Annotated in this window: 50 protein-coding genes and 1 tRNA gene (2 of these 51 only partly in view); 32 read left to right on the top strand and 19 right to left on the bottom strand. The window is 62.9% G+C overall.

Annotated features, from left to right (window positions below; genetic code table 11):
* From FFS45_RS12170 to FFS45_RS12150, 5 genes are all read left to right on the top strand, one after another.
* Positions 1-448, top strand: partial view of an iron transporter gene (locus tag FFS45_RS12170; protein ID WP_137954887.1) — the 3' portion only. 101 nt of this gene lie to the left of the window's left edge; only the last 448 of its 549 coding nucleotides appear in the window; its start codon lies off the left edge, out of view; the stop codon is at positions 446-448.
* 28 nt (positions 449-476) lie between these two features.
* Positions 477-809 carry a cupredoxin domain-containing protein gene (locus FFS45_RS12165; protein ID WP_137954886.1) on the top strand — a complete coding sequence of 111 codons (333 nt, stop codon included), beginning with the start codon at positions 477-479 and terminating at the stop codon, positions 807-809.
* A gap of 108 nt (positions 810-917) precedes the next feature.
* Positions 918-1,763 (top strand): FTR1 family protein, encoded by an 846-nt coding sequence (locus FFS45_RS12160; RefSeq protein ID WP_137954885.1) that lies wholly within the window; start codon positions 918-920, stop codon positions 1,761-1,763.
* The gene (locus tag FFS45_RS12155) at positions 1,760-3,184 is read left to right on the top strand and encodes a 4Fe-4S binding protein (protein WP_137954884.1); all 1,425 of its coding nucleotides are present in this window, start codon (positions 1,760-1,762) and stop codon (positions 3,182-3,184) included. Before FFS45_RS12160 ends, FFS45_RS12155 begins: the two co-directional genes overlap by 4 nt.
* 35 nt (positions 3,185-3,219) lie before the next feature.
* Positions 3,220-3,627, top strand: coding sequence for a heme-binding protein (locus tag FFS45_RS12150; protein ID WP_137954883.1), 408 nt, complete (start codon positions 3,220-3,222; stop codon positions 3,625-3,627).
* Positions 3,628-4,022: 395 nt separating this feature from the next.
* Here FFS45_RS12150 and FFS45_RS12145 read toward each other — a convergent pair whose 3' ends face one another.
* From FFS45_RS12145 to FFS45_RS12130, 4 genes are all read right to left on the bottom strand, one after another.
* Positions 4,023-4,283, bottom strand: a complete 261-nt coding sequence (locus FFS45_RS12145) for a hemin uptake protein HemP (RefSeq protein WP_137954882.1) — start codon at positions 4,281-4,283, stop codon at positions 4,023-4,025.
* Between the two features lie 124 nt (positions 4,284-4,407).
* The gene (locus FFS45_RS12140; RefSeq protein ID WP_137954881.1) at positions 4,408-4,887 is read right to left on the bottom strand and encodes an SRPBCC family protein; all 480 of its coding nucleotides are present in this window, start codon (positions 4,885-4,887) and stop codon (positions 4,408-4,410) included.
* Positions 4,888-4,981: 94 nt separating this feature from the next.
* Positions 4,982-5,380 carry an OsmC family protein gene (locus FFS45_RS12135; RefSeq protein ID WP_137954880.1) on the bottom strand — a complete coding sequence of 133 codons (399 nt, stop codon included), beginning with the start codon at positions 5,378-5,380 and terminating at the stop codon, positions 4,982-4,984.
* 199 nt (positions 5,381-5,579) lie between these two features.
* Positions 5,580-6,452: a pirin family protein gene (locus tag FFS45_RS12130; RefSeq protein ID WP_137954879.1), complete on the bottom strand. Its 873-nt coding sequence runs from the start codon at positions 6,450-6,452 to the stop codon at positions 5,580-5,582.
* A gap of 123 nt (positions 6,453-6,575) precedes the next feature.
* Here FFS45_RS12130 and FFS45_RS12125 point away from each other — a divergent pair, with 123 nt between their 5' ends.
* The gene (locus FFS45_RS12125) at positions 6,576-7,583 is read left to right on the top strand and encodes a LysR family transcriptional regulator (RefSeq protein ID WP_137954878.1); all 1,008 of its coding nucleotides are present in this window, start codon (positions 6,576-6,578) and stop codon (positions 7,581-7,583) included.
* Between the two features lie 448 nt (positions 7,584-8,031).
* Here the strand turns inward: FFS45_RS12125 and FFS45_RS12120 are convergent, their stop codons facing one another.
* From FFS45_RS12120 to FFS45_RS12085, 8 genes are all read right to left on the bottom strand, one after another.
* Positions 8,032-8,451 (bottom strand): biopolymer transporter ExbD, encoded by a 420-nt coding sequence (locus FFS45_RS12120; RefSeq protein ID WP_137954877.1) that lies wholly within the window; start codon positions 8,449-8,451, stop codon positions 8,032-8,034.
* Positions 8,452-8,467: 16 nt separating this feature from the next.
* Positions 8,468-9,199 (bottom strand): MotA/TolQ/ExbB proton channel family protein, encoded by a 732-nt coding sequence (locus FFS45_RS12115; protein WP_137954876.1) that lies wholly within the window; start codon positions 9,197-9,199, stop codon positions 8,468-8,470.
* A gap of 74 nt (positions 9,200-9,273) precedes the next feature.
* On the bottom strand, positions 9,274-10,011 hold the full coding sequence (locus tag FFS45_RS12110) for an energy transducer TonB (protein WP_137954875.1): 738 nt from the start codon (positions 10,009-10,011) through the stop codon (positions 9,274-9,276).
* A 245-nt stretch (positions 10,012-10,256) separates the two neighbouring features.
* Positions 10,257-10,493: a (2Fe-2S)-binding protein gene (locus tag FFS45_RS12105; RefSeq protein WP_137954874.1), complete on the bottom strand. Its 237-nt coding sequence runs from the start codon at positions 10,491-10,493 to the stop codon at positions 10,257-10,259.
* A gap of 229 nt (positions 10,494-10,722) precedes the next feature.
* Positions 10,723-11,634, bottom strand: a complete 912-nt coding sequence (gene murI, locus FFS45_RS12100) for a glutamate racemase (RefSeq protein ID WP_137954873.1) — start codon at positions 11,632-11,634, stop codon at positions 10,723-10,725.
* A 130-nt stretch (positions 11,635-11,764) separates the two neighbouring features.
* Positions 11,765-12,244, bottom strand: a complete 480-nt coding sequence (gene bfr, locus FFS45_RS12095) for a bacterioferritin (protein WP_137954872.1) — start codon at positions 12,242-12,244, stop codon at positions 11,765-11,767.
* 180 nt (positions 12,245-12,424) lie between these two features.
* Positions 12,425-13,948, bottom strand: coding sequence for a fumarate hydratase (locus tag FFS45_RS12090; RefSeq protein WP_137954871.1), 1,524 nt, complete (start codon positions 13,946-13,948; stop codon positions 12,425-12,427).
* Positions 13,949-14,004: 56 nt separating this feature from the next.
* A complete protein-coding gene (locus FFS45_RS12085) occupies positions 14,005-14,604 on the bottom strand; it encodes a TIGR00645 family protein (RefSeq protein WP_137954870.1) in 600 nt (199 codons plus the stop codon).
* 584 nt (positions 14,605-15,188) lie between these two features.
* Between FFS45_RS12085 and acs the strand changes: the two genes are divergently transcribed.
* The 4 genes from acs to FFS45_RS12065 all read left to right on the top strand — a co-directional run bounded on the left by acs (position 15,189) and on the right by FFS45_RS12065 (position 20,015).
* The gene (gene acs / locus FFS45_RS12080; RefSeq protein ID WP_137954869.1) at positions 15,189-17,171 is read left to right on the top strand and encodes an acetate--CoA ligase; all 1,983 of its coding nucleotides are present in this window, start codon (positions 15,189-15,191) and stop codon (positions 17,169-17,171) included.
* Between the two features lie 297 nt (positions 17,172-17,468).
* A complete protein-coding gene (locus tag FFS45_RS12075; RefSeq protein WP_349292314.1) occupies positions 17,469-17,798 on the top strand; it encodes a DUF4212 domain-containing protein in 330 nt (109 codons plus the stop codon).
* Positions 17,799-17,802: 4 nt separating this feature from the next.
* Complete coding sequence (locus FFS45_RS12070) at positions 17,803-19,821, top strand: sodium:solute symporter family protein (RefSeq protein ID WP_137954867.1); 2,019 nt, start codon at positions 17,803-17,805, stop codon at positions 19,819-19,821.
* Between the two features lie 103 nt (positions 19,822-19,924).
* Positions 19,925-20,015, top strand: a tRNA-Ser gene (locus tag FFS45_RS12065).
* 401 nt (positions 20,016-20,416) lie between these two features.
* Here the strand turns inward: FFS45_RS12065 and FFS45_RS12060 are convergent.
* The 4 genes from FFS45_RS12060 to FFS45_RS12045 all read right to left on the bottom strand — a co-directional run bounded on the left by FFS45_RS12060 (position 20,417) and on the right by FFS45_RS12045 (position 24,407).
* Complete coding sequence (locus FFS45_RS12060; protein ID WP_137954866.1) at positions 20,417-21,649, bottom strand: hypothetical protein; 1,233 nt, start codon at positions 21,647-21,649, stop codon at positions 20,417-20,419.
* A gap of 256 nt (positions 21,650-21,905) precedes the next feature.
* Entirely contained in the window at positions 21,906-22,526 is a 621-nt protein-coding gene (locus FFS45_RS12055; RefSeq protein WP_137954865.1) for a GNAT family N-acetyltransferase, read from the bottom strand.
* A 41-nt stretch (positions 22,527-22,567) separates the two neighbouring features.
* The gene (locus FFS45_RS12050) at positions 22,568-23,995 is read right to left on the bottom strand and encodes a helix-turn-helix transcriptional regulator (protein WP_137954864.1); all 1,428 of its coding nucleotides are present in this window, start codon (positions 23,993-23,995) and stop codon (positions 22,568-22,570) included.
* A 223-nt stretch (positions 23,996-24,218) separates the two neighbouring features.
* A complete protein-coding gene (locus tag FFS45_RS12045; protein WP_137954863.1) occupies positions 24,219-24,407 on the bottom strand; it encodes a hypothetical protein in 189 nt (62 codons plus the stop codon).
* A gap of 1,287 nt (positions 24,408-25,694) precedes the next feature.
* On the opposite strand from FFS45_RS12045, the gene FFS45_RS12040 reads away from it, so the two are divergent.
* From FFS45_RS12040 to FFS45_RS12030, 3 genes are read left to right on the top strand one after another with little or no spacing between them, the layout of a single operon-like run.
* The gene (locus tag FFS45_RS12040) at positions 25,695-26,126 is read left to right on the top strand and encodes a lytic transglycosylase domain-containing protein (RefSeq protein ID WP_137954862.1); all 432 of its coding nucleotides are present in this window, start codon (positions 25,695-25,697) and stop codon (positions 26,124-26,126) included.
* A 23-nt stretch (positions 26,127-26,149) separates the two neighbouring features.
* Complete coding sequence (gene cysC, locus FFS45_RS12035) at positions 26,150-26,764, top strand: adenylyl-sulfate kinase (RefSeq protein WP_137954861.1); 615 nt, start codon at positions 26,150-26,152, stop codon at positions 26,762-26,764.
* Between the two features lie 39 nt (positions 26,765-26,803).
* On the top strand, positions 26,804-28,162 hold the full coding sequence (locus FFS45_RS12030) for a DUF4915 domain-containing protein (RefSeq protein WP_137954860.1): 1,359 nt from the start codon (positions 26,804-26,806) through the stop codon (positions 28,160-28,162).
* A gap of 223 nt (positions 28,163-28,385) precedes the next feature.
* On the opposite strand, the gene FFS45_RS12025 is transcribed toward FFS45_RS12030, so the two are convergent.
* Positions 28,386-30,776 carry an FAD-dependent oxidoreductase gene (locus tag FFS45_RS12025; protein WP_137954859.1) on the bottom strand — a complete coding sequence of 797 codons (2,391 nt, stop codon included), beginning with the start codon at positions 30,774-30,776 and terminating at the stop codon, positions 28,386-28,388.
* A 100-nt stretch (positions 30,777-30,876) separates the two neighbouring features.
* Complete coding sequence (locus FFS45_RS12020) at positions 30,877-32,442, bottom strand: hypothetical protein (protein WP_212745726.1); 1,566 nt, start codon at positions 32,440-32,442, stop codon at positions 30,877-30,879.
* Between the two features lie 361 nt (positions 32,443-32,803).
* Between FFS45_RS12020 and FFS45_RS12015 the strand changes: the two genes are divergently transcribed.
* From FFS45_RS12015 to FFS45_RS11980, 8 genes are all read left to right on the top strand, one after another.
* On the top strand, positions 32,804-33,694 hold the full coding sequence (locus FFS45_RS12015) for a nitrilase family protein (RefSeq protein WP_137954857.1): 891 nt from the start codon (positions 32,804-32,806) through the stop codon (positions 33,692-33,694).
* Positions 33,695-33,791: 97 nt separating this feature from the next.
* Positions 33,792-34,925: a substrate-binding protein gene (locus tag FFS45_RS12010; RefSeq protein WP_249362766.1), complete on the top strand. Its 1,134-nt coding sequence runs from the start codon at positions 33,792-33,794 to the stop codon at positions 34,923-34,925.
* 75 nt (positions 34,926-35,000) lie between these two features.
* On the top strand, positions 35,001-35,834 hold the full coding sequence (locus FFS45_RS12005; protein ID WP_137954855.1) for a branched-chain amino acid ABC transporter permease: 834 nt from the start codon (positions 35,001-35,003) through the stop codon (positions 35,832-35,834).
* Positions 35,827-37,695 (top strand): branched-chain amino acid ABC transporter ATP-binding protein/permease, encoded by a 1,869-nt coding sequence (locus FFS45_RS12000; protein WP_137954854.1) that lies wholly within the window; start codon positions 35,827-35,829, stop codon positions 37,693-37,695. Before FFS45_RS12005 ends, FFS45_RS12000 begins: the two co-directional genes overlap by 8 nt.
* Positions 37,692-38,399: an ABC transporter ATP-binding protein gene (locus tag FFS45_RS11995; RefSeq protein WP_137954853.1), complete on the top strand. Its 708-nt coding sequence runs from the start codon at positions 37,692-37,694 to the stop codon at positions 38,397-38,399. Before FFS45_RS12000 ends, FFS45_RS11995 begins: the two co-directional genes overlap by 4 nt.
* A gap of 23 nt (positions 38,400-38,422) precedes the next feature.
* Entirely contained in the window at positions 38,423-39,721 is a 1,299-nt protein-coding gene (locus FFS45_RS11990; RefSeq protein ID WP_137954852.1) for an amidase, read from the top strand.
* A gap of 239 nt (positions 39,722-39,960) precedes the next feature.
* The gene (locus tag FFS45_RS11985; RefSeq protein ID WP_137954908.1) at positions 39,961-41,136 is read left to right on the top strand and encodes a transporter substrate-binding domain-containing protein; all 1,176 of its coding nucleotides are present in this window, start codon (positions 39,961-39,963) and stop codon (positions 41,134-41,136) included.
* Complete coding sequence (locus FFS45_RS11980; RefSeq protein WP_137954851.1) at positions 41,133-41,753, top strand: ANTAR domain-containing protein; 621 nt, start codon at positions 41,133-41,135, stop codon at positions 41,751-41,753. Before FFS45_RS11985 ends, FFS45_RS11980 begins: the two co-directional genes overlap by 4 nt.
* Positions 41,754-42,182: 429 nt before the next feature.
* Here the strand turns inward: FFS45_RS11980 and FFS45_RS11975 are convergent, their stop codons facing one another.
* Entirely contained in the window at positions 42,183-43,280 is a 1,098-nt protein-coding gene (locus FFS45_RS11975) for an ATPase, T2SS/T4P/T4SS family (RefSeq protein WP_137954850.1), read from the bottom strand.
* 173 nt (positions 43,281-43,453) lie between these two features.
* Here FFS45_RS11975 and FFS45_RS42355 point away from each other — a divergent pair, with 173 nt between their 5' ends.
* The 11 genes from FFS45_RS42355 to FFS45_RS11920 all read left to right on the top strand — a co-directional run.
* Positions 43,454-44,569, top strand: a complete 1,116-nt coding sequence (locus tag FFS45_RS42355; protein WP_249362764.1) for a toxin co-regulated pilus biosynthesis Q family protein — start codon at positions 43,454-43,456, stop codon at positions 44,567-44,569.
* The gene (locus FFS45_RS11965; RefSeq protein ID WP_137954849.1) at positions 44,569-46,269 is read left to right on the top strand and encodes a PilN family type IVB pilus formation outer membrane protein; all 1,701 of its coding nucleotides are present in this window, start codon (positions 44,569-44,571) and stop codon (positions 46,267-46,269) included. The genes FFS45_RS42355 and FFS45_RS11965 overlap by 1 nt, the downstream gene beginning before the upstream one ends.
* Positions 46,270-46,306: 37 nt before the next feature.
* Positions 46,307-47,590: a type 4b pilus protein PilO2 gene (gene pilO2, locus FFS45_RS11960; protein ID WP_137954848.1), complete on the top strand. Its 1,284-nt coding sequence runs from the start codon at positions 46,307-46,309 to the stop codon at positions 47,588-47,590.
* Positions 47,580-48,272, top strand: coding sequence for a type IV pilus biogenesis protein PilP (gene pilP, locus FFS45_RS11955; protein WP_137954847.1), 693 nt, complete (start codon positions 47,580-47,582; stop codon positions 48,270-48,272). Before pilO2 ends, pilP begins: the two co-directional genes overlap by 11 nt.
* A gap of 10 nt (positions 48,273-48,282) precedes the next feature.
* Positions 48,283-49,953 carry an ATPase, T2SS/T4P/T4SS family gene (locus tag FFS45_RS11950; protein ID WP_137954846.1) on the top strand — a complete coding sequence of 557 codons (1,671 nt, stop codon included), beginning with the start codon at positions 48,283-48,285 and terminating at the stop codon, positions 49,951-49,953.
* Positions 49,943-51,019: a type II secretion system F family protein gene (locus tag FFS45_RS11945; protein ID WP_137954845.1), complete on the top strand. Its 1,077-nt coding sequence runs from the start codon at positions 49,943-49,945 to the stop codon at positions 51,017-51,019. The genes FFS45_RS11950 and FFS45_RS11945 overlap by 11 nt, the downstream gene beginning before the upstream one ends.
* Positions 51,020-51,067: 48 nt before the next feature.
* Positions 51,068-51,616 carry a type 4 pilus major pilin gene (locus FFS45_RS11940; protein WP_137954906.1) on the top strand — a complete coding sequence of 183 codons (549 nt, stop codon included), beginning with the start codon at positions 51,068-51,070 and terminating at the stop codon, positions 51,614-51,616.
* Between the two features lie 90 nt (positions 51,617-51,706).
* Positions 51,707-52,189: a pilus assembly protein PilM gene (locus tag FFS45_RS11935; protein ID WP_137954844.1), complete on the top strand. Its 483-nt coding sequence runs from the start codon at positions 51,707-51,709 to the stop codon at positions 52,187-52,189.
* Positions 52,190-52,249: 60 nt separating this feature from the next.
* Positions 52,250-53,866: a prepilin-type N-terminal cleavage/methylation domain-containing protein gene (locus tag FFS45_RS11930; RefSeq protein WP_137954843.1), complete on the top strand. Its 1,617-nt coding sequence runs from the start codon at positions 52,250-52,252 to the stop codon at positions 53,864-53,866.
* A 235-nt stretch (positions 53,867-54,101) separates the two neighbouring features.
* On the top strand, positions 54,102-55,895 hold the full coding sequence (gene sctC, locus FFS45_RS11925; protein ID WP_137954905.1) for a type III secretion system outer membrane ring subunit SctC: 1,794 nt from the start codon (positions 54,102-54,104) through the stop codon (positions 55,893-55,895).
* Positions 55,896-56,614: 719 nt separating this feature from the next.
* Positions 56,615-57,474: the 5' portion of a HAMP domain-containing sensor histidine kinase gene (locus FFS45_RS11920; RefSeq protein WP_137954842.1), read on the top strand. It continues 277 nt past the right edge of the window; 860 of the gene's 1,137 nt are visible here — the first part of the coding sequence; its start codon is at positions 56,615-56,617; its stop codon lies beyond the right edge, outside the window.

Genomic DNA, 57,474 nt, shown 5'->3' with positions numbered 1-57,474 from the left:
TCAGGGCGGCATGGAAATCGGCGCCGTCTATCTGCAGCCGATCACGATGGAGCCGGAAGGCATGATGCGCAAGGCGTCTGATTCCGACGTTCACCTCGAAGCCGATATCCACGCGGTCAAGAACAACCCGACCGGTTTTGCCGAAGGTGACTGGATGCCGTACCTGCAGGTTGGCTACGAGCTGTCGAAGGCCGGTTCGACCCAGACACAGAAAGGCGAACTGATGGCCATGGTCGCGAGCGACGGTCCGCACTACGGCGATAACGTCAAACTGCAAGGCCCCGGCAAATACCACCTGAAACTCTTCATTGCACCGCCGATGCAAACCGGCCAGATGGCGTTCGGCCGTCACGTCGACAAGGAAACCGGCGTGGGCCCGTGGTTCAAGCCGTTCACGCTCGAATACGACTTCACATACGCAGGCATCGGCAAGAAGGGCGGTTACTGATGACGCGCCACGTCTTCCGGATCAGCCAATGAGAATCAATCGAAAGATCGCCATTCTCGCCATGACGACGTCGCTCGTCGGCGCTGCGTACGCGGCCGACTTGCCGACCTTCAAGCTGGAAATGACCGACGGCAAGCTCAATCCGGCGCGTATCGAAGTGCCGGCCGGTCAGCGCATCAAGATCGAGGTGCGCAACTCGGGTAAGGGCGCGGCTGAGTTCGAAAGCGTCCAGTTGCGCAAGGAGAAGGTGCTCGCACCGGGCGCGGAGTCGTTCGTGGTGATCGCGCCGTTGTCGCCGGGCGAGTACCGGTTTTTCGACGATTTCCATCAGCAGGCGCAAGGCGTGATCGTTGCGAAGTAGTCGCGAAAGCAGTTCGGGCGAGGCTGGGCAACGAGGCTGCGCACGTTAGGTCGGCAATGAGTCCGGGTGTGGCCGCAAGGTGTCCGCCCGGGCAGTAGGAGAAGTTCGATGGGTCAGGTGTTGTTCATCGTGTGGCGGGAGAGCGTCGAGGCGCTGCTGGTCGTCGGCATCCTGTATGCGTGGCTGAAAAACGGCGACGACGACGCGCGCCGCGGCTTGCCGTATCTGTGGGCGGGCGTCGGTGTGGGCATCCTCGCGGCAATCGCGCTAGGCGCGGCGCTGATCGGTTTCACCGAAGTGCTGTCCGGCGACGCGCAGGACTATTTCCAGACTGCGATGGTGCTGGTTGCCTGCGTATTGATCGTGCAGATGGTGCTGTGGATGAAACAGCACGGCCGCACGCTCAAGCGCGACATGGAGCAGTCGCTGCAGCAAAGCACGCGCGATTCGAACTGGTGGGGCATCGCCGTGCTGGTCGCGCTGGCGATTGCCCGTGAAGGCAGCGAGACGGTTATCTTCCTGTACGGCCTCGGTTTCGGCCAGTCGGGCCACGTGGACGGCAGTCAGATGCTCGCTGTGCTGATCGGCCTCGGCCTCGCACTCCTGACGTTCTATGTGCTGCAACTGGGCGGCAAACTCTTCTCGTGGCGGCTCTTTTTCCGCGTCACCGAAATCATGCTGCTGTTCCTCGGTGCGGGCCTGTTCCAGACGGGCGTCGACAAACTGATCGACAAGGAAATGCTGCCCACGCTGGTGGATCAACTGTGGAACACCTCCGCGTTGCTGGACGATTCGGGCACCTTCGGTTCGCTCGTCGCTACGCTGACCGGCTATCGCGCCCATCCGGCGCTGATGAATCTGATTGCCTACGCGGCGTACTGGGGCATTGTGTCTCTGCTGGTGCGCCGCGCCAACCGGCGGCCGGCGCAGCAGACAGCAGGGCGCGCGGCATGAATGGGGCGCTCAGTCGCCCCGGCAACCGCTCCGGTCGTGAGAGCCGGCTCGCTGCCGCCGGCCAGTGGATGCAGCGCCATGGCGGGCTGATTCGCGGCATTCAGTGGGTTGTCGTAGCGGTGTATGCGTTCCTGATCCTGGTGCCGGCCTTTACAGCGCTACCCGACGAGACCGCGCACCTGTGGACCAATCTGACGCTCGCCGCGCAGTTCGTGTTCTGGGGCATCTGGTGGCCATTCGTGCTGCTTTCCATGGTGATGCTCGGCCGCGTGTGGTGCGGGGTGCTGTGCCCCGAGGGCGCGCTCGCCGAATTCGCCAGCAGATTCGGCCGCGGCTGGGCGATTCCGCGCTGGATGCGCTGGGGCGGCTGGCCGTTCGTCGCCTTCGGCCTCACGACCATCTATGGCCAGATGGTGAGCGTCTACCAGTATCCGAAGGCGGTGCTGCTGGTGCTCGGAGGCTCGACCTTTGCCGCAATGATCATCGGTCTGCTGTATGGACGCGAGAAACGTGTCTGGTGCAAATATCTGTGCCCGGTCAACGGGGTCTTTTCGCTTCTGGCGCGGCTCGCACCATTTCACTATAAGGTCAACGAGGACGCCTGGCGCCGCTCGTACAAAGAGGGCGAGCATGGCCATCGCGTGATTCCGGTCAACTGCGCGCCGCTCGTGCCGTTGCGCAACATGAAGGGCGCGGCGGCGTGCCATATGTGCGGCCGCTGCAGCGGTCACCGCGACGCGATTGCCTTGACTTGGCGCGCGCCGTCCTCGGAAGTGGTGGAGCTTGGCGACCGGCAAGCGAGTGCGTGGGATACCGCGTTGATCCTCTACGGCCTGCTCGGCATCGCAATCGGCGCGTTTCACTGGACCGTGTCGACATGGTTCGTCGATCTGAAAATGTTCCTCGCCACCTGGCTGGTGGACCGCGATATCACCTGGCCGCTCGACACCAACGCACCGTGGTTTCTGTTCACCCATTACCCTGAGCAGAACGATGTATTTTCCTGGCTCGACGGCACGCTGGTGATCGCCTATATCGTTGCCACGGGACTCGTCTACGGCACGATCCTGCTGGCGCTGCTGATGGGCGCTACCCGCACCCTGGGCCGCTTCAGTACAGTGCGGCTGCATCATCTCTCGCAAGGGCTGATTCCACTGGCAGGCGCAGGCGTGTTCCTCGGATTGTCGGCGACCACGTTGTCGCTGCTGCGCGCGGAACATGTTTCACTGTGGTGGGCCACTGACCTGCGTATCGCGATCCTCGCCGTGGCCAATCTGTGGAGCGCATGGCTCGCGTGGCTTGTCACGCGTCGTTACAGCGCGCGGCTTTTCCGGCGCGGTCTCGCGATGGTATGGTTTATCTCTGCACTTGCAGTCGTCGATAGTGCGTGGTGGCTGATGTTCTGGGGCTGGACGCGCTAACGGCGTGTTGTGTTCCAGAGACGAAGAGGCTGCCCGTGAGAACCAAACCTGCATTGACCGACGAAGACGTCAAGAAAATGGCCGCCGCTGCCGAAGCGCACGCGCTTGCCAACCAGTGGCATGTAACTGTCGCGATCTTCGACGACGGTGGTCATCTGCTCTATCTGCACCGGATGGACAACACCGCGCCCAGCACCGTCGAAATGGCGATCGGCAAGGGCCGCACGGCCGTACTCGGCCGACGCGAAACCAAAGTGTATGAGGACATCGTCAAGAATGGCCGCACCGCATTCCTGAGCGCGCCGCTGGTGGCGATGGTGGAGGGCGGTGTGCCGATCGTCTTCGAGGACGAGGTGGTGGGCTCGATCGGCGTGTCCGGCGTGAAATCGGAGCAGGATGCGGCCGTGGCGCGCGCGGGCATCGCGGCGCTGGGGAGCGCCTGAACTGCTGGTGTGAACCGCGGGCCTGAATTCCCGGGCCTGAATTCCCGGGCCTGAATCCCCCGGCGCGGCCCGCAAACGCTCGCCGTGTCCGCAGCAAGGGCATGCCGGGCAATGCCGGAACAGCCAGCAAAATCCAGCAAGAGCCAGAAAACACGAAAGCCGTGGGATGTTGCCATCCACACGGCTTCGCTTTACCACTCATTCAATCGTAGCGACCTGCGCCGATTGCGCCTGTCCGCCTTGGGTGAGAACCAAAAAAACGGCCTGGCTTGCTGCGACGGCTGGCTTGGTGTGTTGCACGAAGGGGTCTAGATCTCGCGTGCAAGCCGTCGTGGCTGGCTAATGCCCAACACCTCTCGAGGAGGTGGTCCCCACAATACCCGGTAGATACCTCGTTACTTGGTCAGAATCAGCTTGCCGAGCCGCGTGGCGCGAAGCTGATAGGTTTCGCCGTTATGCACGATGTTGACGTGACTGCGGCCTTGCAGCAGGGTCTCGCTGCGCACGGCCGGCGCAGCGGTTCCAGTTGCCGCGGGACTGCGCTCGGCGGGCTGCCGCGGCGCAGGGGCCGTGGTGCTGGTTTTCGGACGGCTGGTTAGCGCAGCGGCCGCTGGGCGGCGCAGGCTAAGCGTAGAAGAGCGGTTGAGATCGTTCATTCGTTCCGTCGGTTTGTCGATTCGATGGAGTGATTCTAAATGATAATCGTTCCCATTTACAAGATTGCCAAATTCATCGGATTAATATTTCGATAGCCATCATCCCGCATTGCCCCGCCAGCGCTCAATGCAGCGCGCCGGGCTCCTTGCCTTGCACGTATTGGCGAATCAGCCGCACCGTGTCGATATCCGACTCGCGGTATGCCGACTTGACGATCTCCTGCGTCTGACGGGCGTCTTCATCGTCGGCGACGGGCAGGGTGGTGCTGTATTCGAAGCGCAGGAACAGTTGCAGCTCGTCGGGTTGCTCGATCGTCATGGTGAGCGAACCGCCCACATAGGTTTCAGTGGCGAGGATGTCGTAGCGCACGCTCTGGTTGGTCTGCAGCGTAACGCGGTCGCGCACCGTCACCTGGCCATAGTGCAGTTCGCGCTCGAGCGTGTCCTCGGTGCGCGACAGGATCGTGCAGGTATCGAGGCCCAGCACGAAGAGCTGCGGCTGTTCGGCGCGCAGCACGAGGCCTTCCCACAACTGTTCGCGGGTCAGGGTTTCAACGAGCGGATTCAGCGGGTCGTTGATCTGGATGAGGTGTTCGAAATTCAAAACGAAGACTTCCTTAATTGGGCGAGCGCTTTCAGCGCTGCGCCATGGGCCATAGGCCATGTGTCCGTATTCGCGAGGCGCACTGTCTGGCGGATCAGGCGGCGGTGAGGCCAGAGCGGATCGTGATCGGATGCGTGAGGATCTTGTGGACCGGGCACGCATTGGCGATCTGCAGCAGACGTTCGCGCTGCTCATCGGACAAATCGCCCTCCAGCACAATCTGCCGGTCGATTGTCGAACCTTCGCCGTCGCTGGTCATCGAGAGCGTGACGCGTACGTCGGCAAGCGGCCAGCCCTTGCGCTGCGCATACATTTTCAGCGTGATCGACGTGCAGGCGCCCAGACTCGACAGCAGGATCGACACGGGGCCAGGTCCGCGGTCGCCGCCGCCTTGCGACGCCGGTTCGTCGGCGAGCCATGTGTGTTTGCCGTCGTCGAGAAGAACCTGAAAATTCGTCGAGCCAATATGGGCGGTGACGGTGGACTCTGACATGCGCGCTCCTGAACAGGGACGAGGTTCGCCGCGCGGCGCAGCGAGCTACGGCGCGCGGCACGAGCCGCTATTGTGAACGAAATCGTCCGGCTTCGCGCCCCACACGCCATGGCGCCGGGCGGCCCGTTCAGTCAGTGCGGCGAGCGGCGGGCCTATGCGAGGCGCAAGCCCGCTGCCGCTCGCCGTGAGCAGGTCAGCTTCAGTGGGTGATTTGTCCCATGCGGCCCGCCTGGTAGTCGGTCACCGCCTGGCGAATCTCATCTTCGGTGTTCATGACGAACGGGCCGTAGCGCACCACCGGTTCCTTCAGCGGCACGCCGCCCAGCAGCAGGAGCTCAAGCGGCTCCTCACCGGCGGCAAAGGTCACGGTATCGCCGTCATTGCCGAACACGACCATCTGCTGCGCGCCGATTTCGCGGCCTTCCTCGCCGTAGAGGCCCTTGCCCGAGAGCGCATAAGCGAACACACGGTAGTTGGCCGGCACGGCATGCACCAGCTTCGCGCCCGGTTGCAGCGTGAAATGCTGATAGAGGATCGGGGTCCGCGTTTCGATGGCGGCCGTCACGCCCAGTGCTTCGCCCGCAATCACTTTCACGCTGACGTTGCCGTCAGCGGAAGTTGCAACCGGAATCTGCGCCGACGGCATTTCCTGGTAGCGCGGCGCGATCATCTTGTCGCTGCGCGGCAGGTTGACCCACAGTTGCAGACCATGCACGCGGCCACCGGTGCGCACGAACTCCGGATCGGGCATTTCGCTGTGGACGACGCCCGCGCCGGCGGTCATCCATTGCACGTCGCCGGCATGCAGCGTGCCCGAGTGACCCGCCGAGTCCTTGTGACCGAACTGGCCCTCCAGCACGTAAGTAACCGTCTCGAAGCCGCGGTGCGGATGGTCCGGTGCGCCCTTGGCTTCGCCGGGGGCGTAGTCGACCGGGCCCATTTCGTCGAGCAGCAGAAACGGGTCGAAGTCCATCAGCATGCGGGTCGGAAACGGGCGGTGGACGATAAAGCCGCCGCCTTCGGTCGTGCGAACCGCAGGGTACGTGCGTTCGATCGTGCGTGTCGAGCTCATCAAAAGTCACCTTGAAAAATGGGGAATAGCGTTATTTCTGAAACATAGAGCTATTATAGGGACCGTTTTTCGAGGTGCCAGCCACCGTCACGCAATGGATTGTTCTATTCATGGAACGATGAGATGAAGATCGATTCACACAATCTGAACGACCTGATGTACTTTTCCCAGGTCGTCGAGCACGGTGGATTTTCTGCCGCGGAACGGGTGCTGGGTATTTCGAAGTCGCGCCTGTCGCGACGTTTGACCGAGCTGGAGGCGTCGCTGGGCGTGCGTTTGCTGCAGCGCTCCACGCGCAAGCTCGCGCTGACTGAGGCAGGGCAGCTGTTTTACCAGCATTGCCAGGCAATGCTCTCGGAAGCGCAGGCGGCCGTCAATGTCGTGCAGCAATTGCGCTCATCGCCGCGCGGCACGGTGCGCGTGAGCGTGCCGGTCACCATGTCGCAGACGGTGCTGTCGCAGATCCTGCCGGAATTCATGCACCGCTATCCGGAAGTGCGGGTGGTGATGCGCGTGACCAATCGCGTCGTCGACCTGTTCGAGGATTCGATCGATGTTGCATTGCGAGTACGTTCGGAGCCGCCGGAAAACGCCAACATCGTGGTGCGGCCGTTGTGGCGCACCCAGCAGATGCTGGTGGGCGCGCCGAGCCTGCTGCAGCAGAATGCGCCGCCGCTGCTGCCGGCCGACCTGGCCCGCTTCGAGACGCTTGATACGCCGACCACCGATGGCCGTCACGTGTTTCAACTGATCGCACCGGACGGCACGCGCCATACGCTCGAACACGAGCCGCGCCTCGTGAGCGCCGACCTGATGATGATTCGCGAGGCGGTGCTGGCGGGCGTCGGCATTGCTGCGTTGCCGGAGATGATGTACGGCGCCGCGCTGCGCGCAGGGCAACTGTCGCCGGTGATGCCGGGCTGGACGCTGCCTTCGCCGCAGCTTTACGCGGTATTCGTGTCGCGCCAGGGCATGGTGCCCGCGGTGCGAGCCTTCGTCGATTACCTGGTCGAAATGCTGGACCCGGATACCGGCAAGCACATCATGGGCGAATGTCCGACGGCTGCGGAAAAGCGCAAGGCACAGGAGCGCAGCGCGGCTGCGCAAACCACTGCGCCGGAAGTGGTATAGGCTGCCGTCCGAACTATTTATGCAAGCGTGTGCAAGCACGGGCAAGCAAGAAAATGCGTGCTGTAACGAAGCAGGTCATCATGGATGAAAGCGTTCAGCGCACAACGTCATATCGTTTTGGCATTTAAACGCCGCCGGCGATCAGTACTTTCAATGGGCCTTTGCTTGAACCTCTGCGCCGACGGGCTTATAGTGAAATCCCTTCGCTAAGGAGTCTCTTACGCGAAAACTCATGGCCGCTATCATAGCGAGCCTGATAGGGCTGATCGCGCTGTCCGTGTCGACCACGGCTGTCGCATGTGGAGACATTCGCTAATCATCCGATGGCGGGTGTTCTCGCCGCCCGAAGGCGCCGAGTGCGCACAAAAAAAGGCCTTCATCCGACGATGAGGGCCTTTTACTTTGGGCCCTGAAAACAGGGCCTTTTTGCGCCGTGCCAGCTTGTGCGCTAGTGGCTCACGGGTTGCGTGACGAAGCCGATCTTCGTGAGGCCGCCGGCCTGCGCCGCCGACATGACTTCGGCTACCTTTTCATACGCAACCTTGCGGTCCGCGTTCAGATGCAGTTCCGGTTGCGGATTGGCCTGCGCGGCCTGGGCGATCTTCGCACGCAGTTCGTCGCTGCTGACTTTCTGCTGATCCCACAGCACCGTGCCGTCGGCTTCCACCGATACATTCACCTGTACCGGCTTGGTCTCTTCTTTCTGGCTGCTCGCGTGCGGCAGATCGATTTTCACTGCGTGACGGATCACCGGAATCGTCACCATGAAGACGATCAGGAGAACCAACATGACGTCGACGAGCGGCGTCATGTTGATTTCGTTCATCAGGCCGTCGTCATCGTCGCTGGCGAAGGGGCTCATTCCCATCGGAGTACCTCGCTGATCAGTTGGCGCGGGTGGCGAGGCGCAGGCCGTCGCCGCGCTTGGACGACGACAGGCGTGCACCCGTCACGAAGAACGCATGCAGGCCGTGGGCGAAGCGGTTCAGCTTGGTGACGATCGCCTTGTTCGCACGGGTCAGCGCGTTGTAGCCGAGCACGGCCGGAATCGCCACGAACAGGCCGAACGCGGTCATGATCAGCGCTTCGCCGACCGGACCCGCTACCTGGTCGATCGAACTCTGGCCGCTCACGCCGATTGCCAGCAGCGCATGATAGATGCCCCATACCGTGCCGAACAGGCCGACGAACGGCGCCGTGCTGCCGATCGACGCGAGGACCGCGAGACCGCTCTGCATGCGCGCGATGCTGTCGTCCATGGTGTCTTTCAGGCAACGCGTGATCCAGTCCGACACGTCCATGCGATCGTGCAGATGCGGTTGCGTCTGATGATGATGATCGGCGGCTTCCTGACCCGACAGGGCGAGCGCGAGAAACGGGTTGTCCTGCGGGTCCGAGGTACCGGCGCCGAGTTTCTTCACGCCATCGGAGAGGTCATCCGAATGCCAGAACAGTTGCTCGGCGTTCTTCGTCAGACGCTTCAGGCGCATCACGTTCCAGGCCTTGATGACGATCACGCTCCACGACAGCACGGACATGATCAGCAGCGCGAGCGCGATACCGCGCGTCACGAAATCCCCTTGTGCCCAGACGTGGGCCAAACCGTAGTTCTGCATTGCTATTCCTTTTTTAAAATCCGTTTGAGCGGCTCCGTTGCACGGCCCGCTCAATCGCTCGTCGATCCGGCTGGCTAGTCATCCAGACCGAACTGGTATGGCTGGGTGTAGGCGGCTCGGACCGCCACGCCGTTTTCCACATAAGGCTTGCAGGTGCTCGCATGCACGGCGGCGAGCGCCGCGTCGTCGAGACGGTCGAAGCCGCTGCTCTTTTTCAGTTCGATGTTCTCGAGCGTGCCGGTGAGGCCCACGACGAACCTGACATAGGCGGTACCGGTTTCACCGCGGCGCCGCGACAGGGCCGGGTAGTCGGGCTTCGCGATATTGCAGTCGAGATGCGCGACGTTTTTGGGCGCGCTGATTTCCATTGTCGGCCGGCCGATGGCGGGCGCGGCGGCAGCAGCCGGGGCCGCAGGGGCCGCGGGCGCAGGCGGCGCGGATTGCGCGGCGGGCGCGGTCGGCGACGGCGTTGCTGCTTGCGGCAACGGCATCGGTGTGGGCTTCGGCGCCGGGGTGGGGCGCGCCTGCACCTTCGTCTTCGGGTGCGGGACGGGCGGAGTCGGCTTGGGCGGCGGCGGGGCGATCGATTGCAGGGCTGCTGGCGCTGCCACAGGCGCGGGACTCAGCAGCTCGGCAGTCATCGTGCGCGATTCGAGCGGGCGAACCGGCTCGTCGTGGCGCATGCTGAGAACCACCGCAAGCAGCGCGACGTGGATGACGGCAACCGTGGCGGTCGCCGTTACGGCACGGGAATTCATACGACGGGCAGGCACCGGCGCGAGGCCGGCTGGGACGGTAGGCGAGGCGCGCATGTCAGCGCAGCCGCGCGCCGTCGATACCGGATCTACGACAAAGCAACGTCATTTTCGGAATATCAGCAGCGAAATGCACAGTGTGGTCACGAAACCAATCAGCAATTCCATCTCGAACTCCTGTTACGGGGTGAGCGGGGGTAGCTGGCTGGTACGTGTACTGGCTTGCTGACGGCAGTGGACTAAAGCGTGAGGCGCTGGCGCCCGGCACGCTCGAGGCACGGCGCAAGGCCGTGCCGGCAAGATCAGGCGGCCTTGCGTTCGTAGAACGTAACCGGCACCGGATGCGAATGATGCTCAACGCCGCAACGGCTCGCGCACACGCCGCTTTGCGCCATCACGTCGCGCACCGACTCTTCGCACTTGCCGCAGCACATGGCGACGCCCAGCTCGAACTGGAGTTCGTCGAACGAATCGACGCCTTCCGCGATCGAGGCACGGATCTTCCGGTCGGATACAGACTTGCAGACGCAGACAATCATAGTGGGGCGCAATAGCTAACGTTAATGCGAATTATTATCATTTTGTTTGATGCGTTTGGCAAGCGCCCCGTGCGGATTTTTGTAACAAAACCAGGCTGTTAGCAGGGGTACCCAGTTTTGGATGGGGTCAGATGAAGGTGGGAAAGCCGCGGTCGGGAGACCGCCAGCGGCCGGAATGAAGGGCCGCATGCTGCGAGGCGCGAATGAAGGCCGCGACTGAAGACCCGCCCTAAGCGGCTTGCGAGTCGGCGGCGAGGGTGCGCCGTGAGGGGATGACCACTTGTTCCACCGGCGCCTCGATCCGGAGCAGGGTGGCGGCAAGCTGCTGCAGATGCGCGCCGTCGCTGGTCGAGCAAAATCGGGGCAGATCGGCGGCCTGAGCGGTTGCCGCGCGCAGGCCATGCTGGTCCAGCACGCGCTCCAGTTGACGGGCAATGGCCACGCTGGTGTCGATCAACGTCATGCGCTCGCCGACGATTTCGCGGATTGCCGCATCGAGAAACGGGTAGTGCGTGCAGCCGAGCACCAGGGTGTCGGCGCCGGCATCGAGCATCGGTTGCAGATAGCTGTCGAGCAGCGCACGGAGTTCGGCTGAGCCGATATCGCAGCGCTCGATGGCCTGTACCAGTCCATGGCCGGGCTGGCAGAGAAAGCGGCAGTCGGCGGCGTAGCGTTCCAGCAGGGTCTGAAAACGGGCGCTGCGCAGCGTCACCTGGGTGGCGAGCACGCCGGCCACGCGGCTTTTCGATTGCTGGGCAGCCGGTTTGATACCCGGCTCCACGCCGATCAGCGGAATCGGCAGGCGCTCGCGCACCAGCGCGATGGATTGGGCTGTCGCCGTGTTGCAGGCTACCACCAGCACCTTGGCGCCTTGCTTGACGAGCCATTGGCCGATGGCGAGCGTGCGGTCGGCAATAAAGTCGTCGTCGCGCTCGCCGTAGGGAGCGTACAGCGAGTCGGCTACGTAGATGACTGCTTCGTTCGGCAACTGCGCGCGCACCGCCCGCAGCACGGACAGACCACCCAGGCCCGAGTCGAATACGCCCACCGGCGCATGAGCCGCCGCGGCCGTAGAGAACGGCTCGCCGGCGGTGTAAGCCGCGGGTGCGTCAAGGCCAGCGTCTGACGAAGCGGTATGCATGGGAGCAGTCACGGGAGCGGGCAAAGGTGCAAGGGGCGCGAAGGGTGCAAATGGGGCAAAGGGTGCAGGCAGGAGCCGATGAATCGGTCAAACCCGTGCAGTCTATCTTGAGTTGCACGGGCTACGCCGCTTAGGACCCGATCGAGCCCACGGCGGATTGCTGGTAGTTCTGGATGCCGACCTTGTCGATCAGGTCCAGTTGCGTTTCCAGCCAGTCGATATGTTCTTCCGTGTCGTCGAGGATCTTCACGAAGATCTCGCGCGAGATGAAATCGCGAACTGATTCGCAATACACGATGGCTTCCTTGCAGGTGCCCTGTGAAATCTGCTCGAGCTTCAGGTCGCATTCGAGGATCTCTTTGGTTTCCTCGCCGATCAGCAGCTTGTGCAGGTCCTGCAGGTTCGGCAGCCCGTCGAGCATGAAAATGCGTTCGATGAGCCAGTCGGCGTGCTTCATTTCGCCGATCGATTCGTCGTACTCATGCTTGCCGAGCTTGTCGAGGCCCCAGTGCTTGTACATCCGTGCATGCAGGAAGTACTGGTTGATCGCAGTCAGTTCGTTCTTCAACTGAGCGTTCAGATATTCGATAACTTTCTTGTCGCCTTGCATGGTCTTTTCCTTGTGGGGCTCTGAATTTCGATTTTCAACAACAATAAACGCCTGACCCGAAAAAGCCAAGGATCGCAGCATTTTTTGACACGTACCCGTGGCGAGTAACGGCTTGAAATGCAAAAGCCGGGACCGTGGGCCCCGGCTTTCGTCAACTGACGCTGGGCGTTGAAACGCTGTTTAAGCCGTCGCGACCGGAATCTTGCCGATCTTTGCCTGCCATTCCTTCGGACCGGTCTGGTGGACCGAAGTGCCGTTCGAATCGACGGCAACCGTTACCGGCATGTCCTGCACATCGAACTCGTAGATGGCTTCCATGCCAAGGTCTTCGAACGCGAGGACCTTCGCGCTGCGGATCGCCTTCGAGACGAGGTAAGCCGCGCCGCCCACCGCCATCAGATACGCGGCGTTGTGCTTCTTGATCGCCTCGATGGCAACCGGGCCGCGTTCGGCCTTGCCGATCATCGAAATGAGACCTGTTTGCGACAACATCATCTCGGTGAACTTGTCCATGCGGGTTGCCGTGGTCGGGCCAGCCGGGCCGACGGCTTCATCGCGCACCGGATCGACCGGGCCGACGTAATAGATCACGCGGTTGGTGAAGTCGACCGGCAGCTTTTCGCCCTTGGCGAGCATGTCGGCGATGCGCTTGTGCGCAGCGTCGCGGCCCGTCAACATCTTGCCGGACAGCAGCAGCGTCTGGCCCGGCGTCCACGAGGCGACTTCCTCCGGCGTCAGCGTGTTCAGATCGACGCGCTTGCTCTTTTCCGTATCCGGTTCCCACTGCACCTTCGGCCATGCGTCGAGCGACGGCGCTTCGAGTTTGGCGACGCCCGAGCCGTCCAGCGTGAAGTGTGCGTGACGGGTCGCCGCGCAGTTCGGGATGATGGCGATCGGCTTGCTCGCGGCATGCGTCGGAGCGGCCATGATCTTGACGTCGAGCACGGTGGCGAGACCGCCGAGACCCTGCGCGCCGATCCCGAGTGCGTTGACCTTCTCGTGCAGTTCGACGCGCAGTTCTTCGATCCAGTCCTTCGGGCCGCGTGCGATGACATCCTGAATGTCGATCGGATCCATCAGCGATTCCTTGGCCATCACCATGGCTTTTTCAGCGGTGCCGCCGATGCCGATGCCGAGCATGCCCGGCGGGCACCAGCCGGCGCCCATGGTCGGCACGGTCTTCAGGATCCAGTCGACGATCGAGTCCGACGGGTTCAGCATGGCGAACTTCGACTTGTTTTCCGAGCCGCCGCCCTTGGCTGCGACCTGCACGTCGACCTTGTCGCCCGGCACGATCTCGTAGTGAATCACGGCAGGCGTGTTGTCCCTGGTGTTCTTGCGAGCGCCTTCCGGCGGGCTCACGATCGAAGCGCGCAGCACGTTGTCCGGGTTCAGGTAACCGCGGCGCACGCCTTCGTTGATCATGTCGGTGACGCCCATGGTCGCACCGTCCCAACGCACGTCCATCCCCACCTTCACGAACACCGTGACGATGCCGGTGTCCTGGCAGATCGGGCGCTTGCCTTCCGCGCACATGCGGCTGTTGGTCAGGATCTGCGCGATCGCATCTTTCGCCGCCGGGCTCTGTTCGAGCTCGTAGGCGCGGCCGAGGGCCTGGATGTAGTCGAGCGGGTGGTAATAGCTGATGTACTGGAGCGAATCGGCAATGCTCTGGATCAGGTCTTCCTGTTTGATGACGGTCATGGCTAGCTCAGTGGGGACAATGGGCGCTTGTTGTACTGATTGCATGGGCTGCGCAATCAGTCTTGCGCCTTCAGGGGAGTGGAAACAGGTTGCGGCACAGCCGGCTCATGGAAATGCGCCGGATGGGTATGCGTGGTCAGCCGGTCGACGACGGCCATGACGACCGCGGACAGCAGGAACGCCAGGTGAATGATCACCTGCCACATGATGGTGTGGGTGGAGTTCTGGTCGGGGCTGATAAAGGTCTTCAGCAAGTGGATCGACGAGATGCTGATCAGCGCCATGGAAAGCTTGACCTTCAGCACGCCGGCGTTCACGTGGTCGAGCCATTCGGGCTCGTCCGGGTGGCCTTCGACGCCCAGGCGCGACACAAAGGTTTCATACCCGCCGATGATCACCATGATCAGCAGGTTCGAGATCATCACCACGTCGATCAGGCCGAGCACGACCAGCATGATGTTGGTTTCGTCGAGCGTCATCGAAGCCGTGACGAGGTGCCAGACTTCCTTGAGGAACAGGACGACGTAGACGCCTTGCGCGACGATCAGGCCGAGGTAGAGCGGTACCTGCAGCCAGCGGCTCATGAAGATGACGGCGGGCAGAGGGCGCATCGGGCGGCGCGTTTTACCAGCGGAATCGGGACGCGGAGCGGACATAGGCAAGAATCAGGGCGATGAATCAGGGCGATGAGATCGGGCTGGAATCGGCCGGCGCGCAATGGCCTGAGCGCGAGGCAAAGCACAGGCAATAACCGGGCAGGCGCACCGCCAAGCGTGAGGGAAACCCCACAGCAGGCGCGCTATTGTACAGCCACATCCGGGTTTACCTGGTGGAGACAGGCAAACGCGCCGACGGTGCTGGAATCCGGCCGGCCAGTTCAGTTAGCATGGTAAAAGGGCACGTACGACACCCGCTGCGCCCGGCGGCAAGGGCGCCGCGGCAACACGCCAGCGGCTAAACGGGTAGCATCCCGCTCTGTGAGGCTTGCGTAAGTGGCCGGTAAGTTGCAACGTTTATGGTGGTAAGTGAACGGGCCGATCGCTGAAGTCCGCGCGTGTTGCGATGCGGCATGCGGGTTCGGCAGTTGGCTGCGCAGGGAATGAAGGCCCTGCGCGAGGGTTGGAGACAGGCGCCGCTGAGCGGCTATGGGCCTATGCGCCCAGGCGGCGTCGCCATGACATGATGCGCCACCGGCGCGTCAGCACAGGATTTACGTTTCATCTTCACCAAGGGGTAGTCGATGTCTGCGATTGAATCGGTTCTTCAGGAACGCCGCGTTTTCCCACCTCCCGCCGAGGCAGTGGCGGGTGCGGCGATCTCGGGTATGGACGCGTACCGGGCGCTCGCCGCCGAGGCGGAGCGCGATTACGAAGGCTTCTGGGGGCATCTCGCGAACGAAACGCTGAGCTGGCACAAGCCCTTCAGCAAGGTGCTCGACGAGTCGAAAGCGCCGTTCTACACGTGGTTCGAGGACGGCGAACTGAACGCCTCGTATAACAGCCTCGATCGCCATGTCGAAGCAGGCCACGGCCAGCGCGTCGCGATCGTCTTCGAAGCCGACGACGGCACCGTCACCAACGTCACCTATCAGGATCTGCTGCAGCGTGTCAGCCGCTTCGCGAATGCGCTGAAGAAGCGCGGCGTGAAGAAGGGCGACCGCGTGGTGATCTATATGCCGATGTCGGTCGAAGGCATCGTCGCCATGCAGGCTTGCGCGCGCATCGGCGCCACGCATTCGGTGGTGTTCGGCGGCTTCTCGTCGAAGTCGCTGAACGAGCGTCTCGTCGACGTGGGCGCGGTGGCGCTCGTCACGTCGGATGAACAGATGCGCGGCGGCAAGGCCTTGCCGCTCAAGAACATTGCTGACGAAGCGCTGGCAATGGGCGGCTGCGAGGCCGTCAAGAGCGTGATCGTCTACCAGCGGACCGGCGGCAAGATCGCATGGCACGAAGGCCGCGACCTGTGGATGCATGAGATCACCCAGAGCGAGCCGGATCAGTGCGCGCCGGAGTGGGTGGGCGCGGAGCATCCGCTGTTTATCCTCTACACCTCGGGTTCGACCGGCAAGCCGAAGGGCGTGCAGCACAGCACCGGCGGCTATCTGCTGTGGGCCGCGCAGACGCTGAAGTGGACCTTCGACTGGAAGCCCACCGATGTGTTCTGGTGTACCGCGGACATCGGCTGGATCACCGGCCACAGCTACATCACGTATGGGCCGCTGACGCTCGGCGGCACCCAGGTGGTGTTCGAAGGCGTGCCGACCTATCCGAATGCGGGCCGCTTCTGGGACATGATCGCGAGACACAAGGTGTCGCTGTTCTATACGGCGCCCACCGCGATCCGCTCGCTCATCAAGGCCGCCGAAGCCGATGCGAAGATTCATCCGAAGAGCTATGACCTGTCGTCGCTGCGCGTGATCGGCACGGTCGGTGAGCCGATCAATCCGGAAGCATGGGTGTGGTATCACGAGAACGTCGGCGGCGGCCGTTGCCCGATCGTCGATACGTGGTGGCAGACGGAGACCGGCGGTCACATGATTACGCCGCTGCCGGGCGCGACGCCGCTGGTGCCGGGTTCGTGCACACTGCCGCTGCCGGGCATCATGGCCGCGGTGGTGGACGAAACGGGCCAGGACGTGCCGAACGGGCAGGGCGGGATTCTGGTGGTCAAGCGGCCGTGGCCTTCCATGCTGCGCAACGTGTGGGGCGACCCGGACCGCTACAAGAAGAGCTATTTCCCTGAAGAGCTCGGCGGCAAGCTCTATCTCGCCGGCGACGGCGCGGTGCGCGACAAGGAAACCGGCTACTTCACGATCATGGGCCGCATCGACGACGTGCTCAACGTCTCGGGTCACCGGCTCGGCACGATGGAGATCGAGTCGGCGCTGGTGTCCAATCCGATCGTCGCAGAAGCGGCAGTGGTGGGGCGTCCCGACGATACGACCGGTGAAGCCGTATGCGCGTTCGTGGTGCTGAAGCGCTCGCGTCCGGAGGGCGAGGAGGCGGTGAAGATCGCCAACGAACTGCGGGCATGGGTGGGCAAGGAGATCGGGCCGATCGCCAAGCCGAAGGACATCCGCTTTGGCGACAACCTGCCGAAGACGCGCTCGGGCAAGATCATGCGCCGCCTGCTGCGCTCGCTGGCGAAAGGCGAGGCGATTACGCAGGACGTGTCGACGCTGGAGAATCCGGCGATTCTCGATCAGCTTGGCGAGTCGCTTTGAGCTGCAGGTCGGGTCTATGAGCTGGGTAGCCAGCCCGTAGCCGGTTGAGAAACCCGAACGACGGCGCATCATTCGATGCGCCGTTTTTTCTTGCTGAGTTTTGCCTGCCACTCGCGGTTTGTCATCGGGCGCCGGCCCAAGCGACAGTGGCTGAGGAGGCCTTCGCAAGCCCACTGCGCGGAGAATCCCGATTGCCTGTCCGGTGCCTTTTTGATACATAGGCGCATGGCCGCGCCGCATACCCCCTCCCAGTCCGCGCTTCACCCGCCTCCCGAACCGCCACCGGTCTCGGCGGCGATGGCGCGCGCTCACGGCCGCTACTGGCGCTACAACCTCGTGCTGACCGGCGTATTGATGACGCTCGGGTTCCTCGTGTCGTTCGTGGTGCCGCTTGCCGCGCCCACCCTGTCCAAGGTGCGCTTCGCCGGTTTCAGCCTGCCGTTCTACATTGGGGCGCAGGGGGCGATTCTGATCTACGTGGGCTTGATCGTCGTGTATATCGTGCTGATGCAGCGGGCCGACCGCATCCTGCAACGCGCGTTCGATGCAGATGCAGATGCAGATGCAGATGCGCGTGCCGGCGCCGCTGCGAGCGCGGCGGGCCCCACCGCAGCGCGCGGAAACTGAGCCGATGACGCTCACGCATCGGCTCATCCGCTCATACGCGCTCTACACGCTCGGCTTTCTGGTTTTTATCTATGTGATGTGGCGTATCGAGCAGGTGACAGGGCCGGGGGTATGGATCGGCTACGTGTTCCTGTTCGTACCGATCGCTGTGTACGCGGTGATCGGCCTGCTGTCGCGCACCTCCGATCTGGTGGAGTACTACGTCGCGGGACGGCGCGTGCCGTCGGCCTTCAACGGCATGGCGACGGCGGCCGACTGGCTCTCGGCGGCGTCGTTCATCGGTCTTGCGGGTTCGATCTATGCGACCGGTTACGATGGCCTCGCCTATCTGATGGGTTGGACCGGCGGCTATTGCCTGACCGCGTTCCTGCTGGCGCCTTATGTGCGCAAGCTGGCGCGCTACACGATTCCCGATTTTCTCGGCACGCGTTTCTCGAGCAACGCGGTGCGCGGACTCGCCGCACTGGCCGCGATCCTGTGCTCATTCGTCTACCTGGTGGCGCAGATTCAGGGGGTGGGGCTGATTGCATCGCGCTTTATCGGCGTCGACTTTGCGGTGGGCATCTTCTGCGGCCTCGCGGGCATTCTGGTGTGCTCGTTTCTGGGCGGCATGCGCGCAGTGACGTGGACCCAGGTGGCGCAGTACATCATCCTCATTGCAGCGATCCTGATTCCGGTTTCCATGATTGCGCACAAGGATGGCCTCGGCTGGGCACCGCAATTCAACTATGGACGCCTGATGACGCGAGTCGAGACGCTCGAGCGTCAGGTACGCGACTCGCCGCAGGATCAGAGCGTGCGCAAGAACTACAGCCTGCAGGCGGCGCGACTGCAGACGCAGATCGACAAACTGCCGCAATCGTTCGTTGAGGCAAAAGAGCGACTGACCCAGCAGGTCGCGGATTTGCGCCGGCATAACGGCTCGCTGCGCGAAATCAACACGCACGAGCGCGAACTCGAGCTGTTCCCGCGCGACGCGGACGCCGCGAGAATCGTCTGGACGCAGCGGCGCGAGGCGCTGCTGATGCGCGCGTCGTCGCCGGTGCCGATGGCCGAGCCGTTCCCGGCGATCAGCGCCGAAGACCGGCAGACGCATGAACGGAATTTTCTGTCGCTGCTGCTGTGTTTGTCGCTGGGCACGGCGAGCTTGCCGCATATCCTGACGCGCTATAACACCACGACTTCGGTGGCATCGGCGCGGCGCTCGGTGGGCTGGACACTGTTGTTTGTCGCGCTGTTCTATCTGACGGTGCCGGTGTTGTCGGTGCTGATCAAGTACGAGATCCTGACGAATCTCGTGGGGCACCCGTTTGCGGATTTGCCGCAGTGGCTCACGCAGTGGCTTCGGATCGAGCCGAATCTGATCAGTGTCGACAATATGAACCCCGACGGCATTGTGCGCTGGAGCGAGATCAGCATGCAGCCGGATATGGTGGTGCTCGCGGCGCCGGAGATTGCCGGGCTGCCGTATGTGATGTCGGGGCTGATTGCGGCGGGGGCGCTGGCCGCCGCGCTTTCCACGGCTGACGGTCTGCTGCTCACGATTGCGAACGCGCTTTCGCACGATGTCTACTATCACATGGTCGATCCGGCGGCCTCGAGCCAGCGCAGAGTGACGATCTCGAAGATCCTCTTGCTGGGGGTGGCGCTGTTTGCTTCGTATGTGGCGTCGCTGAATACGGGGAATATTCTGTTTCTGGTGGGGGCGGCGTTTTCGCTTGCGGCGTCCAGTCTGTTTCCGGTGCTGGTGCTGGGCGTGTTCTGGAAGCGCACGACCCGGCTTGGCGCGGTGGCCGGGATGGTGGCGGGGCTCGCGGTCTGCATTTACTACATTGTTTCGACGTATCCGTTTTTCACGCAGATGACGGGTTTCGCGGGTGCCAGATGGTTCGGAATCGAGCCGATCAGTTCGGGCGTGTTTGGGGTGCCCGCGGGGTTCCTGGTGACGATCGTGGTGAGTCTTGTGGATCGCAAGCCGGATGCCTATACGCGGGCGCTGGTGGACTATATTCGCCATCCCTGAGGTGGCCGGATGCCCGCCTGGCGGGCGTTTGCGCGTTGTTTCATGCACGTTTTCCGGCAGGGGTGGCGCGGGCCCCAGAGTTTGCTATAATTCGGCTCCCGCCGGAGAGATGGATGAGCGGTTTAAGTCGCACGCCTGGAAAGCGTGTATAGGTTAATAACCTATCCGGGGTTCGAATCCCCGTCTCTCCGCCACCCTTCCTGTAAGCTTTTGCAGCCGTTCCGATCGCTGCCCGTGCCATAGCGTTCATCGCAAAGGCGCAGCCCGCTCCGGCTTTCGCCGATAATTAGACGTTTTCCCGTTGAACTCCCGGTTTTGCCCGGCGTGACCTGAATGGCGTCATCTCTTTTCCCCACCTGACGGCACTTCTTCCTTGAACGGATGGAAGTTCAGCCATCCCCATTTCACGGCATTCGTGTAGGATTGCAAAATAATTTCAACCTCTCGTTTCGCTGTGCTCCTCGCCGAACTCGAGTTCGACGACGTACAGCAAGTCGACGAGGAATACGTCAGGACGCACGTTTTGCCGAGAAAATTTCGCATAGCGAGCGTTTCGTATCCGTCCGATTGCGGTGTTGCAAGGCTCGCACATGCGTCACGTCTGCTGGAGACCTGCGGGGATCGACGTAATCGATTCGAAGTGACCACCCTTGTCCCAGATGCCCACGACACGCGCCGACGGTGAACCCGACTCCAGCTTGTCGATATGCGGCTTGCCGTCGACCATGGAAATTATCCACACGTCGAGTTTATCCTCGTCCTTCTGGTTGGCATTCAACAGGTCGACGGCCAGACGGGCAGCCACGCTCCCGCAAGCAAATTTGGCATTCTTGCCGAGACGAAAATCGCGCGCGTTGTCGAGCAGACGGGCGTGTTCATACGACAAGGTGCATGCCTCGGCTCTCGCGCCGGGGTCGCCGTTGAGCACTCTTCTTGCCATATCGACTTCCGCCAGATGCGGCGAATCGTAGTCGCCAGTCTTATGCTGCGCGAGGCTGATCAGGAAGCAGTTGTTTTTGCCTTCGGGAGTGATGCCGTCATTGGGCACGGCCCGCATGCCAGTCAGTCTCAATGCCTTCTCGATGGGCGCATGGTTCATCAGCGAGGCCGTTATTTCCTCGAGGTATTCGGTTTCGTTCTCGTAGAGCTCCTGTATTTCAAGGGGCTGTTCGCTCAAGGGAACCGGACGTGCCGGTCGCGCCGAGTTCGCGTGTTTGTCGAGACGGTCAAGGAACTTCTCTATGGGGCGGCGGTGGGTATCGTAGATGCTTCTCGTGAGGGCGAACTGCAATTGCTCGTGTTCCTCTGCGAGGGTTCTCGGCGGCCTGAAATCCCGAACGATTTCTGCTGACCACTGCAATTCATGAGCAAATGGCCGTGGCTGGAAACCGGCGCCCTGCATACCGTGTGCCGTGTCTTCGCCATACGGATGAGCGTAGGGCGCGGCCATCGGCGCTCCTGCCGGTATGACAGCGGGATGCGTGGGGCGGTAACGGTATGGGGCCGGCGGGGGGCGCTGGCCTAAACGTTCGGGATGGGCGTCGGCGTTCCCTATCCACGGTGTGGGGATGCCCTGCGGGTAATTGCCGGGTATAGAGGCGTTATGGGCAGAGTGTGGGCTGACGTTGAAGGTGGCAGGCGCCGGCTGGATCGGAGCTTGCTGGGACGGTGCCCATACGGGCAGATCACCGAGTACACCCGGCATCGAATACGGAGCACCCGTGTGCATGCCCAGCGGCATCCCGTACGGCTGGCCCATCGGCCTCGGCTCGTAGTCGTAGCTGGACACGTCATGCACCAGTTCGCGGAGCCACTGTTCCCACGGCATGGTCGATCTCCGGTGCGGCTCCGACACGCTTACCCGCCATTGTCGGATCGCCGTGATTCATCTGTCTTGCTGTGCAGCACATACCGCTTCTGACTGTGTCTGCGTCGCACCTGGCTAGTCTAAATTTTCCTGATAGGCCAGCCAACAGGTATAACAGGCGCAGCGGCATAACGCATCGCGAAACCGTACGCTGGTTCGGATTGCTGGACAACCTCAGCCGAGCGGCTCGCCGGTGTCAGCCAACAGCCCTCGATCGTCAGGCCGCGACGCGAAGCATGTCGTGACGCTTGCGCGTCAGCCGGTCGGCCAGCGGCGCCAGCTTCTCACCCGGCGCTCGCGTGATCGCGAACAGCAATGCATCACCGGCCAGCAGTCCACGGTTCGGCCGCGGCTCCCAGTTCTTAAGCTGTCCTTCCAGTGTGAAGCCGAGCCGCATCATGGTGCTGGCGGCTCCGCCTTGCGGCGCGCAGTAGGCATGCAGCCGGCACAGCGGCGGCTGCGCCATCAGCCAGTCGATTAACTTCAACAGAGCTGCGAGGCTGGCGCGACGCCGGCGATGGCCGTCGCGCCGGCTGATGATCACACCGAGCTCGGCGCGCGGCAGGGTCGGAGTGAGTTCGATTGCGGCCAGCAGTTGCCGGCCTGCGCTATCTTCAAGCGCCCAGGTGAAACGCGTCGCGCTGGTCCAGCCGAGTTCGCAGAGACGGATGAAGGCGCGCGATTCGTCGACGCTGCGATGCGTGGCAAGCGGCAGCCACTCGGTGACGGCCGGGTCGCCGAGCAGCACATGAAAAAGATCAGGGGCGTCGGCGTCGACAAACGGGCGTAGCCGGATCTCGCCAATTTCGATGACGCGCGGGGGAAAGAAACCGTTCATGCCGCCTCCTTGCCGGATCGGTTGTGTTACGACGCGCGTGCTCAGCGCGACAGCGTCTCCGATGGAGCTTCGTTGTACTGTTTGCGATAGCCGTTGAGGAGCGTGGAGCGGTGCTGCACGCCCCAGCGATTGGCCACCTCCAGCACGCTGGACGCATGGGTATCGTCAGCCAGCAGTTCGTCGCGGATGTGCTCCATGCGGCGGCTGCGGATCAACTGGCTCGGCGTATAGCCGAGATGGGTCTTAAACGCTGCTTGCAGCGCGCGCTCGGTGACACCGATATGGTTTGCCACTTCGCGCACCGACAGATCGGGACGCTCGAGGTGTTCAATCAGATAGCGGTAAGCGCGCCGGTATTTGCCGGGCAACCTCGCGCTGATGTCGTCGGCCGGGGCGGAGGCGCGCTCGGAAATGGCGGCGGGCATCGCCACGCTGTCCGCGCGCACGTGTTTGATGGACATCAGCGCGTAGCGGGCATACATCTGCGAATGGTCCTGCAGGCGGCCCTGCTGCTGGCGCATTTTCGACTGACAGTAGAGGTATTCCATGTACCAGTGAGCGTGCTGGCTGCCGTGCATCGCGCCGTCGCCGAACATACGCAGCATGGTATCGGCCACGTTAGGGGCATTCCCGGCCAGCGCGGCGAGTGCAACTTCGAGACGCAGTTCGCGGTGGTAGTCGTCGAGTCCGGCGCTTTGGCTCCAGCGCAGATGCGTGTCGATCTGCCCGAGCCCGGCATGGCTGCCGGTCGACAGTGCCTGCAGGTGAGTCAGATATTCGGCACGGCGGGCGAGCGCGGCAATGGTCGGGGTGTTCTCAGGCAGCGCGGGCGAGGCCTCGCAAAGATCGGCGGCGCGCAGTTCGAGAATCGCCGAGTGCCAGTAAATATGGTCGGCGAGCTGGGCGGACGAACGCATCCGGTATTGCGCGAGCAGATCGGCGCGCAGCACTTCGGCGAGGCGGCGCCAGCGGCTGTCGGCTGCATCGGCCGCCAGCGTGCCGAGCATTTCCAGACGGCTGCGTACACCGTCGAGGCGGCCGAACTGGAACAGCACCAGCACCGAACCTACCAGGCTCTCGAGACGCAGTTCAAGACTCGCATCGGCATCGTCGTCAACTCGCTTGAAGCACTTCAGCGCCGTGCTGAGATGGCTTTGAAAGAAGGCTTGCCAGCCGGCATTGCGCGATAGGGCGGCGCGCATCGGGCCATGTTCGCTGCGAATGGACTTTTGCGCACGCCGGTATATGTCTTCCGCGTCTTCGTAGCGGCCCAGCACCAGTTGCACGTCGGCATAATTCTGCAGACTCGCATAGTCGGGCCCGGCGCTGCCTTGCTCGCGATCGGCGTGCGCTGCAGCGATCGCGGAGGCGTCCCGGAACTGGCCGGCAAGCATCTTGGTGAAGAGGGTCGACGCAGCGTCGGCCGACGACAACGTGGAGGCGACCGCGAAGTAGATGGAGGCAGACATGGTGCAACTCCTGCAAGGAACCGGGTGGAAAACGGAAACGTCGTTCGATGGACGTATAGTTGCACCGGGTCCCTTGGCGCCATTCGCTTTGTGACGTTCTGTTACTGTCGCCCGAGATCGCGAGCCGGTCATGCTGCGGGCAAGGCGGGTATCGCGGCGTGTCCGGCACGCCGCGATACGATCTGTCAAAGTGCGTCGCCCAGTGGCTGCGCGGGCTGCGGGCTCAGCCACGTCCCTTCGACAAGCTCTCGACGGCCTTTGCCCAGGTTTCAATAATGTGCAGGAAACTGCTGACGATGTTGATTGCGACATCCCCCAGCTGACTTCCCCAATTGGCGAACGTCGACAGTCTGTTCATCCATTTGTTCTGCTGCGGATAGCCCTGGTTGTTGTACATCGGGTTGTTGTACATCGGTGGCTGCGGTGTATTCGCCCACCGGTTCGCCGGGTTCGCGGGATCGAACGCGCTCGGATACCGTTGTGGACCACCGGATCCCGGGGGCGCTCCCGTCGGCGGTTGATACAGCTGAGGCGGGGGCAAGTGGGGATCGAATCCGCCCGGTCTGCGGTATTGATCGCCAGCCGGCTGCGGCAGTCCTTCGAAGCCGGCTGGCGGAAGCGGCTGTCCGGATGGTCTGCTGGTTTCGGTTTCGGTTTCGGGGCGCGAGGTCTCGTAGTCGCCCGCTTCGGAAAAGGGAGTACGGGGGCGGCCGGTAAAGCGATCAGAAACAGGCGTGTGAGTGCGGCTGACGCGAGAGTCGAAATCGGTCCCATGAGCGTGGTTGCTCGCGCCGAGGTGCGACGATTCGCGCTCCAAGTGGAATGAAAGCGGCGATACCGTCGCGTTGCGATTGGGAATGTATGCGTCTTCGGTTCTATCTTCCGGTCGCGAGCCGGGCGAAGACCACCGGCGAGTGCCAAGGTGGAAACTCGTGGAACTGCCAGGACGAAGAGGCGTTGGTGCGAGTAGCGGAGTGTCCGGCGGAGTGCCAGGTGTCGAATCAGGGCGAGAGAACTGGCCCTCCGACCTGGAGCGAACGAGAGCCGGCAACCGGTTCGCGCGGATCGAAGGTGAAGAACTGCGCAAAATATTCAGCGGTTCGTTGTTGGGGAGCGCAGACGACCGTAACGTGGGCGCCGAAGTTTCTGTGCTGTGTTCCTCGGGTGTGCCTGATGGCAACCTCTCGATGCGCTCTTCGTAGCCTAATCCCTCTGCGGCGCCTGGCATAGCAATCTCCCTTGATCGATGCAGCTGTGTCCAACGGCCCAGCCGAAGGCATGTCGACAGCCAACAGGTGCGTTATATCGTCATGCAAACAGGTTCCCGCTGCCTCACGCGAAGCCATGCGGCACGACCCGAACCACGCGGCCGCATCAGGGTCTGGTCACAATCCCACGCCGAAGCGGCGCACGCCCATGCGAAGCCCGTGTGCGTTGCGGACCATGCGCCGATGGACTTGCCGCTTGTGCACGACTACCTTGAATCCGGAAACGAGGCGCTGCTGTCCCGCTGTTGTCCGTGCCTCACGTTTTCTGCCCGAGGTCGGCAAGCTCCCCAAGCCGCCACGCTCCTTTCACCCCAATCGAACCGACGATGATGGATCCATTCAACGGTAATGCGGGATGTGACGACCGCACGCGAGCATCACATCGAAACCGTCATGCCGGGCCTGGCCGCAAACCTTGCAGTACGGCCCGGATGGCGTGCGCCGCGGTTGCACTCGCTCTTTGGGCCAGCCAACCCGCCTTCGCGGATTGCTTCGACAGTGCCGGTACCTACCAGGGCGTCAGTCCGCTGGTACTACGCGCTATCGCATGGGTCGAGTCGCGCGGCAACCCGGCCGCCGTGCATCACAACGCCAATGGCTCCACGGATATCGGCGAACTGCAGATCAACTCGATCCATCTGCGCGAACTGGCGGTCTACGGTATCAACGAGCAGGGGTTGCGCGACGAGTGCACCAATATCTACGTCGCTGCCTGGCATCTGAAGAAGCAGATCGTCAAGTACGGCAATACGTGGGATGCGGTGGGTGCGTACCACTCGGAAAAGCCACAGTTGCGCGACGCCTATGCGCAGATGGTCAAAACCACGCTGGCCCACTGGGGCCTAATGACGCCGTCACCCTGACTCTTCCCTCCGGTGAGATCGACATGTCCCCAATCTACGACTTCCCTGGTCCCTACGACGGCGACCGTGACAGACTGCTGGACATCAATCCAGTCGGCCAGCGTCCGGTCACCGCATGGCTGACGGGGCTGAGCGGCGCCGGCAAATCCACTCTGGCAGTCGCTTTGCAGCGCCGCTTGCTGGCACTCGGCAAGGCGTGCTGCGTGCTCGATGGCGACGTATGCCGGCGCGGCTTGAGCAGCGATCTCGGCTTTTCGCCGGCCGACCGTACCGAGAACGTGCGGCGTGCCGCCGAGGTGGCGCGTATGCTCAACGACGAAGGGCTGATCGTGATTGCTGCATTCATTTCGCCGTATCGCGCCGAGCGCTCGCTTGCGAGTTCGATCGTCGGCGCCGCGCGCTTCATGGAAATTTACGTGAGCACACCGCTTGCCGTATGCGAATCGCGCGACCCGAAAGGTCTTTACAAGCGGGCACGGATCGGAGAGATCAAGACGTTTACCGGTGTTGACGCCCCTTATGAAGCGCCGCTATCGCCCGCGTTCGCCGTCGACACCAGCGTGCGCGAACATGTGGGATGCGTCGAGCGGATTCTGGCGGCGTTGGCAGATCACGCCGTCTTGCGCCGCGCCGGTTGATGTGCCTGACCTTACAGACCGTACAGACAGGAAGGCTCCATGACACAACTGCTGCTGAGTTTTTGCTATTCGAAACCGGTCGGCCATGCGCTGGCGCTGTTCGACTGCGAGTCGGAGGCATTCGAATGGATCGACTTGAGCGAGGTGCCGCTGCCGGTGTATGGCGCGACCGGCCTGTGCCGGGTCGGCGGCACCTATTATGCGGCGCTGCAGGTTCGTGCGCCTGGTACGCTGGGCACGCTGCTCGCGCAGTTCGACGACACCGGGCGGCTGCTGCGCACTGCGTCACTCGCGCAGGTACACGATGCTCATTCGCTGCTGTGGTGGCACGGTGAACTGCTGCTGGTGAGCAGCGGCACCAACCAGGTTTTTGCGATCGACTGGGCGCCGGGTAGTACGCCGCGCATGCGCGTGTTCTTCGAGCGCGAGCCGGGTGCCGATACGCTTCATATGAACTCGCTGCAGGCATTCGACGGCCACGTCTATCTCTCGATGTTCGGCAGCAAGCCAAGCGCTTCGTGGCGCGAAGCGTCCGACGGTCAGGTGCTCGATCTAAGTGCGGGCGGCAAGGTCGTGCTGCGTGGCTTGCAGCACCCGCATTCGTTGTTCGTCGACGGTGGCGGCCTGTTTTGCATGAATTCGCGTACATCGGCCGTGGTTCACGTGGCGGGTACGGCGCCTGGGCACGATACGCCGTTAAGCGGCTATGTGCGCGGCGCGCTCTCGCACGGCAGCCAGCTCTTCGTCGGCACCAGCATGCAGCGCAAGCAGAGCAAGAGCCGTGGCGTGAGCGAAGCATCGGACAAGGTGTCGACGGGCACGGGCTGCGGACTGCACGTGCTCGATTCCGTCCGGGGTGTCGCACGCTGGCACGACCTGAGTCCGTTCGGAGCGGAACTCTATGACGTACTCGCGTGGCACGGCAGGCCGGTAACCGGCACGCGTGCCGATGCGATGGTCCGGCGGCTCCACGCGGTCAACAGCGAATTCGCCGAGCTGATCGGGGCAACCTACCGGATGCGGCAACAGCATGGTCTCGTGGCGCAGATGCTCCGTCAGTTTCTCGACGCAGGCTTCGATCTGAGTCCCGCGCAGGCGTTGCTCGAGCAACTCTCGAGCGACGCGTTTGCGTTGCCGGAATGGTGCTACCTGCGTGCGCGGCAACTGCTGGCGAGCCGCGCAGATCCGGCCGCGGCGGTACCCCTGCTGCAGCGGGCGCTCGACGGCGGCTACGACGCGTTCGCCGTGTTGCACCAGTTAAGCCGTGCCCACGCCCTGCTTGACGACCCGACTGCCGCGGCTGCATGCGCGCAGCGCGCGCTCGCGAGCGCACCCCGCGACGGCGCCGCTGCGGCGCTGGCAGAGCTCGCGCGGCTGGCGCAGGTGGCGCACGCCTAACCGCTCAATACCCTCCCAGCAGTTACCCTCCCAGTCCGTTACGCCGGCCGATTCTCTCGCCGGCAGCGGGCGTCGCGCAGATCAATCACCGGGTCAATCAACAGTTATCCGGTCTCTAAATGCCAACAAGGCCGGTACAGATCGACGTACCGGCCTCGGCTCGGAAAACAGGACAGGCGCCGCCGCGCGCAGCGTGAAACAGGCGCGCGGCGGCCGTGCCCGATCAGAGCAGCTTCTGGCCAAGCGGAGAGTTCGGCGGCACCTTGCCGCCGCGCCGCGTACCCATCGCCTGGAACGCATTGATGCTGGCACCGATGGCGCCGCTAGCGAAGCCGGCTTCGTAAGTCGTCATTTCGTTGACGAAGTACGGCTCCTCTCTTGGCTTGAGCGTTTGAGCGTACAGCACGCGCGAGTTGGCGAGATCGCCCTTGGCATCCATCTTGAACGCGCCGTCCTTGTCGTCCCAGTGCGTGTAGTTGCTCCGGTGACGATACTTCGCGATCACCTCGGCAAGCTTGTGGAGCTCCGCCTTGTCCTCGGGCTGGGTCGCGTTCTGTTCCGCTTTGCCGAGCTCGTCCAGCAGCATGTCGATCTGCTGGTCCTTCGAGAGATGTCTGACCTTGGCCGCATTGTCGCCGAGCGTGTAGCTCAGGTAGATCACCGCGTTCTTGCCTTCTGCTGCCGGCGGCTGCAGATACAGCTGCTGGAACGGGGCAGTCGACTGAAGATTCTTCGGAAGCATGTCGGGATGGAAATCCTCGGCCGGCACCGTCATCGTCATCTTCGTCGCGCCGACTATGTTGGCCCGCTCGAGTGCCGTGGCGATGTCCGGCGACACGAGCCGCGGTTTGCCTTCGACTTCCTGCGTCATGCCGAGGGCGACCGCGGCGCGTGGGCCGGCGGCGAAGAACAGCTCGTCGAACTTGTGCTCCTGCTCGCCATCAGGGCCGTTCGAACTGACGATGTACTGTCTGTCGGCCTTGTCGATATGGGTGGCGGGCGTGCTGAGCAGGATAGCCCCGAGGTCCCCGAGCGACTGTCCACCTTCCGGGGTTTCGCTGACCATGCGGCGCAACGGCTCGTCGGCGCCGTCGATGAGCAACTGGTGCCCTTCGAGGCGCTCGTCGACGAGGAAACGGAACTCTTCGAGGAAGCCGGTGTTGAAGTAACCCTTGTAGCCGCCGACGCCGATACCGACCGCGCCGAATTTTTCCCAATGCTCCTCATCCCAATGAATGCCGTTTTCGGCGAGCAACTGCTTCACGCCCGTCTCGAACGTGTGGCCGTCGAATTTTTCCTTGGCCTCCTGGGAGAGCTTGAGAAACAGCGGCACATTGCCTGCGTCGCGTGCGTCGCGCAACGGCTTCGTCAGCGAACCGATTGCCTTGTTGAAATCTTCCTTGACCTTCTGAAGCACCGGGCTGTCGGGCTCTTTGCCGGGTTCCATCTTGAGGACATCGTCGCCGACGATCAGCGTCGCGCCGACCTGGCTCGGGTTCACGAACGACATGTACGGCAGTCCGTACTTCTTCGCCGCGAGATACCAGTAGAGGTTGCCGTACGTGGTATGAAAACGCATGCCGCCCGGATGCGTTTCCGTCGGACTCATCGTGCCGTCGCCGAGATCGCGCCTGTGCGTCGCGAGCCGGCCGCCGATGTGGTCCTCGGCCTCAAGGACGGTTACCTTGATGCCGGCATGATTGGCAAGGGTCGCGACCGCGAGGCCCGCAGGTCCGGCGCCGATCACACCGATCGATTTGGGCTTGTCGGCGCCCTCCGGAAAGCTCACGATCTTCCAGCCGTGCTTCTCGAGGAGGCCCACGTAATCGACCATGTGGTCCATGGGCATCGTCATGCGCATGTCTGCCATGTCGCTCTTGATCTGCGCCTTGCGCACGGGATCCGTGCCGGCCAGGCCGAAGGACGGCGCCAATGCGGTTTTGACCGCAGGGTCGCACGCGTTCAGCAGCTTCGTGACATCGTCCGCGTCCATATGCGCGGCGGTATGCTCGAGCCACGCCTGGCCGTTCGCCTTGCCGCTGATCGAGGCATTGACCTTGTTGAGCACGTCGCTCTTTTCCGCCTCCGAGAGGCAGTGCCAGTTCACCGTGATTTCGCGGTGCAGTTGCTTCGCGTTATCCGTTCCGGACGGCATCCCTGCGAGGTTCCTGAGGTTTATCACGACACAGTCGGTCAATTTCGCGCGGTTCGTCGGCCATTGACCGATCGCTGCCGGCGCATAGTGTCCGATCATCTGCGGAATCATCTCGGGTAGCGAGAGGCCGGTCGTGTCGAGCTTGGCACGGCCCGGTCGGGTCCTGTTCTTGGCCGCTGTTGAGCTATCCAGCTTCGACGAATCGAGTTCGCCCGGTATGAAGCTCTCTTCTGCGCGAGACGCTCCCGTCTGATGCGCACTGCCGGACGGCACAGGTTGGGCCGGCGGGCGGGTGCCGCCCAAACGCGTCGTCTGTGAGGAGCCCGGTGCATTGTCCGGTCGCGCGAGCCGCGAGCTCGTGGCCGCACGACGGCGGGTCGAAGCGGGCTCGGATTGTTCGATCACGGGCAGGTCTGCGGCGCCGCCGATACTGCCGATATGAGGATTGAGGTCAGACATGAAGAAAGTGTCCTTTTCGATTTCAGGGTAGTCAGGTTGATGCGATGCGCCGCAGGCCGTGAAAGGCCCGCGGCGCTCGCGGGGCACCTCGATGCTCCGTTTAGCGCATGTCGCTCGTGCGCGCGCCGGGCGTGGCCGTGGTGCTCCCGGGCGTTTCGAGCGGCACTGCCGCGGTCATCATAGGTTCAGGGGACGCATCGGATCGGGGCGATCCGTGATGCGCTTCGAGTGCGGCGACGTCGTGCCCGTCTTCATCGCTGTCGTGCGCGGAGAGTTCTTCGATGCTTGCAGGCGTGTCGTATTCCCTGCGCGGCGTGCCTTTCGTGAGCACGTTGTCGCAGACCTCGAGCAGCTTGCCGAACGCGAGCGTCGCGAGGACTTCCATGTACGCGAGCGGCAACGGAACGGCCGCTGCGAGTTTCGGATCGATCTTTCCTTCGGGGAGATCAGGGTTCCTGAACTTGTCGATCGTGAATGCCGTCACGACGAGTGCGACCGAGATCAGCGATCCGGCGTTGGCCGGTACGAGCACGGTTCTCGGCAGACGATCCCGCGTCGTCCAGAGCTCTCCGAGTCCTTCGGCCATCGCAACACCGGCCTCGCCGATCGACTTGAACCAGCCTTTTTCATGGTTGCTCAGTCGATGCTCGAGAATGGGTATGGGCTGGTGCGCGATCAGTTCGCCATGCGACGGCGCTTCAAGACCCTTGCCGGCGTCCGCATGATTCTTGAACACGGTATCGTGGATCGCTGTTGCGACGGCGGGAATCAGGTCGGCAAACGCGAAAGTCGCGGCATCGGCATATACGTCGTTGAGCACCACGTCTTTTTGATCCATGAGCTGCCCTTGGTGCATCGCATGGAAAGCGGGGATTAACGTCGTCATCACGCGAGGGATCTGCCGGTACATTTCCGTGAGAACCTCCGGCGGCACCGAATTTTTCCTGAAGTCGTCGTAGCGCGACTGCACGGACGGGGGCAAGTTGTACGTATCGAGCTGGCCGATGTAATACCTCTCGAGCCCTTCCTGGAGCGCCATCGTATTGACCGTCGCGAACATGGTCGGACCGCCGGTCGAATATCCGGTGAACGGAAGTTCGAGGTGCGGCGCAATGAAATTGGCCGCGAGCGGAAGCGTGGGCAGATATCCGAGGCGCCCGAGCACCGGTGCAAATGTCTCGGCGTGCGACTTCGTGAGGAATCCCTCGAAGTCCTTTTGGGTCGTAATGCCATGCCTTTCGTATACTGGCGCGCGCTCGAGCAGGCTGGCGAGCACGTCGTCAGGCATCCTGTCGAAGGTCTTCGGGTAGAGTACCTGTCCCGCCGTGTGTGCGACCCGGATTACGGATGCCGGCGTATCGGGACCGGCGAGACGCCGGAGGCGGTTTTCGGCCGTGGGAGCGGCTCTTTCCGCATCCTGTGCGGTGCGCACCGCGACGGTCATCGTTGGAGCGGGCTGCCTGCGCCGAAGTTCGATGCCTGGTTCCTGCGTCAGGCGTCCCGTGGTGCTCGTGCGCGGCGCAGGCATCTCCCTGCTCGGAGTCGGCATCGACGTGGAACGCGGCGTAGCGCCGCGATTCGTTGCTTCATGTTCTTCCGTGCTCAAGGGAGTGCCTTGGGGAAGCTCTGCAGCGGAAGTGCTGTTGTCGGTTGTGACGTGTACCATTGCAATCCTCGTGGGTGGGGTCAGTTTGCTGACACGAGAATAGAATCCGGTACGCCGCGTTTTCGCCGATTTCGCGAAGCAAGGGCAAGACGTGCGAAGCCAGCCGCCCGGGAAGGCGAAGGCTGTGTGGTTGACGGCCCTGAAGCGTAGCTGGCAACCCCTCGCCCTGGAGGCGCTCCAAACTCTTCGCTAAATCTCTTGACATCGTGAATTTGGCTTCTTAAATTCGCGTCCACTGAGCCACCAAGTTGTCTGGCGGCTCCACGGCAACGATGCCGTGCCACATATGGAAGGCTATGCAGCCCCCGAACTTGCGTCCAACGCTGGTGAGGGGGTTTTTTGTTTTGGGGGACGAAAAGTAATGTTGCAGCACGGTCTTGGAGAAGCGGGCCTCGAGGGCCTCGTTATCGCCTGCATTCAGATGCAGCCACATGTCGGCGCGAAACTCGATAACGTGGCGCGCGCGGTCCGGCACATTGAAGCCGCCGCCAGCGAAGGCGCGTCGCTGGTGGTCTTGCCCGAGCTGGCTAACACCGGTTATGTCTTCAAAGACCGCGACGAGGCCTTCTCGCTTGCAGAAGCGCTGCCGGACGGGGAGACCGCTCAGATCTTTACCGAAACGGCGCAGCGCCTCGGCATTCATATTGTCGCCGGCATCGCCGAGCGGGCGGGCAGACGTCTATACAACTCGGCCATTCTCACCGGTCCCTCGGGTCACGTCGGCATTTACCGCAAGCTGCATCTATGGAACAACGAACATCGCTTCTTCGAGCCTGGCGACCGCGGCGCGCCGGTTTTCGACACGCCCGTGGGGCGAATTGCCATTGCGATCTGCTACGACGGATGGTTTCCCGAAACATTTCGACTGGCGGCCATGCAAGGGGCAGACATCGTTTGCGTACCGACGAACTGGGTGCCGATGGCGGGACAGCCGGCCGATCGTCCTGCCATGGCCACCACCCTGACGATGGCCGCTGCGCACAGCAATGGCCTGGTGATTGCGTGCGCCAACCGGATCGGCAACGAGCGGGGTCAGCCGTTCGTCGGCCAGAGCCTGATCGTAGGAGGCAACGGGTGGCCCGTCGCAGGGCCAGCCAGCGCTGAACGCGAAGAAGTCCTTTACGCCACGATCGATCTGGAGCGCACGCGCGCCGAGCGCACGCTCAACACCTTCAATCACGTGCTGCGCGACCGGCGTGCCGACGTGTATGACCCGATGCTGGGCACCGGCTGGCCGTCTGCTCATACGTGAGCTATTGGCCGGCACCTGCATGTTCCTCGAAAGACCACACGACCACTACAAAGGAAATCCCATGACCCAGTTCAACAAACCATTCCTTGCCGCCGCCATGGCGGCCATAGTCGGCGTTGGCGCGTGTGCCGACGTGCTGGCCGCCGACCCCATCAAGATCGGCGTGGCGGTCGGCCTGTCGGGAGCCAATAGCGTTGTTGCGCCTGCCGTGGTTCAGTCGTCGCAACTGGCGGTCGAAGAAATTAACGCCTCCGGCGGTATCCTGGGCCGCCAGGTCGAACTCGAAATTACCGACGACGCGTCCGGCGCGGTCGGCGCACAGAAGGCGTACGACACGCTGGTCTTTCAGAAGAATGTCGACGCGATCATTTCGATGGAGACCAGCGCGGCCCGCAATGCGGCGCTTCCCATCGTAGCGCGTGGCAAGAAGCCGTTTATCTACACTTCGTTCTATGAAGGCCGCTCGTGCAGCCCATGGATGTATGTGAACGGCTGGGTACCGGAGCAACAGGTTGCGCCGGTGGTCGATTACTTTGAAAAAAGCAAAGGCGCCAAGACGTTCTATCTGGTGGGCAACGATTATGCGTTCGGCCGCGGCATGCTCGATTTCACCAAAAAGTACATTGAGCAGCACGGTGGCAAGGTAGTGGGCGAGGAGTACCTGCCGATCGACGGCACCGACTGGACGCCGATTCTCTCCAAGATCCGTTCGGTGCATCCCGACGCGCTGATCAGCGCGACGGCGGGCGGCGCCCCCAACGTGGCGCTCGCCAAGCAGTTGAAGGGTTCAGGGCTGACGCTGCCGTACGGCAACCTGGCCATCGACGAAGGTACCGCCCACAGCATGGGTGACGTCGCGACGGGTATCTATATGTCGGGCTCCTACCTGACGAGTATCGGCTCGCCCGAGAACGACAAATTCCTTGCCGCCATGGACAAGCGCTTTGGCAAAGACCTGAAGACGCCGAACGAGTTGTCGGAGCCGCAATACGAAGCGTTCTTCCTGTACAAGGCGGCGGCCGAGAAAGCAGGGTCCACCGATCCTGCCAAGGTGATCCGGGCGCTGGATCAGGTGTCGTTCGACGGACCGCGCGGTCCGGTGTCGATGGACAAGAGCCGGCATACGCCTCTCGCCATGCGTCTGGGCCAGATTCAGGCGGACGGTTCGGTAAAGATCCTGCAATCCTTTCCGGACGTGGACCCGGGGGCACAGTGCCCGAACATCAAGTAGGCTTGCTAAGGAATGCAGCATCCGCCTGATCGCCGGGCCTTGCCGGCGTGCGGGCGGAGGTGACTGGAGAAGACAATGGTTCTGGCATTGGATATTTTCACAACGGCGGCCGTGCTGTTCATCGTGACCGCCGGATTGATGGTGATCTTCGGTGTGATGCAAATCGTCAATTTCGCCCACGGCGCCTTGCTGACGACGGGTGCGTATGCGAGCTTCGTGGTCACGCAGTTGAAGCTCAACCCATGGATCAGCCTGCCGCTGGCGATCGTGGTCGGCACCGTGGTTGGCATGCTCGTCGAGCAGGTGATCGTGCGCCCGCTCTACAAACGCCCGCTCGACGCGATCCTCGCCACCTGGGGCCTGGGAATCGTGATCGGGCAGCTGATCGTCATGGCTTTTGGCCGCGAGGTCCAGTTCGTGGAAACGCCGCTGAAAGGCGCCTTTTCCATCGCGGGGACCGACTATTCGGCTTATCGCCTGCTGTTGATCCCTATCGCGCTCGGTTTGTGCGCTCTCATGACCGCGCTGCTCACAGGCACGCGGTTCGGCGTCAAGACCCGTGCCGTGATCATGAACGAGGACCTGGCTCGCGGGCTCGGCATTCATTCGGGCCGCATACGCTTTATCACGTTCAGTCTCGGTGCTGCTTTGGGGTCCCTGGCCGGCACGCTCATTACCCCGTTGTCGAGCGTCGATCCCAACATGGGATTGGCCTGGCTGGTGAGCGCCTTCATGCTGGTCATGGTTTCGGGTTACTCGATGATCAGCCTGCTGGTCACCTGCCTCGTATTTGGCGCTTGCCAGGTTCTGGTCAGCACGTTCGTCAGTCCGGTACTGGGTGGCCTGACCATCGCCGTGCTGGCTGCGCTTACACTGCGTATTCGTCCGAAGGGGTTCTCACATGGCTAAAGTCGGTGCTTCGCCGGGACATGCCGGCATCGGCGATGCCTCGTTGCGCGACGAGCAGGTGTCCAGCCGGCGCAAGCTGTCGCCCGGACGCGGCTTGCTGATGATCGGCGGGTTTGCCGTTCTGCTGCTGGCGGTCGGTCCGTTCCTGTTCGGCACGTATCTGCTGAATGTCCTGATCCAGGCATTCTTCTTTTCGATCGTTGCCGTGACGGTCGATATCCTCTGGGGGTACACCGGATACCTGACGTTCGGGCAATCTGCCTTTTTCGGCATTGGCGCGTACGCAGCGGGCCTCGTCTTCACGCACGGCGGTTTCTCGGCCGGTTATGTGGTGCTGGCGCTAGGCGCGGCCATCGCAGCGACGGCCGCGATCGCGGCGCTGCTGGGCTGGCTGTCTTTCTATCGGGGCGCCTCGCCGTTTTTCGCGACTGTGATGTCGCTTGTACTGCCGATCGTACTCAGTCAGCTCTTGCTGTCCGGTGGTGAATGGACCGGCTCGAGTTCAGGACTGACCGGCTACGAGACGTTCGATCTGTCTCTCGACGCGTGGTACCGGATCGCCGGCGGCGCCTTGCTGCTGATTGCAGCGCTGGCGTGGCTTTTCGTACGCAGCGACGGCGGCCGCGTGCTGGCGGCGATTCGCGACAATGAATCGCGCTGCTCGTACCTCGGTATCAATACGTCGTTGATCAAGATCGTCCTGCTGGTAGCGACCGCGATCATCGCCGGCCTCGCCGGTTTCGGCTACGGCGCATTCAGCGGTGTCGTCGCGCCCGAGCTGACCGGCTTCGTTCTCGGTACCCAACTGATTATCTGGGTCGCGCTGGGCGGTCGTGGAACGCTGTGGGGGCCCGTCATCGGCGCGCTTCTGATTAACGTCGGGACGTCCTATCTCAGCGGCAGCATGCCATTTGCGTGGCAACTCATCCTGGGCGCCGCGTTTGTGGCCGTGATCGTATTGTTGCCGCAGGGAATGGTGCCGTTGCTGCTCAAGCCATTGCGCCATCTCGCGGGCAACGCCGCCAAACCCGAACTGGTGGAGCGGGCCGTCGGGGTGGAAAGCGTGCAGGCTCGCTCAGAACCTGCGCTGCAGATGGAGGGGGTCGCCAGAAATTTCGGCAGTCTCAAGGTGTTGCAGGGAATCGACCTGAACGCCAACGCTGGCGAACTCGTTGGCCTGATCGGTCCGAACGGCGCCGGCAAGACGACGCTGATGCGCTGCATGAGTGACGGAGCGGAGCGCTCTGCCGGTTCGGTTGTGCTGTGCGGGCACGATATCCGGCAACTGCCGCCGGACCGTTGCGTGCATTTTGGGCTGGGGCGCAAGTTCCAGAACGCCAACATCTTCGACACGCTGACGGTGGCGGAATGCCTGCGAATCGCGGGCACGATCATCGAACGACCGTCGCTGTTCCGGCGTGCGGGCACGCTTTCGTTGCCTCCGTATGCACTCGAGGTGGTTCGGACCACCGGCCTTGACCAGAAGCTGGATGCGGTGGCCAAGGATCTCTCGCACGGCGAACAGCAGGCGCTGGAGCTGGCCATGGTGCTCGCGCTTGAGCCACGCATCGTGCTGCTCGACGAACCGACAGCAGGATTGACCAAAACAGAGCGCACGCAAATCGGCGACGTGCTGGCCGCACTGGCTCACCGCTACCGGCTCTGCTGTCTGCTGGTCGAGCACGACCTCGATTTCGTTGCCGAGATTGCTACTCGCATCGTGGTCCTGCATCAGGGACGCATCGTGATGCAAGGCAACTTCGACGAAGTGGTCAACTCGGAACTGGTCAGGACGATTTATGCCGGAACCGCGCAGAGCGCAGCATCCGGCGCGAACACGGCATACCGGGAGGCATCATGAGCCAGATCGCGTTGGAGCTGCAGGATGTCACCAGCGGATACAAGGCGTCGGTCGTGCTTCGCAAGCTGTCGATGACGCTCGCCAACGGCGAAGCCGTCGCCCTGCTGGGCAAGAACGGCATGGGCAAGACCACCTTGCTCAAGACGATCATGGGTTATCTGCCGAAGAAGACCGGCACTGTGCGCGTGCGCGGGCAGGACATTACCCGCATGGCGCCGCATCGGATCGCGCAAGCGGGCGTCGCGTACGCGCCTCAGGAACATGCGCTGTTTCAGGATCTCACGATTCGTGACAACCTGCGCCTGGGCCTTGCCAAGGTATCGGTGTTCGACGAACGCTTTGCCGAAATCGAACCGGTTTTCCCGGTGTTCAAGAGCCGGTTGAAGCAACTCGCCGGCACGCTCTCCGGGGGCGAACAGAAGATGCTGCTGGTGGCCCGTGCGCTCATGATGCGCCCATCGATCATCCTGCTCGATGAAATCACGGAAGGGTTGCAGCCGTCCGTGATCGAGCGGCTGGCCGAGGCGCTGCTCTGGGAGCGCAAGCGTCATGGCACCACGCTCTTGCTGATCGAGCAGAACGTTCCGTTCGCGCTGAAGGTTGCCGATCGCTATACCGTGCTGAAGCAAGGCGAAATCATCGATCATGGTAACGCCAGCGACGAAAGAGCCGCAGGTTCGATTTTCGAGCACCTGCGCGTCTGACACTGACCCCTCACTGAGACCTGATGAACTCAAACTCATTTTATCGGCCGGTTTCGGGACTGGAACTGCTCTCGCGAACCGGCAACGATCCGCAAGCGCGCGATCGCCTGATTCTCGATACGTTCGCGCGCATCGAGGAGGCCGACCGCGACATCGGCGCCATGACGGCCGTTGTCCGGCGCGAAGCCGCGACGGCGTCGGTGGCTGCAGCGCACGGGCCGCTGGCAGGCCTGCCAATCGCCGTGAAAGATATCTTTGACACGTACGATCTGGCCACCCGCTACGGATCGCCGATCTACGAACGCTACCAGCCCAGGTCCGATGCAGCGATCGTGACACTGTTGCGCCGCAACGGCGGTGTCATCGTGGGCAAGACCGTCACCAGCGAGTTTGCCTACATGGCGCCGCCCGCCACGCGCAACCCGTGCGACCTGGGGCGCACCCCGGGTGGCTCGTCTTCTGGTTCGGCGGCTGCCGTTGCCGCGGGCATGGTGCCGTTCGCGGTTGGTTCGCAAACCGGCGGCTCGACCATCCGGCCTGCGTCGTTCTGCGGTATTGCCGGTTACAAGCCGACGTTCGGCATGCTGCCGACCGTCGGCATGAAATGCTTCTCGTGGTCGTTCGACACGGTCGGCCTGTTTGCCGCGGGCGTGCGCGACGTGGCTTATCTCGCGCAGGTCCTGTCGGGCCGCCGGCTGGCCGTGGATGAGGTGACGGACGGCCCGGTGTTCGCCGTCCCCGATAGCTATCCGTGGACCGAACCGTCGGCCAACGCCAGCACTGCGCTTGACACCGCCGTGCGAGCCATCGAGGATGCCGGCGGCCGGGTCCGGCGGATCCGCTTCGGATCGTGGATGGCAGACATGGTTGCCGCACACGACACGATTCAACGCTACGAGGCTTACCAATCGTTGGGATTCGAGTACGATCGTCATCGCGTCGATCTGTCGCCGATGCTCGCTGGGTTTCTTGAGCGTGCAGCCGCGGTCGATGCGGCGACGTATGCCAAAGCGTGCGTTCTGATGGCGCAGGCGAAGGACAGCCTGGCCGAACTCTTCAACGGCATCACCGGACTGCTGACGCCAAGTGCGCCGGATGAGGCGCCCGATGGCCTGGGCTCGACGGGAGATCCCGCGTTCAATCGTAACTGGACGTTGCTGGGATGCCCGTGCGTGAACGTTCCCGGACTTTGGGGCGCGCGAGGCGGTCCGATCGGCGTGCAGGTGATAGGCCGGCCATGGGACGATGCACGTTGCCTCGACGCTGCTGCGTTCGTCGAGCAGGCGATCGCGGCGGCGTCGCGACGTCGCCACACGGCGTAGCCGGTGCCTGAGACGGTGCCTGAGAGGCTGCCACGAGGCGCGCCAATGTGGCACGGTCGCGCGGCAGCGGGACAATACAACGTCGGCACAGTCCGGCGGCAGCATCCGGGAGCGGCGCTGCGTGTGCCCGCCTGCCGGACAATGGATGGAGCGATAGCATGACCATCAGCAGTTCGTACGACGATCTCGCGTCACGCGCGGCGGAACTGGCGGCTGCCCGAACGCAACGCGGCAGCAGCATGCGTGCGGCTGCTTCGAGCGACGCGCAGGAAAGCGCGGCAGGCGATGGCTGGCGCATCGGCGTCCTGTATTCGCGCACCGGCGTGACCGCGGCGACCGAGTCCGAGCATTTCTTCGGTACTGCCCTTGCGATCGAAGAGGTCAACGCGGCCGGGGGCGTCGACGGACGTCTGCTCGAACCGGTCGTGTACGACCCGAAGAGCGATCCTGATGAATATCGGCGGCTCGCCGCACGCCTGCTGCAGGAAGACGACGTGACAGTGATTTTCGGCTGCTCGACATCGTCGAGCCGAAAGGCGGTGTTGCCGGTGATCGAGCGAAACAACGCCCTGCTGTGGTACTGCTCGATCTACGAGGGGTTCGAGTATTCGCCGAACGTGATCTACACGGGGGCGGTACCGAACCAGAACAGCATGCAGCTGGCCGCCTATCTGCTGCGCAATCACGGCCGTCGTTTCTTTCTGGTCGGCGCCGACTACATCTATCCGCGGGAATCGAACCGGATCATGCGCGATATGGTCGAGGAGCATGACGGAGAAATCGTCGACGAAGTGTATTTGCCCAGCGACGCCGATCCCTCGGCATTGGCGGAGGTCGTGCGTCAGATCAAGGCCGTCGAGCCCGATGTGGTTTTCTCCACGCTGATCGGCCGGGGCGCGCGTGCTTTCTATCAGTTGTACCGCGAACACGGCATCGACCCCGCTCGCATTCCGATCGCCAGCCTGACGATGACGGAAGGCGAAACACATATGATCGGCACGGAGCTGTGTGGCGGCCATATCGTCTCTGCGAGCTATGTCAATTCCCTGCGCAACGAGAGCAACCAGCGCTTCCTGCAATCCTGGCTGGCACGCTTCGGCGCTCAGCCGGCCAGCATGTGGTCTGAGATGGCTTACAACCAGGTGCATCTGTTCGCCCTCGCCCTGGCCCGCACGGGGAGTCTCGATACGGCGAGGCTGGTAGAGGCGGCCCGCGACGTCGAATTCGATTCGCCCGAGGGTCTGCTGAAAATCGATCCCGAGAACAATCATGCGATCCTCACCCCGCGCATCGCCATTTGCCGGCCGGATGGTGCGTTCGAGGTGGTGTGGGAAGGCCGCAGTCCGATCAAGCCGGACCCCTATCTGACATCGTATGGTTTCGCGGAGTTCTGGCTCGACGGAGAACCGGCATGACTACGGGTGCGCGTCGGCTGTTTGACGATCTGCGCACGCTGCGCGTTATCGTGATCCATCCGCCCGGGGACGATCGCAGCGTCCTCGAAGAGCAGTTGCGCCGGATTGGTTGCCCGGTGCGCGTCCTTTGGCCGTTTCCTTCGCAGCTTCCCGTTGATGTCGACGTGATTTTCTTTCTCGTGGGTCAGGAGCTTCGAAGCGCAGGGAACTGGAGCGCGGCCGACACCGAAGCGACCCTGATTGCCCTGTCCGATTACGAGAATCCCACGGCCCTGAAAATCCTTGTCGATACCCAGGCGCACGGCGTGATCACGAAGCCCTATCGCTCCAACGGGATTCTCAGCACGCTGGTGCTGGCACGCGCATCCTCCGGCTACCAGCAACGACTGCACCACAAGATCGGCAAGCTCGAGGAGGCGTTCAAGGCACGGCGCCATATCGAGAAGGCCAGCCGTATCCTGATGGAAGCGCATCGCCTAAGCGAAAACGACGCGTACGAACACATGCGTTCACGCGCCACGAGCCTGCGGGTCACGGTAGGCGAAATCGCGACGATGGTGATCGATGCGCATGAAGCAATGGAAAAACTCGGCCTGGGAAAAGCATCCAGGCCCTGAACTCACGTAGCGTTCATCCGGATTACCGCTGCTGTGCGGTTCCGGGCCCGCATGGGATCACCGGCCTCGCTGGTTCCCGTGGTCTTGCATATGGGGCAGCGGATATTGCGACCGCGCCTCGCCCATATGTTGATGACATCGACGCGATGCGATCGTGCGGGATGTGCTCGCCTGCGATGGCTGGGCGACAAGCCGCTCGCGCGGCCAAAGCGTCGTTTGCCAGAAACATTTCGTAAACCATTCGCGCTCCGGCATATCGCTTCCCAACGGGTTGTGTGCGCAATAGATCTGTCAATCCGCATTGAGATTTCCTCGCTGTCAGAAGTGCCGGAAATTCACTCAGCACATTTCCCGACCGGTTCTTTTTTCAGCAACCGTAACAGATTGTCAAAAACTCGAAGCCTTCGATATTTGCGGGAGAAAATGGCTTCAACGAGTCGCCGACGACTGCAGCAGTTCGTGCAACTCCATGCGGTTATAGGCGGCGCGAAGTGCGTCGCGGGCAGTGATGGAGTCTTTGCTCACCAGTTGATTGAGGTTGTCGTTCAGCGAGCGTGACATGTTGTCTTCCTTGCGGCGGACGAAATCGGCGAGGAAATGAATCTTGGCCGGGTCGACCAGAAGCTTGCTGACCTGCTGGTTGTGGTTGAACAGGAGTTCACTGGCCAGTACGAGTTGAGTGCCGTCTTCGCTTGGCACGAGGCTCTGGCAGATGACGCCGATCAGCGAACTGGCGAGCGATGACGCGTGGCGCTCGCGCTGCTCGGCGGGGAAGAAGGACAGCAGGCGGGTCAAGGTGTTGAGTGCGCTGCTGGTGTGCATGCTGGCAAACACCAGATGTCCTGATTCGCCGGCCTGGAGCACGGCTTCGGCGGTGTCCTGGTCGCGGATCTCGCCGACCATGATGACGTCGGGACGCTCGCGCATGACTTCGCGCATGCCAGCCGAAAAGCTTGGGGTGTCGGTCGGCACCTCGCGTTGCGAAATGATGGCCTGATGAGCCTCCAGCCCATATTCGATGGGCTGTTCGATCGTGACGATGTGGCAGTTTCGCGTGTGGTTGATGTGGTCGAGCAGGGACGCCATGGTGGTGGTTTTGCCCGAGCCGGTGGGGCCGGTCACAAGCACGATGCCCTTGTTGCTTTCGAGCATCGTCTTGATATAGGCGGGCAGGCCGAGCTTGTCGAGCGGCAGGGCTTCGAGCGGCAAACGGCGGATCGAGATGACCGTTTTGCGGCCACCCGAGACGCGGTAGACGTGGCAGCGCAGGCGGCAGCGGGTCAAGACGAATGGCCGGTCGAGCGCGCCTTCCTGAATGCGGTTGCGCCAGTCTTCGTCGATGGATGCGAGCAGCGGCTCCATCTCCTCGATCATGACCGGACCGCCTTCCGCCTCGATCCAGCCGCGTGGCGTCTTGATCATGATCGGGCGGTCCTGCTCGATATGCAGGTCGGTGAAGAAGCGGCGCTGATCGACCAGGTCGAGTATTTCGCGGGTCAGGTCACGAAGCTGGTTGGGATGGTTCATGGTCGTGGTGTCAGGTTGTGATGGAGCGCTGCAATCGTCTCAGGCCAATGGCCGGTTGTCCAGCGCAGAGGTGATGAAGCAAGAATAGGATAGCGAAGAATCGGCACGCAAGTGGCGACGAGAAAATAGTTGGCGTGGTTAGGCGCCATGAACGGCAACGAGGACGTCCTTAGATGCGCACGGTCATTACATGCATGGTGATGCTGTCGGTGCTGGGCAGCGGGTTGTCGGGGCGTGCCTGCGCGGCAGGCACGCCAGATGCTCAGCACAACGAACAGGTAACGCTGGTCGGCGAGTCGCGTGAAAGTCCGCGCGTGACGACGAGCGGCACGAACATGGCGTTGCGCAACGCTTTGCGCCTTGTCGTGCCGATCGACTACAGCATCAATCTGCCCAACGCCGGCGTGTGGGCCGCGACACCGGTGAGCTGGGTGGCCGGCCATTCGCTGGTGCAGACGCTGCGCGACATGCTGTCCGGACACCCGGAATTGGCTGCGCAGGTCGATACCGACTTCCAGCTGGTGACGGTGCGTTACCGTCAACCGTTCGGCGCCGACACGGTGGGCACGCTGCCGCCCACCTTGACCTCGGCCTCTCCTGATACAACGGCTGCGAATGCAGACGCGGGCGGGCCGGCCGTGGTCGGCGGCCCGGTTACCAGCAATGTGAGTGCTGCGCCGCTCGTTGCGCCTGCAACGGCTACCGCTCATGCGGCGACGCAGACTGTGGCGAGGCCGGCGAGTGTGCCGTCGTCTGCGGCCACGGTTCATGCGGGCGGCGATACCGGCAGTGTCGCGCCCGAGCAGCCACGCATTACATCGAAGGATTTCGCCGCCACGGGTGTTGCCGGATCGTCCGGCGCCGCGGGAATGGCGACCCAGTTAGAGCGTACCGCCGACGCGCCGCCTGCCGCTGCGGTGGCTGCGGCGGCTGCGCACGGATCGCCATCGCCCGCCCACGCGAGGACGGCGGCAACGCTCGCCGCACCGACGCCCGTTGCTGTGCCCATTGCCGCCGCGCCGGTCGTTCCGCCGCCTATATGGCGCATCGAACTGTCGGATCGCACCGTGCGCGCTGCCTTGACGCGCTGGGCACAACAGGCCGGATGGCAACTGATCTGGGAGGCGCCGGTGGACTTCAGTGTCGATGCCCCCGCGGCCGTAACAGGCACGTTCGACGAGGCGCTGCAGTCGGTGGTCTCGGCGCTCGCAGGTTCCAATGCGCCGGTGCAAGCCATTCTGTACCGCGGCAACAAAGTACTTCGTATCGTTGAGAAAGGGGCGAGCTGATGCGTAACACCATTACAACGTTCGCGCTCGCCGTGGTTCTGCTGGCGGGTTGCACCGGTCTGTCCCAGCATCTGTCCGAGGCGGTCGATCGCGACAATGCGGAATCGAAGCAGGCGCTCGACTCCGCCCGCCAGGGCAACGCGCACACCAGCGCGTCGTCGGACGGCCTGATTGTCAAGGACGGACTGTGGCTGTCCGGCACGGCGATCAAGCTGGATCGCGAAAGCACCTTGCCGGCGGTATTCTCGCAGCCGGCCACCTTCGACAGCGAAGTGAATTCGCTCTCGGAGTTCGCTGAACATATTTCCCGCCTGACGCATATTCCCACCCGCGTCTCGCCCAATGCGCTCGCCAATTCCCGCTCCACGGGCAGCGGTGCGCAGGCGAGCGTGCCGGTCGTAGGCGCCGTGCAACCGCCGTTGCCGACCTTGCCGGGTTTGGGCAGTTCAGGCACATCGCGTGGCATCGAGGCGACCGAAGGTCTGCCGACTCCCACGCATATCTCCTACCGTAACGGCGATCTGCGCGGTCTGCTCGACGCCGCGGCCGCGCGTTTCGGCGTGTCGTGGAAGCTGGCGGGCGGCGCAATCGTGTTCTTCTTTACCGACACCCGTACCTTCCAGGTCAGTGCGATTCCAGGCGACGCGAAACTGAACGCGACCGTGATGAGCGGTTCGACCAACGATAGTTCAGGCAGCAACGGTGGCAGCGGCGGCAGTAGCGGCTCGTCAAGCAGCTCGGGCAGTTCCGGCTCGGGCAATACGCCGAGCGTGACGTCCAACAATACCTCGAACACAGTCGTCAATTCGCAACTGTCGGTCTTCGACAGCCTGCATGCGTCGATTCAGGCCATGCTGTCGCGCTATGGCAGCGTGGTCTCCTCGCCGGCAACCGGCTCGATTACCGTGACCGATACGCCCGAAGTGCTCGATAGCGTAGCCGCGTTCATGGAAGAGGCGAACCGCTCGCTGTCCAAGCAGGTGCTGATCAACGTGACCGTGCTGTCGGTCGAGCTGACCGCGGACGACAGTTACGGTATCAACTGGAGCGCAGTCTACCAGGCACTGGGCACGAAGTTCACGCTCGCCAACACCTTCGCGACCACGGCGACCAATCCGGTTTCGTTTGCCGCCCAGGTGATTACGCCGAATAGCCGCGCGTCGGGCACCACCGCGATGATCAGCGCGCTGTCCGAGCAAGGCAAGGTGCGCCGTAAGACCTCGGCCTCGATCACCACGCTCAACGACCAGCCGGTGCCGGTTCAGGTGGCGACGGAGCAGGGCTACCTGGCGTCGGTGTCGACCACCAATACCGCCAACGTCGGCTCCGAAACGGCGCTCGTGCCGGGTACCATCACGACCGGTTTCAACATGACCTTGCTGCCGCATGTGCTCGACAACGGTACGGTGATGCTGCAGTTCTATACCAACATCTCGTCGCTGGTGTCGTTGCAGACCGTGACGAGCGGCGGCCAGGAGATCCAGACGCCGGATGTGGATACACGCAATTTCCTGCAGCGCGTCTCGATGAAGTCCGGCGAGACGCTGGTGCTGAGCGGCTACGAAGGCACGGACGACAACCTCAACAAGCAGGGCGTGGGCTCGCCGTCGAACTACGCGTTCGGCGGCGGCTATCAGGGCACGCATGACCGGGAGGTGATCGTCATCCTGATCACGCCTGTGATGATGAACGGCGCTTGAGTCATACGAGCGAGACGAGCGAACCGGATCCCGCGCCATGGCAACCCACATCATCCAGATCGAACGGCAGCGCTTCATTTGCGGACTGTTCTGGCAGTCGCTGTCGCGGCGCCACGAACTGCAGAAAGAGGCCGTCGAACTCGCGAAGAAACTGAACTTCGACCTGATGGTGTTGCGCGTCGACCGGGGCGTCGCCGCGGTTGGCTTTACCAACAATGCGCGCGACGGCGCGCAAGCGGGCGTTGCCTCGCTCGGCGTGCTGGTCTCGAAGGCTGTCGCGCAGCAAGGCGCTTTCTATGAAGGCCGCCAGCAATCGGCGCCGAACTGGCTGGGTGCGTTCAAATTGCCCGATGGCCGTTGGGCGTACTTCGCTGTGCGAGACGGCGCGTTTCTGCCGAACGGCGACTGGATCGGCGCCAAAGAGGAAGTTTTCGAACGCTTGAATTCCGACTACGGGCTGGGCGGCTGGAATGCGGTGATTGGCGACGTCGAAGTCGAGGCGATGGGGTTTCACAACTTCTATCCCCGCCGCATTGAAGACATGCTCGGCAAGCGCCATGGCCGTCTTCACGTGCCGCGCTGGGCGCGGCTGCGCCCGGTCACGCGCCGCGTTTCGCCGCGCCTCGCGGCGGTCGCGGCGGGTGTCGCCGTCACGGTGCTCGGCGCGGGTCTATGGGCGCAGCATCATCGCGCGATGGTGGTTGCGCAGCAGGAGCGTCAGATGGAGCTGGCGAGAGCGCTGTTGCATCGCAGGCAGGCCGCCAACCAGGGCGCCGCGCACCCGTGGGCGACGCTGCCGGTGCCTGCGCAATTCGCGCGTGCCTGTCTGCAGCATTTCACGGAGCTGGCACCGGGTGGCTGGGAACTCGAGCACTACACCTGCGAGCCGACCGGTGTCGATTATCAATGGTCGCGCAACGGTTCGACCGTTGCGTTGCTGCTGGAGCGCGTGCCGCTCGCGCAACTCGATCGTAGCGGCGAGCACGCGTCGCTTGTACGCCCCTTCCCGATGGGCGCGCTGGCCGACGATACGCTGCTGCCGGGCAAAACCGTGAATACGCAATTGTTCTCTCGCTTCCAGACGCTGGACGTGCCGCTGACGCTCACGCCTGTCGTCCACGCGCCCGATAGTGCAATGACGCCGGTGGGTGCGCAGAAGCCGCCGCCACCGTCGTGGCAGCAATGGCGCCTGCAGGCGAATCTCGGCGGCCTGTCGCCGGAGCAACTGGCTTTTTCTCTGAACGAGGCCGGCGTGCGGCTCGTGAGATTGACCTATCAGGCGGGCACATGGTCCGCCGAGGGAGTCGTTTATGCAAACTGATCCGTCCCGTCTGAGCACGTTAAGCACGGCACGCGCGGTCTCGGCAGTGCCCATGGTGTCGATGGTGCCAATGACGTCGAGGCTCCGCCTTGCCGTACTGGCTGCCGCACTGATGTGCGTTGCCGGTGCGCACGCGGTCGAACCGGTCCAGGCGGCGAACGCGCCGCCGGCCGAAGCGGCGAATGGTGCTTGGACGTCGAACGCGGCGGCGGAGCTGACCCGCCTGCAGGAGCAGACGGTCCTGCTCAAGGCCGAGATCAAGAAGCTCGACGCGCAGGCCGAAGTGGCGCAACGCACGGCTGCGCTGACTCGGCTGGGCAGCGCAGGAACCGCGGTGGATGCCGGTTCCGACGCTGTGCGCGTGGTGGCGATTGAAGGGTTGGGGCGGCGCTTTTCCGCCACGCTGCAAAGTGCCGAAGGCGAAGAGTTCGATGTCAGCGCCGGCGACGTGCTGCCCAACGGGCTGCATATCGTCTCCATCGCCCCGAACGAGGTGGTGGGCCGCTGGAACGATGGGCGCACGCTCCACCTGATGCCGGTGCTCGCCTCGCGCAGCGGTGCGGTCCTCAATCCGGGCGTGCCTTCGGCCGGCAACATGGGCGCCGCGCCCGGCATGGCCGGCGGCGTGTCCCTGCCCAACGGCGTGCCGGGGCTGCCTTCAGGTTTTCCGCGGACTCAATAGGAGTTTCGACATGAACCACTCTTTGTTGGGCAAGCGGGGGTTTTCCTTGGGCGCGACGAAAGCGGCAAGCGCTGCGGACGCCGTGCCGGTCTCCCGGACAGTCGGGCTGGCGCACCCCCTGTCCGGTGACGGACCGTGGGCCGCCAGCGCCGAGGAGCGCAAGCTGTTGTGCCTGCTCGACGATGGCCGGCTGCTGATCGCCGAAGGCCACGAGATGAGCCCGTATGTGCTGTCGTACCGGGCCCGTCTCGATCGTCTGAAGTTCAGCCACCGGCCATGTCCGGTGAGCCTCGACATCGTGCATCGCGCCTACGAAGGCATGCGCCGCGACGGCACTGGCGAGCGCGTCGACCATACTGCGATGCAGGTGCTGGCCAAAGAGCTGATTGCGCAGGCGTGCCGCGAACGCGCCTCGGACATCCACATCCGGGTCAAGCGCCATAGCACGGAAATTCTGTTTCGCATCCACAATGAACTGATGCGCATCACCGAACAGACCCGTGAACAGGGCGCCCGGCTGCTGGCCACGCTGTACTCGGCAATGGCAAGCGTCTCCGACAACACGTACAAGCCGAGCGAGCGCCAGGATGCCAGTATCGGCGACCGGGACAAGCTGCCCGAGCAACTGTTCGGTGTGCGTATCGCTACCGCGCCCACCAGCACCGGCAACATCATGGTGATGCGGCTGCTTTACAACGACGCGGGTGAGACTACGGATTTGCAGCGGCTCGGCTTTTCCGGCACGCAAGCCACGCAGATGGATGAACTGCAGCGTCTGCCGCATGGCATGAACATCATCAGCGGACCGACCGGCTCCGGCAAATCGACCACGCTGCAGCGCGTACTGCTCGGCCAGATTGCCGATTGCAACGGCAGTATCAATGTGATCACGGTAGAGGATCCGGTCGAGTATCCGATCGCCGGTGCGGTGCAGACGCCGGTGACCAATGCGGCCACCGAAGAGGCGCGCTCGCTGGCTTTTGCCGGGGCGATTTCCAACGCCATGCGGCTCGACCCCGATACGATCATGATCGGTGAGGTGCGCGACCGCGCATCGGCGCAAAGTGCACTGCGCGCATCGATGACCGGTCACCAGGTGTGGACGACGGTGCATGCCAACGGTGCATTGGCGATCGTGGACCGGCTGATCGACCTCGGCTTGCCGTTGCGCATGGTGACCGACGAAACAGTCGTGACGGGACTCATCAGCCAGCGCCTCGTCAAGCTGTTGTGTCCGCATTGCAAACAGCGCCTCGTTGATACGGCGAACAACTGCGATCCGGCGTTGATCGCCAGGGTGCGCCGTGCCGTGGGCGGCGCGTTCGAAAACGTCTTCATCCAGGGACCCGGTTGTCCGCATTGCGCGGGACGCGGCACCACCGGCCGCACGGTGGTCGCCGAGGTCGTGCATACCGATGCGCAGTTTTTTGCCCTGCTGCGCGACGGCGACAAGGCGGCAGCGACAGCCTACTGGCTTGACCAGCTAGGCGGGCACACCCTGGTTGAACATGCCATTGAGAAAATCGCCGAGGGGCTGATCGACCCGCGCGGCGCCGAGCGCATTGTCGGCCCGCTGGTGGCCCGCAGCCAGCCGGTGCGGCTGCGCCCGGTGAGCCCGGTCGAGGTGGTGGCCGGCGACCTGAAGAGCGGCAATGGCATGGGCGGGGATCATGGCGCTTGATCTGAATCGGCGCTGGGCCAGGCTGAATGCCGGTCCACAACAGCGACTAAGGCTCTACCGCAAGATCGAAAAGATGCTCTCGAACGGTCTGCCGCTGTTGAAGGTGCTTGAGGAACTGGAGTTGCGCGCCTCGCGCGACGGCCGCAAGCCGAACCAGCCCGAAGCGATTCTACTGGGCGAGTGGCGCCGGGTCGTGCAAAACGGCGGCGGCCTCGCCGAGGGCATGGAAGGGTGGGTGCCTCACGCGGAACAGATGATCGTCATGGCCGGCGAACAGTCGGGCCGCACCGAAGCGGCGTTGCGCTCGGTCACCGGCATCGTTTTGTCGGGACGCAAGATCCGCAATGCGGTGATCGGCGGCCTGGCCTATCCGCTGGCGTTGTTCTCAATGACGCTGGCCTATCTGTACCTGTTCGGCGCGCAACTGATTCCGCAGTTCGCCGCGATCGAAGACCCCGAACGGTGGCATGGCACGGCACGCATGCTGTATCTGATGTCGGAGTTCGTGCGCAACTGGATGGTGCAGTGTGTGCTCGTACTGGCAGCGGGGTTCGCGCTGCTGCTGTATTCGCTGCCGCGCTGGCGCGGCCGGGTCCGCAACTGGCTCGACGAGTTTCCGCCTTATTCGATCTACCGGTTAATGACGGGCGCCAGTTTTCTGACCGCTTTCGCATCGATGCAAACGGCAGGCTTCACCGTCGAGAAGTCCCTCACGCGATTGTCGGGCAACGCGAAGCCGTGGTTGCGCGAACGAATCGAAGACATGCTGTTCGGTGTGAAGTCGGGCTTAAATGTGGGTGAAGCGATGAGGAATGCCGGCTATCACTTTCCGTCGCGCGAGATTGTTGAAGACCTGTGCGTGTATGCCGAGTACAAAGGCTTCGGCGATGCGTTGAAGACGCTTGCGGACGAGTGGGTGGAAACCGGAGTGGAAAGGGTTTCGTTGCAGATGCGCGTGCTGAACGGCTTGGCGATTGTTCTGCTCGCCTTGTTGCTGGGGCTGCTGATTACCGGCTTCTTCGGGATTCAGCAGGAGATCGCGGCGATGGCTAGATCGCTGCATTGACGGATGTATCCAATGCTCTCGGGGGTCGAGATGAAGTATGCGGACGGTATGAAACAGGCGGTTATCAAACCGGTGTGGATGTGCAAACGCAGTGCGGCTCGCAAGCAACGGGGCGCGTCGCTGCTCGAAGCGATTTCGTATCTCGGGATCGCGGCTGTGGTGGTGATCGGCGCAATTGCGTTGCTCAGCACCGCGTTCAGTAGTGCGAATACCAATGCGGTAAGCGAGCAGGTCAGCGCGATTCAAACCGGGGTGAAGAAACTCTATTCGGGTCAGTCCGCCAACTATAGCGGCCTCACCAACTCGGTATTGGCGAGTGCGGGAGTATTCCCGTCGACCCTTGCGGCCGCATCCGATGGCACGGTGACCAACACGTGGAACGGGACGGTGTCGGTCGTCGGCGGCACCACGACGTTCTCGATCACGTTTACGACGGTGCCCCAGAGCGTCTGCGTCAACGCGGTGTCCGCAGGCGGGGGCTGGACGTCGATCTCGATCAACGGTACGGCGCTCTCCACCTTGCCGCCCACCCCGGCTGAAGCGTCGACGGATTGTTCGAACGCGACCGACAATACGATCATCTGGACTTCGACCTGAACGGAGCCGGCCGGTGCAATGGCAGACGATACCAGCACGCTGTGCCGGCTCTTGCCGATCGCGCGTGCCTAACGCATGGGGCGAACCTAGATGACCGCACTCTGGATTGTGCTTGCAATCAGTTGCGCCACCGGAGTCTATGCACTGATTGACGCCGATTTTCTGCAGGCGACGCCGGCCATGGCCGGCACGTCTCTGGCGCAGAGCATGAGCGCGTATCGGCAGGCGCTGATGAGCTATGCGCTGGCCAATCCGGGGTTTCAGGGCATGGTGTCGGCGGGGGCGCTGCAGCCGTATCAGAGCGCGGGCGCGGCGAGCGGTCCGTGGCTGAACTACGTGACGCCCAATGCCTCGTCGGCGGGCAGTCTGATCGTGGTCTACACCACCTCGGTGAGCGCCGCGTCGGCACTCACCGGGATTGAGCAGCTGTCGGGTGGCTCGGCTCTCGCCGGAATCGCGCTCAACGGCAACGTGATGTCGCCGGGCAACCCGCTGGTGCCGCTGCCTGCGGCGATCGCGGCCGCGGTCCCAAACGGGACACCGGTCTGGATGGCGCAGGCGTATCAACCCTAAGCCATGCGAACGCGAGAGTGGCAGCCCAGCCGAGCGATGCTGAAACAGGCAGGAGTTTTCATGTACAGGCGTATGGCACGTCAAGCCGGTTTTACGATGGTCGAAATGCTCGCTGCGTTGGCGATTGCGACGATGATGATCATTGGCCTGGTCGCCATGATCAACACCTCGCTGGAAGACGCGCGCGGCCAGCAGGCTGCGCTTTATCAGGCGCAGATGACGAAGGCAGCCATAGAACTTGTCGCGCAGAATTCGGCGGCGTTGCTGAGCGCGGCGACGCCCACCGTACCAGTGGTGGTGCCGCTCAAGGGCTCGCCGTACCAACTCGCCACGTTCTTGCCGACGGCCGTGCAGTCGCAGAACGCGTACGGTCAAAGCCCCTGTCTGCTGGTGTACACGAATAGCCTCGGCGGGTTGGAGGGGCTGCTGGTCACCGAGGGTGGCTCGGTCATTCCGGATACGCAGCTCGGCTATATCGCCTCGAACTCGGGGCAGGGTGGCGGTTCGATTCCGCGGACGAACAATCCGGGCGGCGCGGCGTTCGGCGCATTCGGCGCATGGAGCGTCGCTACACCGAATCCCGCGAACGTGTCCTGCTCGGGCACGAAAACCGGTGTGGGCCATCTGGCGAGCGAGATATTTACCGGTGCAAACCAGGCGCAGAACACCGACTATCTCTATCGCGTCAGCGTGCCGGGCGATACGAGTGCGAACGCAATGCAAGTGCCCATCATTCTTGCGCAGCAGACCGACTACACCGCATGCACAGCGGCGACGGGATCGATTGCAGCCGACGCCAACAGCAACGTCGTCAGCTGCATCAACGGCGAGTGGCAACCGATTTCGTCGGCGCACTGGCGTGCCCCGGTGGCAGCGGCGGCGGATCTGGGCGATCTGACGCAGATGCCCAATCCGCAACTGGGCGACGTTTCAATGACCACCAATACAGGGCGTGCCTATACGTTCAATGGCGCCGCGTGGCAAGCGGTCGCGGTTGACGAGCAGGGCAATCTGAATCTCGGCAATCAGCAGACGGTGGGCAATGCCTGCGCGTCGAATGCCACCAACACGACACCCGTCACGACCGATTCGACAGGACGTGTGCTGTCGTGCCAGAACGGCACATGGCAGACCCAGTCGGAAATCTTGCCGGCCAACTCGTATATCGGCTGCACGGTCGCCATGGCTTCACCGGGAGCGGTCGACTATACGGAGTGCAACGGCGTGCCGGCAGGGGCATTCACGTCGGGCCCGTATTCTTACAACAGCACCAACGGCACGTATTCATACTCACAGACGCTGCCGGTGCAACTGACCAAGTCGGGCATCCTGGCCGTGTCGACGTGGTCGCACATGAACGACGGTACCTGCAACCAGCGCGCAGCCGGTGCACGTGCCCAGCTGGCGCAGGCTATCGACATCTATGCAACTGGCTCGAGTCAGTCGCTCGCTCACGCCGAATCGCAAAGTGCGACGCTTACCGACGATTCAGGAGGAATCGAGAACAGCCTGACCCAGGCACTCACTCCTGGTAACTATCAGGTTGTCATGAGTACCAGTTGGGCAACGTACGCGGTGATCACGACGCCCTGGGTCAGCAGTTATTGCGGGGAGCAGGGGCAGGTGATCGCCAACACGCCGGTTGCGACGGGATGGACCGTCAACAGCTACTACTGACGTGAACGCCCGCTATGTCATCTCGCGCCCTAACCCGCAAAGCCAACTTGCGGGAGGCGCTGCCTATGTCCGGCGGCACCGTGCGCCATGCGGCGCCGCCCCGGTTCGCAAGCGCGTATCGCCACGAACCTCTGTACGGGAACCTGAAGCAAGTGCGAAAGCAGCGTGGATCTTCGTTGACCCAGGGATGGCCAGGACGAATGATGAGTCATACGTTCTGTTCAATCCTTCTTCGATGACCGCCATGAATCCAATTGCCCGCGCCATCCTGTTCGCTGTCCTGACCCTGTGTGCGGCACCTGCTCCGGCCGCGCCGTTGCACTGGAAAGTGAGTCAGATCGACTATTCGGCGGACTCCAAGGACGTGAAAGACGTCTTGCGCGATTTCGCCGCGAGCCAGGGGATTCCGGCAAACATCTCGAAGGACGTGTCGGGCAGCGTGACCGGCAAGTTCCACATGGCGCCGCGCCGCTTTCTCGATACGCTTGCTTCGTCGTTCGGCTTTGTCTGGTACTTCGACGGCCAGGTGCTCGACATCGTGACGCCGGAGGAGATGAAAAGCACCCTGGTCAAACTGGATCATGGCAGTGCTTCCGAATTGCGCGACACGCTGTTGTCGATGGGCGTGACCGACCCGCGCTTCCATATCACTTACGACGACGCGCAGGGCGCCGCGATCGTCAACGGGCCGCCGAATTACGTGCAACTGGTCTCCGATATCGCGGCACGGCTGGACTCGACGACGCAACATCGCGCGGGCACTGTGATCCGCGTGTTCCCGCTGCATCATGCGTGGGCCATGGACCGCAACGTCGACGCCGACGGCTCGTCGGTCCCGCTGCCGGGCGTGGCAACGGTGCTCAACAACATGTATCACCCCACTCAGGGTAACGCCAGTTCGCCGGGCGGCAGCGGGGGCTCCGCGCAGAACGTACAGCGCGTCAAGCCGATGAACGACGTCTCCGGCAGTTCCAGCAATCAGGCGGGGGTCATGCCGCCACTGCCTGGCCAGGGGGCAGCGGGAGGCGGAAGCTCGGGCGGTCAGACGCAAGGCTTGCTGGCGGGTTTGACGGGCGTTGCCTCGCCCCAGCTGAGCGCGGCGTTGAGCGGTTCAACCGCCGGTCAGACAGGCTCGGGGAATTCGGACGACGACATTTTGCCCGTCATCGAGGCGGACCAGCGTACCAATTCAGTCCTGATACGCGACACGCCGGACCGCATGTATCAGTATCCTGAGCTGATTGCGCGGCTCGACGTCCGGCCACGCCTCATTGAGATCGAAGCGCAGATTTTCGAAGTCGACGATTCGGCGATCAAGCAACTGGGGGTGAGCTGGACCGCACACAACAGCCATCTGGATTTCCAGACCGGCAATGGCACTACCGCGCAGAACACGTATAACGGCACGCTGACGCAGAATTTCGGCAACACTTCGCTGGCCGGCGCCGTGACCGCCGCCGCGACGCCGGTTGGCGGGGCGCTGAGCGCGGTCGTCGGCAACGCCGGCCGTTACCTGATGGCGAATGTCTCGGCGCTCGAAGAGCGCAATCAGGCAAAGATCGATGCGAGCCCGAAGGTGACGACGCTCGACAACATCGAGGCCGATATGACCAACAACACGCAGTTTTTCGTGCGCGTGTCCGGTTACACCTCAGCGGATCTGTATAGCGTTTCGACCGGCGTCTCGCTGCGGGTGTTGCCGATGGTGGTCGATGAAAACGGCCACACCCAGATCAAGCTCGACGTCGCCATCCAGGACGGAGAACTGAGCGGCCAGACGGTCGACAACATTCCGGTTATCTCCAGCAGCAACATCAATACGTCGGCATTCGTGAACGAGGGCGAAGCGCTGCTGGTGGCCGGATATAAGGTCAATAGCCGGACCAATGACGGCACCGCGGTGCCGTACCTGTCAAAAATCCCGGTGCTCGGCAACCTGTTCAAGAGCACGGATAAGGAAGACGATCACATGGAACGCCTCTTTCTGCTCACACCCCGCATCATCGACCTCGGGCTGCCACCGGCATAGAGAGGATTGTCACATTTTGAAATAATTAGGATTCGAAATCGTTTGCGGGAAAGATGGTGGGTAAAGATTCGATGCATGAAAAATAGATGTTTACAAGTACGGAAAAGTAAATAAATTAAGTTTAGCCAAAGTAAACTTGATCCATGCCGGCAATGCGAGTGGCGGCGCGATGCGTACCACGCCGTCGCCGTCGCGAATCAATCCTGGTTCTGCAACAACGCATCGGCGGCCCAGCCGCCGCAATGGCGCAAGGGAGTGCTGTTGGCAGGCGTTGGTGCAGCCCTGTTGGCAGCGTGGCAACTCCGGCAAAGTTACCATGTCGTATTGTCACGCGTGCTGCCTCGTCGGCCCGCTGAGGTACACGTTGCGGCGCCGGTCCCGCAGCATGCGGCGGGTTTGTCTCTTATGCGAAATGAATTGATGCCGCCCGTCGTTTCTTCGCTCGCCGGGCCATCAGTCAGCAAGAGCAGCTCGACGCTGAAATGACGGTGTACGCAGCCCGGCACGAACAAACTCAGGAGGTGTCAAGCTATTCGGTGCGCGCATGGGTGGACCGGCATGCGCGCTTTCCTGGATGGCTATCGCGCCGGGACGGCACAGGGCAGTGGAGAAACGACAGACACGCCGCTTGGTCGGCAGCACGCGAGTAAATATGCAAAACGCGAACAGATATGTGATTTTCCCACTATCATGTCTGGACATGTGCGAGAAGGCGTCCTATGTCGATTTCGTTTGACGATGACTTCGGATCTCAGCGCTCGAGCGCGACGGGCGAGCTCGACGACGGGTTCAACGCGCTCTTGGACAGCCAGCCGTGGGGCACGATCGCGATCGACGCGAGGCAAGATGTGCTGTTTGCGACCCCGGGTGCGGCAAGGCTATTGCGACGCAGCGTAGCAGCGGGCATGCCGCTTGCCGAGGTGTTGCCGCAACTCGGTGGCGACAGCAACGAAGCGGGCCTGCACGAGGCGCTCGCGCAGGGCGTCGAGTTGCAGGTCGAGGAGCGTTGGGTGTGGCTCAAGCAGACCGCGGTCGCGGGTTCGGGGCGTATTGCCGCAACGCTAGCGCTATTCGACATCACCGAAATGCGCCGCGCCGTCGACGACCGGGTGGAGTCGCTGCGCTTCCTGTCCCACGATTTGCGCTCGCCAACCAATTCGATCGTTGCCCTGACGCAATTGCACGAGCACGATCCCAATGCTTTTGAAGAATGCGGCGGCATCCAGCGTATCGCCGACCTTGCGCGCTACGCGCTCTCGCTCGGTGATCAGTACATCTTCACATCGGTCGCAGGCGCGCTGCAGCCCAGTGACTTTGCCCGTTTCGACCTGCGCGGCGCGGTTCGCAACCTGATTCCCCAACTGGACGTTGCAGCGGTCTACCGGAGCGTGCCGTTACGTCTGTGGCTTGCTGAAGGCTCGGCGGTCTGGGTGAGTGGCGTACGGGTATTTGTCGTGCGGGCGCTGCAGAATCTCATAGATAACGCCATTCAGGCTTCGCCTGCGGGCGCGCCTGTGACAGTTTCATTAAAGGTTATGGGCGATGCTGCCGTTATCACGGTCAGTGACGAAGCTGGCGG

Source organism: Burkholderia sp. 4M9327F10 (genome assembly GCF_005503145.1).
Classification (GTDB): Bacteria; Pseudomonadota; Gammaproteobacteria; order Burkholderiales; family Burkholderiaceae; genus Paraburkholderia.
The sequence above is the reverse complement of the archived record's forward strand: the minus strand, read 5'-3'. Positions and strand labels throughout refer to the sequence as shown.

Coding starts and splice junctions, on each gene's coding strand:
- FFS45_RS12165 (WP_137954886.1), top strand. CDS start 477: ATGAGAATCAATCGAAAGATCGCCATTCTCGCCATGACGACGTCGCTC.
- FFS45_RS12160 (WP_137954885.1), top strand. CDS start 918: ATGGGTCAGGTGTTGTTCATCGTGTGGCGGGAGAGCGTCGAGGCGCTG.
- FFS45_RS12155 (WP_137954884.1), top strand. CDS start 1,760: ATGAATGGGGCGCTCAGTCGCCCCGGCAACCGCTCCGGTCGTGAGAGC.
- FFS45_RS12145 (WP_137954882.1), bottom strand. CDS start 4,283: ATGAACGATCTCAACCGCTCTTCTACGCTTAGCCTGCGCCGCCCAGCG.
- FFS45_RS12135 (WP_137954880.1), bottom strand. CDS start 5,380: ATGTCAGAGTCCACCGTCACCGCCCATATTGGCTCGACGAATTTTCAG.
- FFS45_RS12130 (WP_137954879.1), bottom strand. CDS start 6,452: ATGAGCTCGACACGCACGATCGAACGCACGTACCCTGCGGTTCGCACG.
- FFS45_RS12125 (WP_137954878.1), top strand. CDS start 6,576: ATGAAGATCGATTCACACAATCTGAACGACCTGATGTACTTTTCCCAG.
- FFS45_RS12120 (WP_137954877.1), bottom strand. CDS start 8,451: ATGGGAATGAGCCCCTTCGCCAGCGACGATGACGACGGCCTGATGAAC.
- FFS45_RS12115 (WP_137954876.1), bottom strand. CDS start 9,199: ATGCAGAACTACGGTTTGGCCCACGTCTGGGCACAAGGGGATTTCGTG.
- FFS45_RS12110 (WP_137954875.1), bottom strand. CDS start 10,011: ATGCGCGCCTCGCCTACCGTCCCAGCCGGCCTCGCGCCGGTGCCTGCC.
- FFS45_RS12105 (WP_137954874.1), bottom strand. CDS start 10,493: ATGATTGTCTGCGTCTGCAAGTCTGTATCCGACCGGAAGATCCGTGCC.
- murI (WP_137954873.1), bottom strand. CDS start 11,634: ATGCATACCGCTTCGTCAGACGCTGGCCTTGACGCACCCGCGGCTTAC.
- bfr (WP_137954872.1), bottom strand. CDS start 12,244: ATGCAAGGCGACAAGAAAGTTATCGAATATCTGAACGCTCAGTTGAAG.
- FFS45_RS12090 (WP_137954871.1), bottom strand. CDS start 13,948: ATGACCGTCATCAAACAGGAAGACCTGATCCAGAGCATTGCCGATTCG.
- FFS45_RS12085 (WP_137954870.1), bottom strand. CDS start 14,604: ATGTCCGCTCCGCGTCCCGATTCCGCTGGTAAAACGCGCCGCCCGATG.
- acs (WP_137954869.1), top strand. CDS start 15,189: ATGTCTGCGATTGAATCGGTTCTTCAGGAACGCCGCGTTTTCCCACCT.
- FFS45_RS12075 (WP_349292314.1), top strand. CDS start 17,469: ATGGCGCGCGCTCACGGCCGCTACTGGCGCTACAACCTCGTGCTGACC.
- FFS45_RS12070 (WP_137954867.1), top strand. CDS start 17,803: ATGACGCTCACGCATCGGCTCATCCGCTCATACGCGCTCTACACGCTC.
- FFS45_RS12060 (WP_137954866.1), bottom strand. CDS start 21,649: ATGCCGTGGGAACAGTGGCTCCGCGAACTGGTGCATGACGTGTCCAGC.
- FFS45_RS12055 (WP_137954865.1), bottom strand. CDS start 22,526: ATGAACGGTTTCTTTCCCCCGCGCGTCATCGAAATTGGCGAGATCCGG.
- FFS45_RS12050 (WP_137954864.1), bottom strand. CDS start 23,995: ATGTCTGCCTCCATCTACTTCGCGGTCGCCTCCACGTTGTCGTCGGCC.
- FFS45_RS12045 (WP_137954863.1), bottom strand. CDS start 24,407: ATGTACAACAACCCGATGTACAACAACCAGGGCTATCCGCAGCAGAAC.
- FFS45_RS12040 (WP_137954862.1), top strand. CDS start 25,695: ATGGCGTGCGCCGCGGTTGCACTCGCTCTTTGGGCCAGCCAACCCGCC.
- cysC (WP_137954861.1), top strand. CDS start 26,150: ATGTCCCCAATCTACGACTTCCCTGGTCCCTACGACGGCGACCGTGAC.
- FFS45_RS12030 (WP_137954860.1), top strand. CDS start 26,804: ATGACACAACTGCTGCTGAGTTTTTGCTATTCGAAACCGGTCGGCCAT.
- FFS45_RS12025 (WP_137954859.1), bottom strand. CDS start 30,776: ATGTCTGACCTCAATCCTCATATCGGCAGTATCGGCGGCGCCGCAGAC.
- FFS45_RS12020 (WP_212745726.1), bottom strand. CDS start 32,442: ATGGTACACGTCACAACCGACAACAGCACTTCCGCTGCAGAGCTTCCC.
- FFS45_RS12015 (WP_137954857.1), top strand. CDS start 32,804: ATGTTGCAGCACGGTCTTGGAGAAGCGGGCCTCGAGGGCCTCGTTATC.
- FFS45_RS12010 (WP_249362766.1), top strand. CDS start 33,792: ATGGCGGCCATAGTCGGCGTTGGCGCGTGTGCCGACGTGCTGGCCGCC.
- FFS45_RS12005 (WP_137954855.1), top strand. CDS start 35,001: ATGGTTCTGGCATTGGATATTTTCACAACGGCGGCCGTGCTGTTCATC.
- FFS45_RS12000 (WP_137954854.1), top strand. CDS start 35,827: ATGGCTAAAGTCGGTGCTTCGCCGGGACATGCCGGCATCGGCGATGCC.
- FFS45_RS11995 (WP_137954853.1), top strand. CDS start 37,692: ATGAGCCAGATCGCGTTGGAGCTGCAGGATGTCACCAGCGGATACAAG.
- FFS45_RS11990 (WP_137954852.1), top strand. CDS start 38,423: ATGAACTCAAACTCATTTTATCGGCCGGTTTCGGGACTGGAACTGCTC.
- FFS45_RS11985 (WP_137954908.1), top strand. CDS start 39,961: ATGCGTGCGGCTGCTTCGAGCGACGCGCAGGAAAGCGCGGCAGGCGAT.
- FFS45_RS11980 (WP_137954851.1), top strand. CDS start 41,133: ATGACTACGGGTGCGCGTCGGCTGTTTGACGATCTGCGCACGCTGCGC.
- FFS45_RS11975 (WP_137954850.1), bottom strand. CDS start 43,280: ATGAACCATCCCAACCAGCTTCGTGACCTGACCCGCGAAATACTCGAC.
- FFS45_RS42355 (WP_249362764.1), top strand. CDS start 43,454: ATGCGCACGGTCATTACATGCATGGTGATGCTGTCGGTGCTGGGCAGC.
- FFS45_RS11965 (WP_137954849.1), top strand. CDS start 44,569: ATGCGTAACACCATTACAACGTTCGCGCTCGCCGTGGTTCTGCTGGCG.
- pilO2 (WP_137954848.1), top strand. CDS start 46,307: ATGGCAACCCACATCATCCAGATCGAACGGCAGCGCTTCATTTGCGGA.
- pilP (WP_137954847.1), top strand. CDS start 47,580: ATGCAAACTGATCCGTCCCGTCTGAGCACGTTAAGCACGGCACGCGCG.
- FFS45_RS11950 (WP_137954846.1), top strand. CDS start 48,283: ATGAACCACTCTTTGTTGGGCAAGCGGGGGTTTTCCTTGGGCGCGACG.
- FFS45_RS11945 (WP_137954845.1), top strand. CDS start 49,943: ATGGCGCTTGATCTGAATCGGCGCTGGGCCAGGCTGAATGCCGGTCCA.
- FFS45_RS11940 (WP_137954906.1), top strand. CDS start 51,068: ATGAAACAGGCGGTTATCAAACCGGTGTGGATGTGCAAACGCAGTGCG.
- FFS45_RS11935 (WP_137954844.1), top strand. CDS start 51,707: ATGACCGCACTCTGGATTGTGCTTGCAATCAGTTGCGCCACCGGAGTC.
- FFS45_RS11930 (WP_137954843.1), top strand. CDS start 52,250: ATGTACAGGCGTATGGCACGTCAAGCCGGTTTTACGATGGTCGAAATG.
- sctC (WP_137954905.1), top strand. CDS start 54,102: ATGACCGCCATGAATCCAATTGCCCGCGCCATCCTGTTCGCTGTCCTG.